At 46.4% G+C, this 57,671-nt stretch carries 51 protein-coding genes (1 of these 51 running past the window's edge); 36 read left to right on the forward strand and 15 right to left on the reverse strand.

Annotation, left to right across the window (positions count from 1 at the left end):
• Positions 1-2,006, reverse strand: a 2,006-nt coding sequence (locus DKW60_RS11590) for a GcvT family protein (protein WP_109837893.1), incomplete at its 3' end; no start/stop codon positions are given.
• A gap of 76 nt (positions 2,007-2,082) precedes the next feature.
• Positions 2,083-3,096, reverse strand: coding sequence for a trimethylamine methyltransferase family protein (locus tag DKW60_RS11595; RefSeq protein ID WP_109837821.1), 1,014 nt, complete (start codon positions 3,094-3,096; stop codon positions 2,083-2,085).
• Between the two features lie 13 nt (positions 3,097-3,109).
• Here DKW60_RS11595 and DKW60_RS11600 point away from each other — a divergent pair, with 13 nt between their 5' ends.
• A complete protein-coding gene (locus tag DKW60_RS11600) occupies positions 3,110-4,174 on the forward strand; it encodes an IS701 family transposase (RefSeq protein WP_109837822.1) in 1,065 nt (354 codons plus the stop codon).
• Between the two features lie 51 nt (positions 4,175-4,225).
• Entirely contained in the window at positions 4,226-4,975 is a 750-nt protein-coding gene (locus DKW60_RS11605) for a DMT family transporter (protein ID WP_109837823.1), read from the forward strand.
• A gap of 132 nt (positions 4,976-5,107) precedes the next feature.
• On the opposite strand, the gene efpL is transcribed toward DKW60_RS11605, so the two are convergent.
• Together efpL and DKW60_RS11615 are read right to left on the reverse strand one after the other, a co-directional pair.
• On the reverse strand, positions 5,108-5,683 hold the full coding sequence (gene efpL, locus DKW60_RS11610) for an elongation factor P-like protein EfpL (RefSeq protein ID WP_109837824.1): 576 nt from the start codon (positions 5,681-5,683) through the stop codon (positions 5,108-5,110).
• 95 nt (positions 5,684-5,778) lie between these two features.
• Positions 5,779-6,408, reverse strand: a complete 630-nt coding sequence (locus DKW60_RS11615; protein WP_109837825.1) for an HAD-IA family hydrolase — start codon at positions 6,406-6,408, stop codon at positions 5,779-5,781.
• A gap of 242 nt (positions 6,409-6,650) precedes the next feature.
• Between DKW60_RS11615 and DKW60_RS11620 the strand changes: the two genes are divergently transcribed.
• From DKW60_RS11620 to DKW60_RS11700, 18 genes are all read left to right on the forward strand, one after another.
• Positions 6,651-7,511 (forward strand): alpha/beta hydrolase, encoded by an 861-nt coding sequence (locus DKW60_RS11620; RefSeq protein ID WP_109837826.1) that lies wholly within the window; start codon positions 6,651-6,653, stop codon positions 7,509-7,511.
• Positions 7,512-7,605: 94 nt separating this feature from the next.
• Entirely contained in the window at positions 7,606-9,567 is a 1,962-nt protein-coding gene (locus DKW60_RS11625; protein WP_245929696.1) for a bifunctional 2',3'-cyclic-nucleotide 2'-phosphodiesterase/3'-nucleotidase, read from the forward strand.
• Between the two features lie 278 nt (positions 9,568-9,845).
• Positions 9,846-10,364, forward strand: coding sequence for a GNAT family N-acetyltransferase (locus DKW60_RS11630; protein ID WP_181389674.1), 519 nt, complete (start codon positions 9,846-9,848; stop codon positions 10,362-10,364).
• Between the two features lie 122 nt (positions 10,365-10,486).
• Positions 10,487-12,103: a glycerol-3-phosphate dehydrogenase/oxidase gene (locus DKW60_RS11635; protein WP_109837828.1), complete on the forward strand. Its 1,617-nt coding sequence runs from the start codon at positions 10,487-10,489 to the stop codon at positions 12,101-12,103.
• Between the two features lie 160 nt (positions 12,104-12,263).
• Positions 12,264-12,815: a VF530 family protein gene (locus DKW60_RS11640; RefSeq protein ID WP_109837829.1), complete on the forward strand. Its 552-nt coding sequence runs from the start codon at positions 12,264-12,266 to the stop codon at positions 12,813-12,815.
• Between the two features lie 86 nt (positions 12,816-12,901).
• On the forward strand, positions 12,902-13,363 hold the full coding sequence (locus DKW60_RS11645; RefSeq protein WP_109837830.1) for an excisionase family DNA-binding protein: 462 nt from the start codon (positions 12,902-12,904) through the stop codon (positions 13,361-13,363).
• A 3-nt stretch (positions 13,364-13,366) separates the two neighbouring features.
• Entirely contained in the window at positions 13,367-13,933 is a 567-nt protein-coding gene (locus DKW60_RS11650) for a PIN domain-containing protein (RefSeq protein ID WP_109837831.1), read from the forward strand.
• A gap of 316 nt (positions 13,934-14,249) precedes the next feature.
• A complete protein-coding gene (locus tag DKW60_RS11655) occupies positions 14,250-15,104 on the forward strand; it encodes a pirin family protein (protein WP_109837832.1) in 855 nt (284 codons plus the stop codon).
• Between the two features lie 9 nt (positions 15,105-15,113).
• Positions 15,114-15,914, forward strand: a complete 801-nt coding sequence (xdhC, locus tag DKW60_RS11660; protein ID WP_109837833.1) for a xanthine dehydrogenase accessory protein XdhC — start codon at positions 15,114-15,116, stop codon at positions 15,912-15,914.
• Between the two features lie 110 nt (positions 15,915-16,024).
• Positions 16,025-17,236 (forward strand): urate hydroxylase PuuD, encoded by a 1,212-nt coding sequence (locus DKW60_RS11665; RefSeq protein WP_109837834.1) that lies wholly within the window; start codon positions 16,025-16,027, stop codon positions 17,234-17,236.
• A gap of 3 nt (positions 17,237-17,239) precedes the next feature.
• Positions 17,240-18,568, forward strand: coding sequence for a guanine deaminase (gene guaD, locus DKW60_RS11670; RefSeq protein ID WP_109837835.1), 1,329 nt, complete (start codon positions 17,240-17,242; stop codon positions 18,566-18,568).
• Positions 18,569-18,584: 16 nt separating this feature from the next.
• Positions 18,585-19,454: an NAD(P)-dependent oxidoreductase gene (locus DKW60_RS11675; RefSeq protein ID WP_109837836.1), complete on the forward strand. Its 870-nt coding sequence runs from the start codon at positions 18,585-18,587 to the stop codon at positions 19,452-19,454.
• Positions 19,455-19,837: 383 nt separating this feature from the next.
• Complete coding sequence (locus tag DKW60_RS11680) at positions 19,838-21,208, forward strand: IS5 family transposase (protein WP_245929693.1); 1,371 nt, start codon at positions 19,838-19,840, stop codon at positions 21,206-21,208.
• 33 nt (positions 21,209-21,241) lie between these two features.
• Complete coding sequence (locus DKW60_RS11685) at positions 21,242-22,111, forward strand: AraC family transcriptional regulator (protein ID WP_109837837.1); 870 nt, start codon at positions 21,242-21,244, stop codon at positions 22,109-22,111.
• Positions 22,112-22,237: 126 nt separating this feature from the next.
• Complete coding sequence (locus DKW60_RS24020) at positions 22,238-22,729, forward strand: nuclear transport factor 2 family protein (protein ID WP_219988727.1); 492 nt, start codon at positions 22,238-22,240, stop codon at positions 22,727-22,729.
• A gap of 51 nt (positions 22,730-22,780) precedes the next feature.
• Positions 22,781-23,125: a nuclear transport factor 2 family protein gene (locus DKW60_RS24025; protein ID WP_219988728.1), complete on the forward strand. Its 345-nt coding sequence runs from the start codon at positions 22,781-22,783 to the stop codon at positions 23,123-23,125.
• A gap of 578 nt (positions 23,126-23,703) precedes the next feature.
• Positions 23,704-26,133 (forward strand): hypothetical protein, encoded by a 2,430-nt coding sequence (locus tag DKW60_RS11695; protein ID WP_109837838.1) that lies wholly within the window; start codon positions 23,704-23,706, stop codon positions 26,131-26,133.
• A 129-nt stretch (positions 26,134-26,262) separates the two neighbouring features.
• The gene (locus DKW60_RS11700) at positions 26,263-27,231 is read left to right on the forward strand and encodes a viperin family antiviral radical SAM protein (protein ID WP_109837839.1); all 969 of its coding nucleotides are present in this window, start codon (positions 26,263-26,265) and stop codon (positions 27,229-27,231) included.
• A 440-nt stretch (positions 27,232-27,671) separates the two neighbouring features.
• On the opposite strand, the gene DKW60_RS24030 is transcribed toward DKW60_RS11700, so the two are convergent.
• The 6 genes from DKW60_RS24030 to DKW60_RS11725 form a co-directional block, all read right to left on the reverse strand.
• Positions 27,672-28,121, reverse strand: a complete 450-nt coding sequence (locus DKW60_RS24030) for a hypothetical protein (protein WP_219988729.1) — start codon at positions 28,119-28,121, stop codon at positions 27,672-27,674.
• 20 nt (positions 28,122-28,141) lie between these two features.
• The gene (locus DKW60_RS11705; RefSeq protein ID WP_219988730.1) at positions 28,142-28,321 is read right to left on the reverse strand and encodes a hypothetical protein; all 180 of its coding nucleotides are present in this window, start codon (positions 28,319-28,321) and stop codon (positions 28,142-28,144) included.
• A gap of 14 nt (positions 28,322-28,335) precedes the next feature.
• Entirely contained in the window at positions 28,336-28,500 is a 165-nt protein-coding gene (locus DKW60_RS23685) for a hypothetical protein (protein WP_219988731.1), read from the reverse strand.
• Between the two features lie 184 nt (positions 28,501-28,684).
• Entirely contained in the window at positions 28,685-29,101 is a 417-nt protein-coding gene (locus tag DKW60_RS11710; RefSeq protein ID WP_109837840.1) for a type II toxin-antitoxin system VapC family toxin, read from the reverse strand.
• A complete protein-coding gene (locus tag DKW60_RS11715; protein WP_109837841.1) occupies positions 29,098-29,334 on the reverse strand; it encodes an AbrB/MazE/SpoVT family DNA-binding domain-containing protein in 237 nt (78 codons plus the stop codon). Before DKW60_RS11715 ends, DKW60_RS11710 begins: the two co-directional genes overlap by 4 nt.
• Before the next feature lie 324 nt (positions 29,335-29,658).
• Complete coding sequence (locus DKW60_RS11725; protein WP_219988732.1) at positions 29,659-30,861, reverse strand: IS4 family transposase; 1,203 nt, start codon at positions 30,859-30,861, stop codon at positions 29,659-29,661.
• 245 nt (positions 30,862-31,106) lie between these two features.
• Between DKW60_RS11725 and DKW60_RS11730 the strand changes: the two genes are divergently transcribed.
• The 3 genes from DKW60_RS11730 (at position 31,107) to DKW60_RS11740 (ending at position 34,986) form a co-directional block, all read left to right on the forward strand.
• Positions 31,107-33,962 carry a toll/interleukin-1 receptor domain-containing protein gene (locus DKW60_RS11730; protein ID WP_109837843.1) on the forward strand — a complete coding sequence of 952 codons (2,856 nt, stop codon included), beginning with the start codon at positions 31,107-31,109 and terminating at the stop codon, positions 33,960-33,962.
• A gap of 198 nt (positions 33,963-34,160) precedes the next feature.
• Positions 34,161-34,397 carry a DUF5062 family protein gene (locus tag DKW60_RS11735; RefSeq protein WP_109837844.1) on the forward strand — a complete coding sequence of 79 codons (237 nt, stop codon included), beginning with the start codon at positions 34,161-34,163 and terminating at the stop codon, positions 34,395-34,397.
• A gap of 49 nt (positions 34,398-34,446) precedes the next feature.
• Complete coding sequence (locus DKW60_RS11740) at positions 34,447-34,986, forward strand: GNAT family N-acetyltransferase (RefSeq protein ID WP_109837845.1); 540 nt, start codon at positions 34,447-34,449, stop codon at positions 34,984-34,986.
• 208 nt (positions 34,987-35,194) lie between these two features.
• On the opposite strand, the gene DKW60_RS11745 is transcribed toward DKW60_RS11740, so the two are convergent.
• The 3 genes from DKW60_RS11745 to DKW60_RS11755 all read right to left on the reverse strand — a co-directional run bounded on the left by DKW60_RS11745 (position 35,195) and on the right by DKW60_RS11755 (position 38,494).
• Positions 35,195-36,355 carry an ATP-binding protein gene (locus DKW60_RS11745; RefSeq protein ID WP_109837846.1) on the reverse strand — a complete coding sequence of 387 codons (1,161 nt, stop codon included), beginning with the start codon at positions 36,353-36,355 and terminating at the stop codon, positions 35,195-35,197.
• Positions 36,356-36,484: 129 nt separating this feature from the next.
• Positions 36,485-37,522, reverse strand: coding sequence for an L-idonate 5-dehydrogenase (locus DKW60_RS11750; protein WP_109837847.1), 1,038 nt, complete (start codon positions 37,520-37,522; stop codon positions 36,485-36,487).
• A gap of 24 nt (positions 37,523-37,546) precedes the next feature.
• Positions 37,547-38,494: a 2-hydroxyacid dehydrogenase gene (locus DKW60_RS11755; RefSeq protein WP_109837848.1), complete on the reverse strand. Its 948-nt coding sequence runs from the start codon at positions 38,492-38,494 to the stop codon at positions 37,547-37,549.
• Between the two features lie 134 nt (positions 38,495-38,628).
• Here DKW60_RS11755 and DKW60_RS11760 point away from each other — a divergent pair, with 134 nt between their 5' ends.
• From DKW60_RS11760 to DKW60_RS11780, 6 genes are all read left to right on the forward strand, one after another.
• Positions 38,629-39,402 carry an SDR family oxidoreductase gene (locus DKW60_RS11760; RefSeq protein ID WP_219988733.1) on the forward strand — a complete coding sequence of 258 codons (774 nt, stop codon included), beginning with the start codon at positions 38,629-38,631 and terminating at the stop codon, positions 39,400-39,402.
• 19 nt (positions 39,403-39,421) lie between these two features.
• Positions 39,422-39,958, forward strand: coding sequence for a gluconokinase (locus tag DKW60_RS11765; RefSeq protein ID WP_219988734.1), 537 nt, complete (start codon positions 39,422-39,424; stop codon positions 39,956-39,958).
• Positions 39,948-40,589, forward strand: a complete 642-nt coding sequence (locus tag DKW60_RS11770) for an NAD(P)-dependent oxidoreductase (RefSeq protein ID WP_219988735.1) — start codon at positions 39,948-39,950, stop codon at positions 40,587-40,589. The genes DKW60_RS11765 and DKW60_RS11770 overlap by 11 nt, the downstream gene beginning before the upstream one ends.
• On the forward strand, positions 40,543-40,824 hold the full coding sequence (locus tag DKW60_RS24035) for an NAD-binding protein (RefSeq protein WP_219988736.1): 282 nt from the start codon (positions 40,543-40,545) through the stop codon (positions 40,822-40,824). The genes DKW60_RS11770 and DKW60_RS24035 overlap by 47 nt, the downstream gene beginning before the upstream one ends.
• 119 nt (positions 40,825-40,943) lie before the next feature.
• Positions 40,944-41,342 carry a RidA family protein gene (locus DKW60_RS11775; RefSeq protein WP_109837850.1) on the forward strand — a complete coding sequence of 133 codons (399 nt, stop codon included), beginning with the start codon at positions 40,944-40,946 and terminating at the stop codon, positions 41,340-41,342.
• Positions 41,343-41,592: 250 nt separating this feature from the next.
• Positions 41,593-47,163 (forward strand): Ig-like domain-containing protein, encoded by a 5,571-nt coding sequence (locus tag DKW60_RS11780; protein ID WP_181389675.1) that lies wholly within the window; start codon positions 41,593-41,595, stop codon positions 47,161-47,163.
• A gap of 107 nt (positions 47,164-47,270) precedes the next feature.
• On the opposite strand, the gene DKW60_RS11785 is transcribed toward DKW60_RS11780, so the two are convergent.
• Positions 47,271-48,167 carry a DMT family transporter gene (locus tag DKW60_RS11785; protein ID WP_219988737.1) on the reverse strand — a complete coding sequence of 299 codons (897 nt, stop codon included), beginning with the start codon at positions 48,165-48,167 and terminating at the stop codon, positions 47,271-47,273.
• Between the two features lie 336 nt (positions 48,168-48,503).
• Between DKW60_RS11785 and DKW60_RS11790 the strand changes: the two genes are divergently transcribed.
• Positions 48,504-49,586 (forward strand): BMP family ABC transporter substrate-binding protein, encoded by a 1,083-nt coding sequence (locus DKW60_RS11790; protein WP_109837852.1) that lies wholly within the window; start codon positions 48,504-48,506, stop codon positions 49,584-49,586.
• Between the two features lie 414 nt (positions 49,587-50,000).
• A complete protein-coding gene (locus tag DKW60_RS11795; RefSeq protein WP_109837853.1) occupies positions 50,001-50,852 on the forward strand; it encodes a D-amino-acid transaminase in 852 nt (283 codons plus the stop codon).
• A 26-nt stretch (positions 50,853-50,878) separates the two neighbouring features.
• Here the strand turns inward: DKW60_RS11795 and DKW60_RS11800 are convergent, their stop codons facing one another.
• Entirely contained in the window at positions 50,879-51,487 is a 609-nt protein-coding gene (locus DKW60_RS11800; protein WP_109837854.1) for a tetratricopeptide repeat protein, read from the reverse strand.
• A 207-nt stretch (positions 51,488-51,694) separates the two neighbouring features.
• Between DKW60_RS11800 and speA the strand changes: the two genes are divergently transcribed.
• From speA to nspC, 5 genes are all read left to right on the forward strand, one after another.
• Positions 51,695-53,614 (forward strand): biosynthetic arginine decarboxylase, encoded by a 1,920-nt coding sequence (gene speA, locus DKW60_RS11805; protein WP_109837855.1) that lies wholly within the window; start codon positions 51,695-51,697, stop codon positions 53,612-53,614.
• 75 nt (positions 53,615-53,689) lie between these two features.
• Positions 53,690-54,625, forward strand: coding sequence for an AAA family ATPase (locus DKW60_RS11810; RefSeq protein WP_109837856.1), 936 nt, complete (start codon positions 53,690-53,692; stop codon positions 54,623-54,625).
• Positions 54,626-54,636: 11 nt separating this feature from the next.
• Entirely contained in the window at positions 54,637-55,275 is a 639-nt protein-coding gene (locus DKW60_RS11815) for a DUF3226 domain-containing protein (RefSeq protein ID WP_109837857.1), read from the forward strand.
• Between the two features lie 96 nt (positions 55,276-55,371).
• Complete coding sequence (locus DKW60_RS11820; RefSeq protein WP_109837858.1) at positions 55,372-56,607, forward strand: saccharopine dehydrogenase family protein; 1,236 nt, start codon at positions 55,372-55,374, stop codon at positions 56,605-56,607.
• Between the two features lie 2 nt (positions 56,608-56,609).
• Positions 56,610-57,671 carry the 5' portion of a carboxynorspermidine decarboxylase gene (gene nspC / locus DKW60_RS11825; protein WP_109837859.1) on the forward strand. It continues 102 nt past the right edge of the window, so only the first 1,062 of its 1,164 coding nucleotides appear in the window; the start codon lies at positions 56,610-56,612; its stop codon lies beyond the right edge, outside the window.

Here is a 57,671-nt window from a genome sequence, read left to right on the forward strand (position 1 = left end):
CTAAATTGTCGTGTACAGAGCGCGCGCATTCCAAACGGTTTCATCCCATAAGCTTCACCTGCCTGACTAAGGCTTTTGTATAAACTCACAACCTGACTACTGTTGACGTAAATTTCATAACCTAAGTCACCGGTGTAACTGACTCGCTGGATAATGGCATCACATAAACCGACTTCGCCTTGTTTTACATCCAGAAAACGAAAGGCGTCATTGGATACATCAAGGTTGGTCACTTGAGCCAGCACATCACGCGCTTTTGGTCCGGCGATTTGTAAGCCGATGCGTTGATCTGAGATGTTTTTAATGGTGACACCAGTCTCAGGTAAATGTTTTTCAAACCAACGTAAATGATAGGCCTGCGCCCCATAAGAGGAGGTAAGTTGATAATGGTTTTCGGCTAAGCGGGAAATGGTGAAGTCGCCAATAATACGGCCTTTGGAGCTTAACATGGGGGATAAGGTTAAACGCCCGATAGCTGGAATGCGTCCTGCCATAATGACATCTAACCACTCTGTTGCCTTGTTACCTGTGAGTTCAAATTTCCCAAAATTGTGAACTTCATTGATGCCGACTGCTTCTCGAACTGCCCGGCACTCTTCGCCAACCGCTTCGAAAGCATTGGATCGATTAAAGCTGGGTGTTTCAAATCGTGGTTCACCGGCTTTTGCAAAATAATTGACATGCTCCATGCCAAAGCCTTGGCCAAATACTGCACCTTGTGCATCCCAAATTTCATAAAGGGGAGTCGTGTGCAGTGGCCGACCTGCCGGTAATTCTTCATTGGGATAGGAGACGGAAAAGCGTTTTTGATAATTCTCGATGACCTTGGTACGAGTATACGCACGGGTACTAAAATTACCGAAACGTGCCACATCCATGGCAAACACATCTCTGGAAGGCTCGCCTTCAACCATCCACTCAGCAAGTGTGAGGCCAACACCACCACCCTGACTGAATCCCGCCATTACGGCACAGGCTGACCAGAAATTGCTTAAACCGGGTACAGGGCCAACCAGCGGATTACCATCAGGTGCGAAAGTGAAGGGGCCATTGATAATGGTTTTAAGGCCAGCTTCGGCTAGCACCGGAAAGCGATCATATGCAATCGCGAGTGAGTCACCAATACGGTCTAAATTATTTTCTAGCAGCTCATGACCAAAATCCCATGAAGTTTTTCCGGTGGCCCAGGGGGTGCAGTTTTGTTCATAAAAGCCAATTACCAGACCGCGACCTTCCTGCCGTAAATAGCTTTCGCCAGCTGGATCCATCACATGTGGTAGCTCACAGTGATGGTTATAAACTTCCGGAATGTCATCAGTGACCAAATACTGGTGCTCCATCGGGTGCAGCGGTAGTTCAATCCCGACCATATGCCCGACTTCACGCGCCCATAAGCCAGCTGCATTGACGACATGTTCTGCGACGACTGTTCCCTTGTTGGTAACGACATCCCAGCCACCGTCGCTACGCTGATTAAGTTCGTTAACATGGGTATGCAGATAAATTTCAGCACCTTGTATCTTTGCGGCATTGGCATAGGCATGAGTAGTACCGGAGGGATCTAAGTGGCCGTCCAATGGGTCATAGAGTGCACCAATGACACCGTCGGTATTGGTGATGGGTGAGATTTCACGAATTTCATCAGGGCCGACGATACTAGTATTCAGTCCCATATACTGATGCTTAGCTCGTTCAGCTTTCAGGTAGTCCATGCGCTCTTTGGTGGTCGCCAGAGTGAGCCCTCCGACGTGGTGCAGTCCGCAGGATTGACCGGAAACTTGCTCCAATTCTTTATACAGCTCGATCGTGTAACCTTGCAATGCCGACATATTGGTGTCGCCATTGAGCGTATGGAACCCACCGGCTGCGTGCCATGTGGAGCCGGAGGTTAGCTCTGAGCGTTCAATCAACACTACATCTTTCCAGCCCAGCTTGGTGAGATGATACAACACACTCGCACCGACCACGCCGCCGCCAATAACTGCTACCTGTACATGTGATTTCACGCGCTTCTCCATTCGGTTTGACCCAGAAGTCTAATGTTACTCCTGAAGGTATTGTGAAAACGGCAATTAGTGCCGGTCAAAAATCAGTGGCGACACCACCTTCTTCCTTTCGTTTCGCAACAAAGCTTGCGAGTTCCTCTGTTATTGCCTCATCAAGAGGTGGTTTCTCATACTCCGCCAACACTTGTTTGTACGTTTGATTGGCTTTTTGTAACGCGGTTGGGCTGCCGGCTTCTTGCCAGCTTTCAAAGTTGCGCCAATCTGAAATCAGTGGTGAATAGAATGCATTTTTGTAGCGAGACATGGTGTGTTCAGTACCAAAAAAATGACCGCCCGGCCCAACATCTTTGACCGCATCCAAGGCTAACGAGGCTTCAGTTATGTCGATACCTTCTAAATACGCCGCCATCATTTGCAGTAGGTCAGCATCTAATATGAATTTCTCAAAAGAGGCGCTAAGGCCGCCTTCCATCCAACCCGCACCGTGCATAATAAAATTACTCCCTCCACTGATGGCACCCCACAATGCCATGGTGGATTCATAACCTGACTGGGCATCCATCGAGTTGGCGGCATTCACATTAGACGAGCGAAAAGGTAGTCCATAACGACGTGCTAATTGCCCGCTAATTTGTGCAGCACGAATATATTCCGGAGTACCAAACGCTGGCGCACCGGATTTCATATCCACATTGGAGGTAAAGCCTCCGTACACTGCCGGTGCGCCTGAGCGAACCATCTGCGTAAATGCAATACCTGCTAAAGCCTCAGCATTTTGCTGCGCCAGTGCGCCCGCGATAGTGACGGGTGCCATCGCTCCGGCCAAGGTAAATGGTGTTAGTACCACCGCTTGATTGCGCCGTGACATCTCAATAATCCCTTGCAACATCGGTTCATCGAGGCGTAGTGGCGAGCTACTGTTAATGATGGTAAATAGACTGGGTTCCTGCTCTAGTTGTTCGTGACTGATACCCCTGGCAATGCGTGCCATTTCGATGGCATCTTCATTACGCTGTTTACCTAGTGAGTAAGCATGGAAGGGTTTGTCGGTATGAGTAACTGATGTTACGCAGTAAGTGGTATTTCGTATAAAATATCAACGCATGACTAAACCTGATATTTTTGATTTATACACAGACTACCTAATTACGTCATTCAGCTATACCACGGCCACCGGACTCTCAGAGCTGGTTGATGGTGCAGTGAACCATGACCAGATTACGCGCTTTCTATCTCAGCAAGACTTCACGTCAAAGGAACTCTGGAAAGTCATTAAACGAACCGCTCGTGAGATCGAAGCAGATGATGGCGTACTGATTTTCGATGACACCATACAGGCAAAACCTCACAGTAAAGAAAACGAACTGATCTGTTGGCATTTCGATCACACGGTCAATCGCTCAGTGAAAGGGATTAACCTTCTGAACTGCTTGTATTATGCCAACGAGACAAGCTTGCCTGTGGCCTTTGAGTTGGTTAAAAAGCCTATCCGGTTTTGTGATGTGAAGACTCAACGTGAGAAACGCATGAGCGAGGTGACTAAAAATGAGCAGCTACGAGGGATGCTTAAAGTCTGTTGTCAAAACCAGCTGAAATGGCGCTATGCCTTGGCAGACAGCTGGTTTTCATCCGCTGACAACATGAAGTACATCCATCAAACGCTACAGAAATACTTCATTTTTGCCTTGAAAAGTAATCGCTTGGTCGCCTTAACCTCTGAAGACAAGGCAAAGGGTCGTTTCACCCGGATTGACTCGATTGAATGGCCAGAAGGTCCCGTACAAGGTTGGGTGAAAGGATTAACGTTTCCTGTCTTATTTCACCGACAGATTTTTACAAACAAAGATGGCAGTACGGGCACACTTTATCTGATCAGCAATGAGTTAAGCGCCACTAAAACAACCCTTGAAACGATCTACCAAAAACGGTGGAAAGTGGAAGTCTTTCACAAGAGCATTAAGTCCAACACGGGTATGGCAAAGTCTCCTGCCAAGACAGTCAGAACCCAGAGTAATCACATTTTTATGTCGCTGTATGCGACGGCCAGATTAGAAGGACTCAGCATGAAACAAGGACTGAATAAGTTCGCCATGAAAACACGACTTTATACAAAAGCGCTGCAGCAAGCCTTTAAAGAATTAAAGGCCTTAAGAGTTTCTACTGCGTAACATCAGTTATTGATAAAGCTGGCATCATATCAACTAGCACTGGGGCAAATCATGATGGCGCTCGGTGTTGGGTGCTCTCTCGTTTATCTGTTGATGTTGAAACAAGCAGGTCAGAAAGTGGTGGTTCGCAGCTTCTTTCTGCGATCAGTCCTGATACGTAATGCCGGTGAGATTATTGCTGCATGCAGCATGTTTGTCGCATTAGCCTTGTCGTCGTTTTCTACCGTCACAGCCATAATTCAAACATTACCCTTATTGCTCACGCTGTCAGCCGTGTTGTTTCTGGGAGAGCAGGTAGGTATTCATCGCATCGTTGCATTGGTCATTGGTTTCATCGGTGTGCTTATCGTGATTCGACCCGGAATGAGTGGTTTTGACCAGTATTCATTAATGGCGCTGCTTGCTGTGGTTGGTATGGCCATGCGTGATATTGGTGCCAGACTCACCGATTCATCCGTCTCTAGTTTGTTATTGTCATTCTTTTCCGCAATCACTTTAGCAGTGACCGGAGCAATCATGTGGCTGGTGACAGGAGGTGGCCAGATTCCTGATTTTACGACTGCATTGTATTTAATCGGTTTGGTTATCGCAGCCGCGTCGGGGTTAATGATGGTGACGCAATCTGTGCGAATCGCTGAAATATCAGTCGTTGCACCGTTTCGCTATGTGCGAATTATCTACGGTATTGGGCTAGGAATAGTAGTGCTGGGTGAGGTGGTTGATCGCTATACGATAATCGGGTCGCTGATCACTGTTTCTGCGGGATTGTATATTTGGATGCGGGAGAATAAGCGCGCTTAGTTGTGGATAATGACATAGAGCAGGCCTCTGGTGTTACTGTCGCTGAGCTTCTTATTGTCTAACTCTAGGAACGATAAGAAAGCGCAGCCTGTGTGAGTAAAGTAAACCGGAGACCGTATTAAAACTGAGGGGTTACTTAGAATCAGCCTTACCCAAAAACTTCTTCTCTTCCACATGGATACGAATCGTATCGCCAGTAGACACATGCTCAGGAACAGACACCGTCAGCCCCGTCGTCAAAATAGCTGGCTTAGTGCGTGACGTTGCAGAACCACCCTTAATCGATGGATCCGTCTCAACAATTTCCAACTCAACATTGGTCGGTAAATCCAGCGCAACCGGCATGTCATCAACAATAATCACCTGAATACCTTCAGTACTTTCAGTGATAAACAGCAGATCATCTTCAATCGTTGATTTTGCCAGATTATAAGGCGTGTAATCTTCGGTGTTCATAAACACATACTCATCGCCGTCGATGTACGAAAACATCACCGGTACACGCGTCAGGTCAGCCAATTCCAACATATCAGAGTCTTTAAACGTCTCGTCGATTTTGCTGTTAGTCACCACGTCGTACATGCGCATGCGGTAGAGGCTTCCACCAGAGCGGCCCTGAGGTACGGAGCGTTCGATATCTCTGACGATGTAAGTTTGGCCGTTGTAGTTCAGCGCGGTATTTTTCTTGATTTCACTAGCCTTTGGCATGTCTTGATCCTGAAATGTATTGCTTATTAGTGTCGCTATTGTAGCCGATGCGAGATAGCTGGGATAGCTGGATTTATTTGCCTAAATAGCCCTGTTCAGGCCGTCAAAATATCGGATAACTCAGACATGTGCAGGATGGATTGATAGCCCGCCTTGGACTCCCGCTGCATTTTTTTAGGGGTGTAATGAAACACTTGAATACCGGCTGCCAACGCCGCTTCAACGCCAGTAGGACTGTCCTCAATGATGGCGCATTGCTCGGGTTTGAAGCCCATTTTATCCGCCGCATGCAGAAATAAATCCGGCTTTGGTTTCCATGCAGCAATGTCATAAGCACTAAAAACATTTCCATCAAAATGCTCAGTCAGCGAGACGACTTCTAAGGCATGCGCCAGCTTACGCTGAGGGGCGTTTGAGGCAACACACTTACGTTGTGCTAAGGATGGTAATAACTCTGGAATACCCGGAATCGGCTTAAGCCCACGCTCGAATAAGCCACGAATGTGCTCCCGAAATGTGTCTTCAAAATCCTCTGGTAAGCTGAGTTTGTAACGTGCTTCGATGTCGCTCACCACTGCTGCGAGCTGCATACCTTCATAACGTTTAATCAGTGACGCTTGAGACTCCGTTATTTCAGGAAGCAGTTCGGCATAAGCCTGAAAGTTTAATATTTCGCTGTCTACCAGCGTTCCGTCAAGATCGAAAATGACGCATTCCCATCGCATAGTGTGTTCCTGAGTGTGTTATCCGGCTTTTTAAAACATAGCCACATGGTATTTACAAATTATTGTAACTCTAAGCGTCTAGCATACTATGATCATATTAAGGATGTGTGTTGATTACAGGTCATTGCACTTACGGTTTAATAAGACAGCCTTATCCGCTTGTCTCTGAACGCGTCAGTGTTACACTGATTCATAGAAAAAAAGCCTGTTTCTCGACTCGTTGTAAAATAAATGGAAGAATTATGAGCAGAAAAAATATTCGTTTGCTTCTCGCCTTTACCCTCACTCTACTCGGTGGCAGTGTGCTTACCGGTTGTTCAATTAACCCTGCTGAACAAATCAATAACTCGCTGACAGAAAATCATTACACTGTGCGTAGCCTGAGTTATGGGAAATTACCGCGTCAACAAATGGATATTTATCGTCCACGGATTGATCAGGGTAAACCGCCAGTGGTGTTTGTTTACGGTGGTGCGTGGCGTTCGGGCACCAAAACAGATTTTAAATTCATAGGTCATGCACTGACGCAACTCGGTCATGCGGTGATTATTCCGGATTATCAGTTGTACCCACAGGTGAAATTCCCGGTGTTTATTGAAGATGTGGCCAAAGCGATCAAGGAGACCGAACTGCGCTCAGATACTTTGCTGGGACGCCCCTTGGATGAGTTTGTACTGATGGGGCATTCTGCCGGTGCGCATTCCGCTGCGATGCTATTTACCGACCGTAGTTATCTCAATAAGCAACGCGTCAAGGGACGCCCGGTGGGATTTATTGGTTTGGCAGGTCCCTACGACCTAACGTTGGAATACCCCGAAATCGTTGGTGTATTTGATGGCGCAGGCAAGCGTTCACAACCCATAGATTATATTACCCCGGGCTTACCGCCTGTGTTACTGTTGCAGGGAGCTGATGATAAGCGTGTGTTACCTTATCATTCGCGGACATTCTCAGAGGCGTTAGCACTAAGTGGTGCGGATGTTCGTACTCGTTTTTACCCCAAAACGAATCACATCATGATCATAGGATCAATTGCTCAACCGCTGCGACATATCAACAAAGTGTATGACGATATCGCAGAGTTTTTGGCAAACCTACCTTAATCAATGGTCTTGGTGTATGTCATAGTGCTGTCATAGGGAGCGATTAAAATCGCGCGACAAAGAATAATCTACTAGGAAGGAACTTGCTGTGAAAATGATGAAACCGTTAAGTAAAGCAATTGCTTTATCACTTTTGCTGGCTTCAGGCGCTAGCTTTGCGGATAGTACAGCTGGCAATGCTCAGCTCAAATTGCGTTTGATGGAAACAACAGACATCCACATGAATCTGTTGAATTACAATTACTTCAAAGGTAAGACGGACGAGAAGATTGGTTTGTCAAAGGCAGCGACTCTGATTAAAGCAGCGCGCGCAGAAGTGGACAACAGTCTGTTGATTGATAATGGCGATCTGCTACAAGGTAGCCCGATGGGGGACTACATGGCACGCGCTGGCATCGAAGCTGGCAAAATTCATCCCGCTTATAAAATGATGAATACGCTGGACTATGTGGTTGGTAATATTGGTAATCACGAATTCAACTTTGGTTTGGACTTCCTGCATCAATCACTAAAGGGCGCTAACTTCCCTTATGTGAGCGCCAATGTGTTTATTGATGATGGCGATAATGATCCAACTAACGATAAACCTGCTTACCAGCCTTATATTATTGTTGATAAGAACCTGAAAGATGCGGATGGTAAAGAGCATGCCATTAAGGTGGGTTTTATCGGTTTTGTACCGCCTCAAATCATGAACTGGGACAAGGCTAATCTGACAGGCAAAGTGATCAGTAAAGACATCATTGAGATGGCTAAGTTTTATGTGCCTAAAATGAAGGCAGCGGGCGCTGATCTGGTGGTTGCTATTCCTCACTCCGGACTACAGGTTTCCAGCCCTACAGCGATGCAGGAAAACGCTACTTATCACCTGTCTAAAGTTGAGGGTATCGACGCGATTCTGTTTGGTCACGCACACAACAATTTCCCCGGTGGAAAGGCATACAATGGCTTTGAAGATCAGGGGGTTGATAATGTAAAAGGCAGTATCAACGGGATTCCCGCGGTGATGCCAGGCTTCTGGGCCAACCATATTGGTCTGATTGATTTAGACCTGGCACTCGAAGACGGCGAGTGGTCGGTTAAAGGTTTCAACACTGAGCTGCGTTCAGTAAAAGAGGTCGCAGCCGATGAAGCAGTGGCCGCAACCGTAAAAGAAGAACACGACGCCACCGATAAGTGGGTGAGTGAGCCATTTGCGAAAATCGCAGCACCGGTAAATAGCTTCTTCGCACTGGCGCAGGATGACCCTTCTATCCAGATCGTGAGCGATGCGCAGGTGTGGTATGGGGAGCGTTTGATTCAGGGTACCGAGTACGATGGTCTGGCTGTGTTGTCAGCGGCTGCACCGTTCCGTGCGGGTCGTCAGGGAGCCTCTGATTTTACCAATGTACCTGCTGGTGATATCGCCTATCGCAATGTGGCGGATATGTATATCTACCCGAACACGCTGCAAATCCTCAAGCTAACGGGCGCACAGGTTCGTGAGTGGTTGGAAATGTCTGCCGGACAGTTTAATCAGATTGATGCGGACAGCACCGAAACTCAGCAGCTGATTAATACAGACTTCCCGAGCTATAACTTTGATGTTATTGATGGTGTGACGTACAAGATCGATGTAACGGAGCCTGCGAAGTACAACAAAGGTGGCTCGGTCGCCAATGCAGACGCTAACCGCATTGTTGATTTGCAGTACAAGGGTGAAGCGATTGATGACGCCAAAGACTTCCTTGTGGTATCAAACAATTATCGCGCCTCAGGTGGCGGTAACTTCCCGGATGTGAATGGCGATAACGTGGCGATTAAAGCGCCAAATGAAAACCGTCAGGTGGTTGCGGATTATATTGCTGAACAGGCTAAAGCTAACAAGGATGGTTTCGATCCTTCGGCTGATGGCAACTGGAGCTTCAAGCCAATCAATGACAAAGTGATCGTAACATTACGTTCATCAGCCTCTGAAGATGCGGCCGAGTTTGCCAAGACATTGACGCAGCTGAGAAACACTGGTGAGAAAGACGCGGACGGATTCGCCATTTTCCAGATTGATTTATCGAAGTAATTTATATCGGTAAATCGTACTGACAGCCCAGAAAGCTTTCTGACTGATTAGTGAACAGAGCCGGCACGCTTTCATCGAATGTGATGGGGACTGTGTCGGCTCTTTTGTATTGTGAATAAGATAAGAACAAGTAACTGAAGCCTTATAATCTGCGGGTCAGTTTAATCAGTTTGTACTCTCGTGAATGACATAATGAATCTGGAAACGGGGATTAGTTTTTTATAACCGAGGCATCAAGATAGTGCGAAACTCATGGGAAAATCAAAAAGGAAAATAATGTGACCGCGGTAATTACCACAGAACGCTTGATATTACGCGCAGCTGAATCTGCGGACATAACTGTGCTGTATGAGAATGTGTTCTCTGACCCTGAGGTAATGGCGCAGGCATTTTATGGCAAAACCTTCGACCTTGATGAGGCATCAGATTTCTTTGAAAGCAACTTTGATTTTAGTGGGACGGGTAAAAAGTTGGGTGTACTGACTTTGAAGGAGTCGGGAGAGATTATCGGATTCTCCGGTTTGTTGCCGTGTAACGTCTTAGATGAGCAGGACTATGAAATTGGCTTTGTATTGGGACGTAGCCATTGGCGAAAAGGCTACGCCACTGAAATAGGGCAAGCACAGATAAAATTCGGTTTTGAAGTATTGGGTCGCCGTCGATTATTAGGCGTAGTGTTGCCTGATAATACAGGCTCCAAGGCGGCCCTGATCAAATCAGGAATGCAATATCACGCTACGGTGGACACTGAAACGCGTGGTACGCGTGAGGTTTATAGTCTGAACAATACAAACTAATCCGCTGCGAAAAAATTGCGTTAAGTTCATTCTACGAATAAAACGAAAATAATATTGAATAAGCGAAATAAAACGAAGATAATTGACTGCATTATGAAACACATTATTTTCCGGAAAGCCTTATGCACTTAAGAAACAGTAATATCGAACGCCTTAGAAACGATGATCGTGTGTTTGATGTATTGGTTTTAGGGGGTGGTATAAATGGTGCGGTATCAGCGGCATCGCTATCAGCCAAAGGGGCACAGGTTGCTTTGATTGATCGTGGTGACTTTGCCGGACTGACCAGCTCCAACTCTTCAAACCTTGCTTGGGGTGGGATCAAATACCTGGAGTCGCACGAATATTTGTTGGTGAATAAGCTGTGCAAAAGCCGAAATCACCTGATGCGCAGTTATCCTTCCACTGTTAAAGAGATTCGCTTTTTAACGACTATTGCCGATGGTTTTCGTTTTCCGTCGTGGTTTGTGTATTTGGGAACAATTTTTTACTGGATGATTGGTCGGTTTTTTACCAAGCGTCCTGACTACATGAGTGTGGATGAGATTCAAAAACGCGAGCCTGCGATTAATACCGATAATGCGGTAGGTGGTTTTGAGTACTCAGATGCTTACCTCTACGATAATGATGCCCGCTTTGTGTTTAACTTCATACGCTCCGCCATGAACTACGGCTGCGTGGCGACCAATTATGTGGAGTCCACCGGCTCGGAGCGGGTTAATGGCGTGTGGGTGACCACCGCTCGCGACACCATTAGCGGTGAGACCTTCACCATAAAATCCAAAGCCTTGATCAATGCCTGCGGCCCTTATGTGGATAAGCAAAACGAGCTAGTTGAACAAAAAACCGAGCACCGTCACCTGTTCTCTAAAGGTATCCACTTAATCATCGATCAGGTCACTGAAGAGAAGCGAATCCTTACCTTTTTCGCCAGTGATGGCCGTCTGTTTTTTGTGATTCCGATGGGTAATAAAACCTGTGTTGGTACCACCGATACACAGGTGGAAAGTCCTGAGGTTACCGTCACAGAGGAGGATCGGGAATTCGTACTAGAGAACATAAACTCCCTGCTCAAACTGGATAAAAAGATTACCAAGGCCGATATCATTTCAGAGCGTTGTGGTGTACGCCCACTTGCACAAAAGGGCGGTGACGGTATTGCTAACTGGGTGCAGCTGTCGCGTAAACATGCGGTGGATGTGAACCGAGAAGATCAGCACATCAGTATCTTCGGCGGTAAAACAACTGACTGTATAAACGTCGGTGACGAGATTGCGGACTTGGTACGTGACATGGGCATTGATCTGCCATTCAATAATTTCAAATGGTACGGTGAAGATGACGATACTGTGCGTGATGAATTCTATCATCAGGCGAAATTGATGAATCTGGATGACTATACCGTGGAGGGTTCTTCTGAGCCGCTGACGCAGCGTTTATGGCGCCGTTATGGTGGTCGCTCTTTGGAGCTACTGGAAGATATTCGACGCGATCCGCGCCAAGCCGAGCGCTTGATGAAAAATGCAGAATACCTGCGCTGCGAGATTGAGTATACCGCGCAGTATGAAATGATTACTAAGCTCGAGGATTTCTTACGACGCCGTTCTAAGATTTCTCAGGTGGTCAGGCATGAAGATATTATCGATGCGCCGGGCTTGAAAGAGGCGTGTAAGATCTTCTTTGGGGATGAGGCTGAGGCTAAGTTGCAGGAGTATATTGAGGGGGTAGGCGGTCAGTGATACAACCAAAACGCTTCACCTGAAAATCCACAAACACCCCCCGCCGGGCTTGTTAGTAGCTATCGTTGTCAGAATAATGATAAATACATCTCGGCGCTACTTTGTATGCACTCGCAAAGGTATACTGGCCACATTATTTCCCCCGCCTCCGGATGCCGATATGACTGACAAGATCGATTACAACAACCCGCTGCAAGGTGTCGGTTTAAAACAAATGCTGACCGAAATCGTCGATCATTATGGCTTTCCAATTTTATTTGCTTATCTAAACATCAACTGTTTTAAAAATAATCCAAGCATTGCTGCCAGTGTGAAGTTTTTGAAAAAGACCGAATGGGCGCGTCATAAGGTTGAAGTGTTTTATCTGTACCAATATAAAAATTTGCCAAAAGTATCTTCTGAGCAATTTGCTTTGCCGCCCAGAGAGCGCATTGTGCCAGCGCACCAAAAGCCTCGGGAGCCTGCGGTATTGAGTCTGGAAGATGCTGAAATCCAAAATGAAAAGCGGGCTAAAAAAGTCGCACTGAGAGATCAGAACACGGGGGCGCGTCGAGGTTCGAGTAAGGCGTACAACGAGAGGCGAAATGCGGGATTTGGGAAGTCGCGCAGTAGTGATCCATGGAAGAGTGATAAGAAATCTTCTTCCAGTACTTCAAATGGCCCCGGTAGTGCTGCAGATCCTTGGGGGAATTGGAAAGGTGGCGGCGACTGAGTCAGCGATTATCCTGTAGTTCAATCTACTTCTTTCGTTTATTTCGTTTAGTGGTATATTAAACGATAAGACTGAGGAGTTAGAACATGCCCAATTCACAAAAATTATTCCCTCTGCCACCATCAGAGGAAGACATTGCTCAAGCTAAAGAGTCCAGTCGGATACTTGCTAAGTATGCCGATATGGATCGTGTACGCATGACTCTCAAAGGAAATGAAGGTCAGGGTGATGACCTGATTTTGCCCGGCCCTGTAGTTCAGTTATTGTTAAATGTGTTATCCGAAGTTTCACAGGGTAATGCAGTTAATATCATGCCAATACATGCGGAGCTAAGCACACAAGAAGCCGCGAATATCTTAAATGTAAGTCGCCCGCATCTAGTTAAATTACTTGAGCAAGGTGAAATTGATTTTCACAAAGTTGGGACACATCGAAAAGTGTTGGCCAAAAATATTATTGAATATAAGGAAAGAATCACCAAACAACGGCATGAGGTATTAGATGAGTTGGTTTCCGTTTCTCAGGAAATGGGGATGGGGTACGACTAACAGATGGCAAAATTCTCCGTAGTCCTGGACGCCTGTGTTTTGTATCCCGCACCGTTGCGTGATTTACTGATGCATCTTGCGGTAACTGACTTGTTTAAAGCCCATTGGACGGATCAGATACATGAAGAATGGATAAACGCTTTACTACGTAGAGACGGCTTCGAGCGTGTAAAGCTGGAAAGAGTAAAGGCGTTAATGAATAAGCATGCCACGGATGCACTTGTTACCGGATATGAACCGTTGATTGATTCACTGGAATTACCCGACAAGGACGACAGGCATGTGCTAGCCGCAGCAATACGCTGTAATGCAGATGCTATTGTGACTAAAAATTTGAAAGACTTTCCATCAGACATTTTGAAGCCTTTTTCGATAGAGGCGATTCATCCTGATGACTTTCTTTATTATCAGCTCGAGCTCTCTGCACCGTTATTTTGTTCAGCATTGAAAAGGATGCGTCAAAGTTTGAAAAATCCTGAGAAGACTGCCGAGGAGCTTCTGTTAATTCTTAGAAAGCAGGAACTGCCTCAGACTTGCTTAGCGTTGGAAAAATACTCGGAATTTATTTAACTTGGTATCAAATAATCACAGTGAGTTTGGTTTTTACTGGGTTATTTCGTAACCCGACTTATAAAATTCCAGAGTTAAAGGGTATTTACATCCTCGGTAAGTTTGTCAAAAACAGGTTTTTATTGAATCTGTCCGATGATGATCAGTTAATACACCGTGAAAGTCATAATGCCCTAGTTGTGCAGGTGACTTGGTAAATGTTGAAAGTTGTAATATTTGTTCTCCATAAAAGAACAATAATTTCTCAATACCAAACTTTATCCCGCTACCAGCAACAGACATACTTAACCCATCACTCATTTGAAAGGAAATGGTTATGAGTTCCCAAACACAACAACTAGTCAAAGCAGTATCCACATCCGATGGTGCGGGCGTCAGCCTGAAACGTTCTATCGGTACAGCCGCTATTCGTCATCACGACCCGTTTTTAATGCTGGATCATTTCAGTAGCGATGACCCTGATGACTATATCGCAGGCTTTCCACCGCACCCACACCGCGGATTTATCACTTTCACCTATATGATTGAGGGCGATATGGCGCACGAAGACAGCATGGGCAATAAGGGCAACCTTGGCCCCGGTGGTGCGCAATGGATGAAGGCGGCCAGTGGTGTTATTCATTCTGAAATGCCAAAGCAGGAAGATGGCGTGATGCATGGCTTTCAGCTTTGGATTAACCTGCCTGCGGCCAATAAAATGGATGTACCGGAGTATCAGGAATATACCGCTGATGCGTTCCCGATTGTTAACACTGAGGCTGCTGATGTGAAAGTGGTCATTGGTGAGTTCAATGGCGTAGTTTCACCCATTCAGGATGAGACGACCGAAGTCAATTATCTGGATGTAACGTTGAGGGCAGATCAGTCGTTTCAATACGATTTACCAGAATCGAATAACAGTTTTCTGTATGTGTTTGATGGTGAGGTGTTAGTGAATGGCCAGTCTGTGACAGAGGATGAGTTGCTGACCTTGCCTAAAGATGTTGATGTTTCAGCGAGTACACAAGGTGCGCGTTTCATCGTTGTCAGCGGTCAGCCAATCAATGAACCCATTGTTCAGGGTGGGCCTTTTGTGATGAATACCCGTGAAGAGATTGAGCAGGCGGTGCGTGATTATCATGCCAATACGCTGGTACGAGATCGGGCTTCGGTGAATCTTGAGAGAGCGTAACGGTAGTTAATGGCCCACTGGATTCAAACATTCCGAGCCGGTTCTGACTGTGAGGCAGCGGTGCTGGTCACGATTGAGCAAATACGTGGCTCAACGCCGCGTGAGATCGGCACAGCCATGCTCGTCACATCGGATCATTTCTATGGAACGATTGGCGGTGGTAACCTTGAGTATCAAGCGCTGAAACTGGCACGGCAGCAACTCGCTGAGAATACGCCGGATAAAACGCATCGGTTCCCGCTGGCTGCCAGTTTAGGTCAATGTTGCGGTGGTTGGGTGAGTTTGTCCTTCAACACTGTCGCACCAGATCAGGCATGGTGTGAAGCGTATTTGCAACAACAAGAAGCGCAGACCAACAGATTACCCGTGCTTTTATTTGGCGCGGGTCATGTGGGGTCTGCCTTGGTAGCAGTGTTGCAAAACTTGCCGTTTGATGTCACGTGGGTGGATGAGCGTGAGTCATTATTCCCTGACAGTACTTTGCCTGATGTGAAAGTTATTTGTCATGATGATCCGGTTGCCGAGGTCATGGATGCACCCGCAAACAGTCGATGCCTGATCATGACGCACAGCCATACGTTGGACTTTGAGCTGGTTGATGCGGCTCTAAAACGTGGCTTTCCTTACATCGGCCTTATCGGCTCACAAACCAAACGCAAGTCTTTTCGCAAGCGACTTAAACAACGCGGCATGTCAGAGAGCATGCTGGGTAATCTGATTTGTCCTATCGGCATTGAGGGAATTCAGGATAAAGCGCCGGCGGTCATTGCTGTTTCTGTGGCGGCACAACTTCTCACCCTGGCACCATAGGCCACTTTTTTACTCTGGTTTGCTGTCGCTGACGATAAGCGCCAACTGGAGCAAGACAAACGCCCCTAAATCTAATACATTGTGAGCATTCACCCAAGCTAGGAATCACTATGGAAGCGTATTTACTCGATTGGGCCAATCTATTGATGCGTTGGCTGCATGTAATTGTGGGCATTGCATGGATTGGTGCTTCATTTTATTTTGTCATGCTCGATAACTCTATTCGCCCATCAAAAAAGGATGAAGATAAAAAGCGCGGTGTACATGGTGAGTTGTGGGCAGTGCATGGTGGTGGTTTTTATCACAGTCAAAAGTTCCTGACAGGCCCTAAGGATGAACCCCTCAGCAAAAATCTTCACTGGTCGTATTGGGAGGCCTATAGCACGTGGCTGTCTGGTATGGGGATGATGCTCATCATCTACTGGATCGGTGCAAAATCATACCTGATTGATAATAGCGTGATGGAGTTAACCAGCACGCAGGCTATCTCTATCAGTATTGGTTTTATCGCACTGTCATGGATTGTCTATGATCAGCTTTGCCGCTATCTAGAGGGTAGGGATAAGTTATTAGCCGGACTGGTATTTGTGCTGATTATTGCGATCGATTACGCCTTGTTCCAAATCTTTAGCGCCCGTGCCGCCTACCTGCATGTTGGTGCCATTATGGGAACGATGATGGTCGCGAATGTCGCGATGCGGATTATACCCGGACAACGCCGCATGGTGGCTCAGATTCGCGCCGGTGAGCCGGTGGATGGTCGCCCCGGTATCATTGGTAAACAACGTTCGGTGCATAACACGTATTTCACGCTGCCAGTGCTTTTCATTATGATCAGTACGCATTACCCCATGACGTTTAGTCACGAGAAAGGCTGGCTGGTGTTAGCGGTGATTATGTTAGCCGGTGTATTTATTCGTCAATTCTTTGTGTTAAAGCATCAAGGCAAAAAGGTGTGGTTGTACCCTGTGTTTGGTGTAGCGTTATTGGTGGCCTTAATTATAGCGATGGCGCCGAATACCTATAAGTCGCCAATGCCGGAAAAGGTTGATCCAAATGCACCGGTCATTTCTGCCGTGAGTGATGCTGACGTGTTGGCAATCGTTCAAACCCGATGTGCGATGTGTCATGCTGCAAATCCAAATTACCCGGGCTTTTATGCACCACCCAAAGGCATCATTCTGGAAACGCCGGAGCAGTTAGAACAACACGCTGCATTGGTTGCCAGCACAATTGCCAGTAAGTACATGCCACTGGCTAACTTGAGTAAAATGACCGATGAAGAACGCGCTAAGATCGCCTTTTGGGCAGCGGAGCAATAAGCGATGTCTGCGTCAGTGTTAAGGGCTTATCGCGCGTCGATCTTACATTTCACAGCTAACCCTGCTCAGCAAGGTGATGATGCTCAGTATTATGAGTATTTCGGGGACGGCCTACTGGTAATCAAAAGTGGTCACATCCGTGATTGCGGTGACGCTAAGGAGTTATTGGCTAGCTACCAGGCGGCAGGTTTGTCACTTGATGTCACTGATTATTCCGGCAAATTAATCATGCCCGGCTTTATCGATACACATACGCATTATCCGCAAACGGATGTCATCGGCAGCTACGGCACGCAATTGCTGGACTGGTTAAACACCTACACCTTTCCAATGGAAGCACGCTTTGCTGATCTTGATTTGGCGAATGACGTAGCAAACTTCTTCTGTGATGAACTACTGCGCAATGGCACGACCACTGCGATGGTGTTTGCCACGGTGCATGAAAACTCCATCGATGCGATCTTTAATGCCGCCAATAGCAGAGACATGCGCTTAATTGCCGGTAAAGTGATGATGGATCGTAATGCGCCGGAGAATCTCTGCGATACTGCGCAAATTAGCTATCAGCAAAGCCGCGATTTAATCCAAAAATGGCATGGTAAAGATCGTCTAAGTTACGCGATAACACCTCGATTTGCGCCCACATCCACCGAAAAGCAACTGGAATTAGCTGGCCAACTTTTTGCGGAGTTTGATGATGTCTACCTGCAATCTCATGTTGCAGAAAACACGGATGAGGTGGCTTGGGTTAAAGAATTGTTCCCATGGAGTCGCAGTTATCTTGATGTCTATGATCATTACGGTTTGCTGGGAAAGCGGGCGATGTACGCGCACTGTATTTACCTTGACGAACAGGATCGCCAGCGCATGGCAGATACCCAAACTGCTATGGCATTTTGCCCGACGTCGAACTTGTTTTTGGGCAGCGGACTGTTTGATATGAACACCGCTCAAGTCATGGGTATTCCGGTGGGTATGGCGACGGATGTTGGTGGTGGGACGAGCTTTAGCATGTTGCAAACTCTAAACGAAGCCTACAAAGTGCTGCAAATGAATGAGCAGAGTTTATCGCCGTTTCAGGCGTTTTATCAGGCAACTTTAGGAAGTGCACAATCACTTCAACTGGAGCATAAGATTGGTAATTTTGAAGTCGGTAAGGAAGCTGACTTCATCGTGCTTGATTTGACAGCGACACCGCTAATGGAGCGACGCATGGCTCATACTCATAATCTCAAAGAGCAGTTATTCGCCTTGATGATCTTAGGGTCAGACCGCAATATCCAGGCGACTTATACCATGGGTGAGAGTCGCTACCAAAAGCACGCAGCATAAACACAGGAGCTAAAGCATGATTATCGCACTACTCGGAACTGGTTTGATGGGCGCGCCAATGACGCGATGTTTGCAGGCGGCTGGCCATGACATGCATGTGTGGAATCGCAGCATCGAGAAGGCTGAAGCACTTGCTGATGTGGCCACTGTTCATGTTACGGCTGAGGATGCAGTGAAACACGCTGAAGTTGTTATTAGCATGCTGGCCGATGGTGAAATTACCCGACTGGTGCTGGATAAAAATAATGTCATTAATGCTGCACCGGACAGTGCAATCATCATCAATATGGGGTCTGTCGAACCGGCTTGTGATATTGAGTTAGCGAGTCTGGCGGCCAGTTTGAATAAACGCTATCTGGATGCGCCTGTGTCCGGAGGTGTGAAAGGTGCAGCCGATGCTACCTTGACGATTTTTGTAGGTGGTGAGGCCGAGGTAATGGAAGCGGCTCGCCCTGCATTGGAAGCAATGGGACGGCCTAACTTGATTGGCCCGACTGGCTCCGGGCAGACTGCAAAACTAGCGAACCAGTTGATTGTGGCAATCACCATCGGTGCGGTATCAGAAGCGTTTAAACTGGCCGAAGGAGCGGGTTGTGATCTTGCCGTGTTGCAACAAGCCCTGCAGGGTGGGTTTGCAGATAGCACGATTTTAAAGCAGCATGGATTGCGCATGGTGAATCGGGATTTTGAACCGGGTGGCCGCAGTCAGTCGCAGTTAAAAGATATTCGCAATGCCATGGATTTAGCGGAGCAATCACAGCTGGATTTACCATTATCCCAAACTGTCGAGGCAGGCTTTAAAAGTTTGGTGGATGATTACGACGGTGCTGAGCTGGATCATTCTGCGTATTACTTGTGGCTGGAAAAACAAGCATCTGCCAAGTAGTTTATAATTAAGCGTCTGTTTTATCAGTGTTTATAATATTTTTTAATTTATCTGAAAATATTTGAGCTGTTTTTGACCTCGTTTGCGCCTATGTGTTTAAGCGGGGATACCATTTCATGGCGTGCTAATCACTTAGTGCCTTGTTTTGGTATAAAGCCAAAAGCAGATCGATCCACTTATAACGGACGGCTGACACAGAAAACACTAATGCCTTCTCGCGTTTGCGGAGGGCATTTTATTTTTTAGGCTTGCTGAGACTTAAGTAGTCGACCCTGAATAATATTTAACCTATTGATATTATTTGATAAAATAGCCATTCAACGCAGCCAATCTCTCACTATTTGCTGCGCTCAGCCTAATAAGTTGCAGAATGAGTGTGTTTTATGAAGCCTAAACCCACTGTCAATGATCCTCAGGACGATCTCTTTAAGACCCGGCTCAGTGATTTGATCAACCCAAATCATGCGCTGTGTCGTCTGGCTCATCAAATAGATTGGGCACTGTTGGAGAGGCATATTGCTCCCCACTTTAGTAACTCCGGTGCCGCCGCTTTACCGGTGCGATTGGTGGCCGGTCTGTTGTATCTGGAGCATGCGTTTAAGGTCTCCGATGAGCGTGTGGTTGAACAATGGTTAGAGTCACCTTACTGGCAGTATTTCTGCGGCGAAACGTTTTTCCAGCATGAGTTCCCTTGTAACCCCAGTTCCCTAACCCGTTGGCGACAACGCTTGGGCGAAGAAGGCTGTGAGTGGTTATTAACGGCCACCATTGATGCGGGCCTCAAGAGCAAACTGGTTAAACCCTCTAGCCTAAAACGGGTAGTGATCGACACCACCGTTCAGGAGAAAAACATCCGCTTCCCAACCGATAGTCAGCTACAAAATCAGTCACGCAAGCAGTTAGTGACATTGGCCCATGAACTCGGCATATCCTTACGTCAAACCTATCAGAAACAGGCCCGCTTTTTGTTGCCAAAGATTGGGCGTTACGCGCATGTCAGGCAGTTTAAACGGATGCGAAAGGTACTGAAAAAGATCAAAAATGCGCTGGGTTGTGTCTACCGTGATTTACTACGGAAAATAACGCCTGATATACACCTCAGTAAGGCGCAGGTGAAAGTGCTGTTCTATGCAGAACGGTTGTTGAACCAACAAAAACATAGCAAGCACAAGCTTCACAGCCTGCACGCACCGGAAACGGAATGTTTGAGCAAAGGTAAGACCCATAAGCGTTATGAATTTGGTGTAAAAGCCAGCTTCGCGACCACACTTAGGGAATGTTTTGTGGTCGGTGCCCGTAGTTTTGCCGGTAACCCATACGATGGGCACACCTTAAGCGAGCAACTGGAGCAGGTTAAGACACTGTGCAATGACAAGCCCATTGATGAGGCCTATGTCGATAGGGGGTATCGAGGCAGTGGCTATGAGGGAGATGCCACGATTATTATCGCCGGACAAAAACGCGGAATCAGTCAATTGCAACAACGGCGACTGAATCGGCGAAACAGCATTGAGCCCATCATTGGCCATATGAAACAAGATGGGAAGCTGGGTCGTTGCTATCTGAAAGGCCAAACAGGTGATGCGATCAATGTCATTCTATGTGGTGCCGGGCAGAACATCCGCAAGCTACTCAAGTGGCTTTGTTTTGCTTGGTATTTGCTAAGCACTCGACAACGACAATGGCTTTTCTCGTCAGGAGTAAAGCTACAATCAGATACTGATGCCCGTCACTCAGAGAGTTTGGCTGCTTAAAGTCTATTAATCAGGGACGACTAAGTAGAACCCATGATGATCCCTGACATCGCTTTCACTCCCGGAAACGGTCGCAGCATTGAAATTATCGACCTGCAGTCATTGCAACAGCGAAAATCCGGACTCAACCACAACCCTGAAGCATCACACCGAGTCGAATTCTATCTCCTGATACAGATAGAACTAGGGCAGGGCGAACATTTCATCGATTTCAAAAAATACCGCTTCGGACCAGATAGCTTGATTTTCGTCAACAAACATCAGGTACATGCCCTCGATTTTAGTCAGCCACTACAAGGTAGACTGATGATGTTTACTGATGATTTCATTGAGCAAGTACAGACCAATACACGCACCCCACTATTCTCTCCGTTTTACCTCACCTCACAGTGGCAGCCTGTATTCACACCTGCATCAGACTTGCAAGAACGCTGTAAAACACTGCTTAATGAAGCGGCCTTGGAGTTAGCTGATCCGCAGTGTCAGGAGGTAGTGATCATGTTGTTATTCTCTGCCTTACTGATGATTGTTATGCGCGAAAAAACGGGTGTGGCGGATGTGAAAAACCAGAAACAATTAGCGACTTTCAATCGTTTTGCCGAGTTATTGGAGGCACGTTTTACTCAGACCCGCGATGCGAATAATTACGCGGATTGGTTAAATATCACCTACAAAACCCTGAACCAATTATGCAAACAAGTCAGCCAGCAAACCGCTAAACAGGTCATCGACAATTACACCATTTTAGAAGCTAAGCGCCGCCTGACGCTCCACGACCAACCCGGTCAGCAACTAGCCTACGAACTAGGCTTTGATGAACCCACCAATTTTGTAAAATATTTCAAAAAACATACCCAGCTCACTCCATCGCAGTTTAAACAGCAAAATAAAGTCCTCTCCTGAAGTAACAACCACCGTATTCAGCAAAAGGTTCGATATTTACCATTTTCCGGTTTACATCTACCTGCCTCGTCCGCCTCGCTTCTCTTAAAGTTCAGTTACCGAATCAAACAGAGAGCAAACCTCATTATGAAACGTTTATTAAGCACATTGATTAGCAGCACCCTGTTAGGCGGGGCGATTCTGACCACGCCACTTACCAGCTATGCCGACAGCACGACAACGACTCAGGAGCAAACCAAAATGGCAGTGACGAATAAAGACAAAGCAGTCGCTTTACTACACAGCATCGAGACAGGCGATCAAACTCCGGTTAGTTATGTCAATGCGGAAAAATACACGCAACACAACCTCTTAATCGCCGATGGCTTAGCCGGTTTTGGTACTGCCTTGCAGGCACTGGATGGCAAAGGTAAAGCCAAGGTCGTGCGCGCTTTTAGCGACGGCGATTATGTTTTTACCCATACTGATTATGACTTCTTCGGCCCGAAAGTCGGTTTTGACATCTTCCGCTTTGAGGACGGCAAGATTGTTGAACATTGGGATAATTTACAAGAAACCGCCAGCACTACCGCTTCCGGCAGAACTCAGATTGATGGCCCGACTGACGTGGTTGATTAGGATAAAACAGCTGCGAATAAAGCACTGATCAAAGGCTTTGTGGATGATGTATTGCTGGGCAAAAATCCCGGTAAAATTACCGATTACGTCTCTACAGAAACCTATCATCAACATAACCCGGTGGTAGCTGATGGATTGGATGCATTAGGTGGCGCGATGAAAGCAATGGCAGATGCCGGTACACCGATGACATACACTAAAAATCATGTCATTTTGGGTGAAGGCAACTTTGTACTGACTGTCTCTGAGGGGCAGTTCCTCGGTAAGCACACGTCGTTTTATGATTTGTTTCGAATTGCAGACGGCAAGATTGTTGAGCATTGGGATACGCTTGAAACGATTCCACCTGAAAGTGAGTGGAAGCATGATAATGGTAAATTTGGTTGTTTGAAGTAAGCTGTGCGAAATGCAAGACCGCATCCGGTCGGAGATCGGCAGGATGCTCACGGTTTATTTAGGAAAGCATATCTACCTATAGAGGCGCATCAATTACTGTGCATTATGCTGACGACACGCACACTTGCTGTAGAACCTCTCCAAGTATCAACTCCATATCTGCATGACCGTCCATGGGGACATACAACCTAAGTATCTTCAAGTCTAAGGTCCCTTAAAGTAAAAAAGTGCTACACTTTGTGTACCTATTTAAAAGGTTTTTCCTATGCAAGCCGTTGATGTATTCACAGTCAGAGATTTGCGCAACTGTGTCGCTCATTAGGCAATGGTTTACTGGCAGTCAAACAGTCCCAGTATATTGAAATTGTCAGACTCATCTCAAATGAGAGAAAATTTCTACTTGCTTCAGCTCATTGAAGCTTGTACCGTAATATGCGACTAAGTTGCAGTCGGCTACAGGATCTTCGTGTCCTACCTTATACCGCTCCCCTCTAATGCACGGGAGGTTTCAACTGCAAACCGTATTAATACGGTTCATTATTTTGTGAAACCTAAACCCTATTTATTTTGGAGTATCCATGTGCAACAAAGATCCGTTACTTGACGTAGCGAACCACGATGAAAAATCCGATCCTAAAGAACAATTCTTGCAAGCGCTTGAAGAGTATGGGGTTAAAATTAATGATGAAATTCAACTAGCTGCTGAACATCTATTTAGTGGATGGTTGCAGCAAAAAAGAGATCAGGATTTTTTGGATTCTGGTTTTGATTTTAGCTATAACAGTATATTTAATCTGTTTGATTATCGTAAAAGCTCTCCAAGTATAGGCTTTTCGCCATTTGAAATTTCGGCCAATATAGCAAAAAAATACTTTCCGACATCGCCCTATGATCTCTTCGAAACGGGATTGGGAAAAGCCTTGGGGCTTGAGCAGCACTTCAATTTTTTCGTTCTTGCTGTATATGGAGAAAATTTTTTCTTCTCACAAGCACTTTTCGATGAAAAAGCATTAACGTCATTGGAGCCATCCGAAAGGCGAAGAATTCTTTGGAGGTTTTTTGGTCTACTGCTCAATAAAGACTGTGCTTTCCATATGCCTTTCGTTATTGGCTTTGATTCTGGTATTGAGCTCAAAAGCCTTACTTCAGCAGCTTTATTAAACCTACTTCCCGGGCCTCCAACTGAAAACACACATGGCCTTTTACAAGGTATTGAGTTTCTTAAAGCATGGATTAGATATGATGCTGAGGCAAACCGATTAACATCTCATCGTTTGGAGTTGTTGGGTGAAATTCAATTTTTATGGAAGAAGCTAGGAGAGGAGCTGACGAATGCTGAACAAGATTTATCGCCGGAAGTGCTCAAGACGGCTCAAAGGTGGCTTGATGAAACCAAACGAGAATTATTTTTCTTGCTCTATCTATATACCAACTTGGCAGAGCTTTCAGGCGAAAAGACTAAATTTTGGGCTAATGAGTTAGACCAATTTTATTGGGAGTATTGTGAGAAAAATGACGACAATACTGATAGCTTATCTGAAAATGAGAAAACAGCTCGCAGAAACGATGTTCTCGAGCAGTTTTGCGTACAACTAACACTACAACAAGTAGAAACTTGGGCTAAGTATGCTGCTTATGAGTCTGCTGTTAGCTTTCTAAAGCATGATGCATATTTTGATCCGAGTACCCTTTTATTTTATTTTGGTGAAAGGTGGTGGGATACAAATCACTTCAGCATCTGGAAGAAAGGTTTCGAGGAAGGGCTTTCTAGCCTAAATAGCGAAGAAAGATTTTACACCCTATCTAATTACTTGAAGCTTCTGAAACAAGTATCTTATTCAAAACAGAGCAACTCATGTCTTAATGGTATAGATGAAGCACTTGTTTGTCTGGGCCAAAGATTTACTGAAAGAGATAAAGATTGGCAGGAAAGTTATTGGAATTGGTGTTATAGCCTTCTAATTGATTTGCATAAAGATAGTAATTTTCCGGAGAAACTAATGCCGGAATGGACGCTATTGGCCAACGGGCGATTAAGTGGTGAATTACGCCTTCCAGCCATAGAAAAAAGTATTGAAGTTATCTTTAGGGAGTTCACTGGGGATTTAGAATTTTCGCGGGCCTCTCAGCTTAAAGAACTATTAGAGCTGATAGAGTATTCAGAACCCACAAAAAACCTCCGGTATACAGATAAAGGCATTGGACTTCTGCGGGGCAAGCTTTCCAAACTACCGGTAAGTGAAGAGTCGGTAGAAAGAGATGGTCATGAGTTACTGTCAGACTTATTGCAAAAGCTAGATGCTGTGGAGCCTGTTAAAGCCCTTCGTCACCGCCTAATATTGTTACGCTCATCCCAAGCACCATTTTCTGATAAATCAGTTTACCGAGGCGATGAATCAGGTATTAGTACACTGCACGTAAACTGGAATTCACCTTTCGCAGCACTTGCCCATCACTTTGCCGAAGACTGGCTCAGGCACAGCCAATTTGATGACCCTGAAAAACGTGAAAAATGGCTTAGCCGGTATCAATATAAACGCTCTGAAGATCAACTTCTTAGCTATGGCGAAGTGGAAGAATGGAAACGTTTAATGGCTTTCTCCCAGGAGTTGACCGAATTCTGCTTAAACCGTCTTCGTCTTCGAAAAGGAGAGAGGACAAGTGAGGGTAAATATACTGAAGAACAAGTAATCGAAAGATCATCAATCTGGCGTAAGGGTTATTTAAGGGCTTTAACAGAACTAGGGTTCGACCTAGGTGGAAAAGTGCATAAAACGGTAAATTTTACCAAACAGTATGACCCGGATGAATCCGTTCGAACGACTGCCAAGGAATGTTACCGTGCAGTCCGCCGTGACAAAAAAACAAAGCGTTCAATTCAAGGTTTGAAGCGCGGTATTATCGCTGCCGAGTGGTGGTTACTCGTCTGCCAACGCAGAGAACTCGGCTTAGAAATATCAACTGAAGGAGCTCGTAGAACCCGACGCAATTTATTGCGCAACCCATAAAACCGATTCAACTATTCAACTTAACTTATTTGGTGTACTGGAGCCTGATGCTCCTACTCTGACGTTAAACGTCCACCATGTAAAAACTTCACTTCCTGCGAAGAGCAGGTATTGTCAAGGAATATACGCATGCACACGAAAAACTCTATTGTCGGAAACAACTCAAATCCGATCACTTCATCCACTATCCATCAGGTAGAGGATCTTACTATTAACTGGCATATCACTGAGGCGTGTAACTACCGTTGTCAGTATTGCTACGCTCACTGGAAAGATCAGCCAGATCGGCGTGAATTGTTTCATCACCCTGATCGTACTATCGACTTGTTGGAACACGTATTCCGGTTCTTTCACCCTGAAAACACCCAAAACCCATTAAGAAAAACGCTTTCATGGAAATCGGTTCGCCTGAATATTGCGGGGGGTGAGCCTTCAATTCTTAATGGTCGCTTAGTTGAGATCGCTCGGGCAGCCCGTGAGATTGGGTTTCGGCTGTCCATTATCAGCAACGGCTCTAAACTTTCGCATGAGGCACTCCAATTATTAGCGCCAGACCTGACTTGTCTGGGGATTAGTTTGGATTCAAACGACCCGGCGATCAACCGGGCAATTGGCCGAAACGATAGGCACGGAAAGTTACTCAACGTAAATGAACTGATAGAAAATTTACGCTCAGCACGATTTCTAAACCCCTTAATGACCATAAAGCTCAATACAGTGGTAAACCGCCTGAATGCAGGAGAAGACCTGAGTCATTTGGTTGAACAGGTTCAGCCGGATCGTTGGAAGGTTCTGCGTATGTTGCCGGTTCTTGATACATCTCTGGCTATTAGTGACAAGCAATTTGCAGCCTATGTTCGCAGGCATGAGGCTTTCGCTTCGATCCAATGCATTGAAGATCACGAGGATATGTGCGAATCATATCTTATGATCGACCCCTTTGGCCGCTTTTTCCAGAATCGTCCCACACTGTCAAGCGATGGATACGTCTATAGTAAACCTATTCTGTCAGTCGGAGCTGGAGCTGCATTCTCCGAAATGGCGTTCAACCCAATTGGTTTTCAATCGCGTTACACCGATGGGCAAGGTCAGTCATGAGAAAATATAGTTCAGATAAAGACTGGAATGTAGAAATCAGGAAGCTTGTTAAGCTTGGCTGGGTATACAAGCGTGGAGGTAAACATGCTCGTCTTATAAGTCCCGATGACTCTCAAGGGCTGGTTATTCCAACCTCTCCGAGTGATCGCCGGAGTTTGCATAACTTCAGGCGTTTACTGAGATGAACTTGCTTCAGTAATTACAACGGCCGGTGAATATCTCACTCGGCCATTTTTTGTCAGATTGCTGTCTGTCATGAGACACATAGTTTTCCTACGTGATGACTGGCAGCCAGCAGCCTGATAAAGACTCAGTCATTCAGAGAGCCATATACAAGCATTCACCCCATACCCCGCAACAACACCGCAGGCTGCACACTTATCCGCCGATGCAAATACTGCCCCCAATTACCAGCATCGACACATTCACCACCAACGCCGTCAACAACCCCACCCAAACCAGATCAGCAGCAGGAATTCCAGATACAAACTTTTGCGGATCACCGATAGGCGCGCACCCAGCACATTTAACACCGAAGCCTCATACACCTGACTCGCCTGCCCAAGTAATTCACGGGCGCCGGCAGCAATACGCTTTTGTGCCAGCACATCCTGACCATCATTCAACCACGCCGGCCCCACATAACGCTCAATTGAAGTTCCCAGCGCACCATCAGCGACAATCCCTTCAAACCAGAAACGGGTTTGCACACCCTTCTGGCGATGAATCGCGGCGATATTGAATTCCAGCGTTTTACCGGCGACCGCATAGCTAATCCGGTCACCGATATTAATCCCGATACGACGCGCCTCCCGGTCTTCCATCGACATATCAGGTATCGACTGATCCGCCTGATCCTGCCCCTCCGGCCAGATTTGATGGGTATGCAACGCTACTAAATCACCCTCCGCTATCGCTCTGACAAACTCAATTTGCTTGCCCGGATAATCCCTTGCCTTGCCATTTCGGTGAAGTAATCAATAAATGCCTGCTTGCCATCAGCGACTACCGGATTATGCTGTATGTACTCAGCCCCGACATACTGCTCCACCGCTTTAGCTGGCTCACCAAGATAGGCCGCTTCAGCCATGCTAGCTAACTGAGTCAGGATATGCCCATGCTCTTCACGTTGTGCAGCATCGGGATCAACATAAACACCACATGCAGTGATAAACCTTTTAAGTGAGCCGGTGTCAGATCGATTTCCAGCATAGAAGTCGTCGAGCCAATCTGACCATTTAACGCCGCCGCTTCAAACGACTTCGTCATATTCTCGCCACCGACCTTCTGCGCGAGCTATCAAAGCGATAGCAGGGTAATGATCATCTGCTAATTTTGGACGTTCGAAAATTCAGAAAATCCTCCAGATCAGCACACGCTATTCAGAACTACAGGCTACTCAATTGAAGCTTTAATGATGGCTGTTTGGTCTAGTTAGAATTGCTGCTAAATATTACTTAGGAACAGTTATGCGTGGCGCAAGCCCTAAACGTTTCACGCGCCTTGCAAACTTGCGGTCGTCAAATGATGCCATTGCTTCACAGTCTTGATAATGCGCATGATGAAGGGCATCTGCAAAATCAAGGCCATCGGCTAGCCCTGATATTGCTTGTTCGATTTCCTGTTGAGACTCAACAGAAATGTGTGGCTGACTCAGTAAATTTTGAAAAACTGCAATAATGTCTTCGGGGTTAAACTGATAGAAACCACGTAAGATCCACTCAAACTCCAGAATCACCGTCTTACTGACTTTTAGTGATTGCCCAGATTCGAAAAGGCGCTTTGCGGCCAATTGTTGCTTGTTCGCTTCCTTGTCATCTTCATCATGAATGTAATAGCGAGCGAGGACGTTGGTATCTAAACCAATCATGGTTTAGCCAACAAGCTGGCAACGTCAAAATCTACGGGTACTGCTTTCCTTTTGCTTTTAAGCATACCAAAACCACTATTTAAAACAGGTTTCGGGTTTTCTTTGACAACCAATTGGATAAGTCCATCTACTAGAGAAAAGGTAACTTTACTGCCTTTGCGAATGCCTAGTTCTTGCCGGATTTTAAGTGGTATTGTCACCTGACCTTTGCTTGTAACTGAGGTTGTTTCCATAGGTTTGACTCCTTAAAAGTATTACTAAGTAAGAATATCATAATGGTTTTTAGTTCCACAAGGCCATTGTTTTGCTTTTTTCTGAATCAGTAGTTATGTTGGTATATGCCAAGACATATGCTGGAGGATGTTATGCAAGCTCAGGGAGTAAATACTGAACAACGCGAAGTGCGTCTGTTTCGCAATGACAGTAATCAGGAGATTCTTATCCCACGCGAGTTTGAACTACCGGGCGAATCAGTCGTGCTGAGGCGTGAAGGTAATCGATTGATTATAGAAGCGATCCCGGTTGAGCCGTTGCTGTCCTTTTTCACTAGTGTCCGGTTAAGTATACTGCATCTCAAGTTGTTGATTAGTAATTACTTTATCAGGCTTTGGTTTGCTCAAGGCTATACCTACGAGTTCGCTAATCGATTTTCGATGAAATATATTGGTCGATATCAGTTGACCAATAGCCCGCAAGGATAGGGCGCCCACTGGATAATTGCTCTTAATCAATCGCAACAAAAAATAGGCAATCATCGCCACCAAAACCTGGATCAATACTGCATTTTCCGACGTGCCAAGATAGCGTTTAATCCGTAGATTTTGCTTGATCCATTTGAAGAAAAGTTCAATCTGCCAGCGTTGTTTGTAAAGCCCCATAATAACCGTCGCCTCGCTTTTTAAATCATTGGAAATCAATACAATTTCTTTTTTATCTTCGGCGCGGATAAAGCGGATTCTCCGAAGTTCAATCGGGCAGTTCTTCCCTTTTTCAGAGGTTAAGCGGATGGCCTGATCCTCCAATACATTGCCTTCACAAGCAAACGTTTGAGTGACCCCAAACACGGCATTGCTTTTCATTCGTCCAACAAATCGGTTGCCGTTCAAGTGTAGCTGTTCGTAGTACCAGCGGTAATCGTTGTAGGCCCGATCAAAAACGTAGGTTGCGTGCTTAATCAATGGCAGATGGTTGGCGGCTTTCCTGTCATTCACTTTGGCCGACGTCAGGTTAAAGAAAGTCGGCACTTCCAGCGTTGGGTCGTAAACAACGTGTAGTTTAATTCCCCCTTTTCCTGTTCGAAAATGAGCCCATGAGAATTGTTTTTTGTTGAGGTCAATAGTCGTGGAATCAATCAAGCGAATGGCTTGTGACGCCTCTGTGCCAACGGAGGTACGCACCTTCCCCAGAAGATCATAGAACAACTCTTTATAAAGCCCGACAGGTCGATTTTCATTGGCATCAGCCAGGGTTGAGCGACGAATTGGCTGTGTGCCAAGATGGTAATGATGATTAGCATGACTGTTAAAAGCGAGCTCAAGATCACGTAGCGACTGCCGATGTGTCAGTTGACCGTAAAGCAGGGCAATAAACTGCGTCCAGCAGTTGAGGGTTCGTACCCGGTAATCGCCTTGATGTCGCTTCACAGCCTTATCGAAAAGTGGTCTGGATATTTGCTTTAAAACATCATGAAAAACGGTGTTAGTATGCTTCATCGTCTGGGCCTTCTGTTGGGGGGTAAATATGCTGTCTCGACAACTCATATTTTACCCTAAACCTGATAGGCTCAGGCGTTTAGCCTTATGATGAAATTCTTAACCGGACACTAGTGGTCCTTTTTACAAAACTGTAAGCCGTTAGATGTTGTTTTTCCGGATATTGATGACTTACCACCACATTGATAATGTTGGGGAGATTGAGCGGGTAGCGGGTTTGAGAGTGGAGAATTGGCTTGTTGATTGAATAGAAATGCTACAATCGGCTGACCACCACCTCTGGAGTCAGATGTATGTCAAAGGTTTTCATTAGTTATAGCCACGATTCAGATACACACCGTGAGCAGGTATTAGCCTTATCCAATCATTTGCGGGGGGATGGTGTTGACTGCTGGATTGACCAGTATGAGCCAGCACCGCCTGAAGGCTGGCCACGCAAGATGGACAGGGGTATTCGGGAGGCTGATTTTGTACTCATGGTGTGTACCGAAATCTATCTGAAGCGGTTGCAGCTGGAAGAGGAGGAAGGTAAAGGCCTTGGTGTAGCGTGGGAAGGCTCGTTAATTTACAACACGCTGTATCGTGATCGGACGCTCAACCATAAATTTATCCCCGTGCTGTTCTCCTCAGATGACAAAGCCTTTATTCCCACCATTTTATTCGGTAACAGTCATTACGACCTGAGTTTGCCTCGTGGATACGATCACCTGTACCGCCATTTGCGTGGCGAATTAGGCGAAACAATGCCTCCGCTGGGTAAAAAGCGCTTTGTTCGTACCATTCATTCTGATGCTTTGCCAACGGTTGAAGGTGAGTTGTTTGGTCGTAAGGATGAGTTGGCGCTGCTGGATGAGGCTTTGCTGGATGCGGATACCCATGTTGTACAGTTTGTGGCCTCTGGTGGTACGGGGAAAACCAAATTATTGCGGCATTGGTTGGATGATAACCACGACAAGATTGAAGCACTGATTGCGTGGTCGTTTTATTCGCAAGGCTCCAGTGAGGATAAACAGATTTCCGCGACACCCTTTTTCATCCAGGCATTGAAATCGCTGCGGGCCGATAAAGACATTTCTGATTTTAATACGGAGGAAGAGAAGGGCGAGTATATCGCTGATTTACTGCGTGAGCGGCGGTGCTTGCTGGTGCTGGATGGTTTAGAGCCCTTGCAGCAGGTGGGGCGCGGTATGCGGGGTGAATTGAAGGATCGGGCGATTCGGAAAATGCTGCGTTGTCTGATGGGGGATCATAGCAGCTTGTGCATTATTACGACGCGCTTGCCGGTGCGTGAGCTGAAAGGACGACGGCGGGTGGTGCAGCATGATTTGCAGAATCTTGCGCCGGAAGATGGAGTGGCTTTATTGCGTTCGTTTACTGAACCTTATCCGGTGCATGGGCGTGATGTAGATATGCTGGCGGCGGTGGAAGAATATGGGCGGCATGCTTTGGCACTGCATTTGCTGGGGAATGCGCTGGCGACTTATCTGGATGGGGATGTGCGGAAGCGGGATACGCTGGGTGAGTTGATTGGTGATTATGATGATGTGGAGCGGCATGCGTTTAAGGTGATGCAGGCTTATGAGCAGTGGCTGGAGGGGACGGTTGAGCTGAAGTTGTTGTATCTGCTGGGGTTGTTTGACCATCCGGTGGAGCAGGACGTTTTGGAGGTGCTTTGGGAGGCTGGGATTCCGGGGTTGACTGAAGGTGTGGATAAGAAGGCTTGGTTGGTGGCGCGGCGGGATTTGTTGGGTAAGTTTCAGATGATGTCGGAGCATGAGGGGCGGGATGATTTGTTTGATTGTCATCCGTTGATTCGGGAGTATTTTGGACGGCAGTTGCAGGAGAATGAGGGGGAAGCTTGGCGGCAGGCGCATACGGTTTTGTATGAATATTATAAGGGGTTGCCGGAGAAGCTTTGGGGGAAGTATTTGCCGGATACTCTGGAAGAGATGCAGCCGTTGTTTCGGGCGGTGGTGCATGGGTGTTTAGCGGGTGATATGAGTGAAAGCTTCCATGAAATTTATTTCATGAGGATTGAGCGCGGGACGAAAATATACCTAAAAAATCAGCCTACTGAACGGTTGCAATTACTTAGTCTTTTTTTTGAAGTAGCTTGGAGCCAATTCTCATCAAAACTTGATCCAGCAACTAGCTCCGTAATAGCAGAATGGAGTGGCATGGAGCTTTGGAGGTTAGGTAGGCCACGCGAATCGATACCTCTTTTAACATCACGTTTAGATTTTGGTTACAAGCACCAAAATCATGACATCATTGTGGGCATCACGACCAATTTGGTTGAAATATATAATTGTCTTGGATTCTTAAAGAAAGCCATATCATTAGCGAATGCATTTGACTCTTACTTAGGAGGCATCAAATACGAAATCGACTTTAAAAACATTACTGCTTTGTGCTCTAAAGCAGAAACACTTCATAAACTGGGGAAGCATAAAGAGTCTCAGGCGCTCTTTGAAGCAGCCTCAGGAATTCAAGCAAATAGAGAAGGAAAAGATAGACCAAAAGAGCTACTATCGTTTCAAGGCTTTCAATACTGCCAATTATTGATCGACCTTAGACAATATGAAGAAGCATACAGTTTATCCAAATCAATAATTTCAATAGCTTCTAACCATAGAGACCATAACGATGCCTGCTTAGGTGCTATTTGTGCTGGTGCAATACTCACCAGAGCACCTTATGGAAACCGTAGAGCAGCAATAGAGCAATTAAATTTTTCTATTGATACATTTAAATTGCTAGACCAGTCCCACGACTGGTGGCCTTATGCGTTGATCTACCGCTCAGAATACTTTAGATGTGACTTCAATTATGAAGCAGCAAAAAATGATCTTTTAGAAACCTACGAAATCGCCGAACCCTCCGGCATGCGCCTCCACCTAACCGACTATCACCTGGAAATGGCCCGCCTAATCCTAGCCATAGAAGCCGACCCCGATCAATACAAAGAAGCCACCCCAGACCGAGAACAAAGAACCCTCCCCACAGAACTAGCCGACCCGGACGAACCCGGCATCCTAACCCTCGAAGGACATATCCAAGCAGCCGACAAACTAATCCAAGACACCGGCTATCACCGCCGCGATGCAGAGCTAGCCGAACTCAAACAACAGGCAGGCATGTCATGCTAAAATTAACTCCGATCCGGAAATGGCAGTTATTTCACCTGAAAAATAACGTATTACCCTCAACTATGAACAGATTAAAACCATGAGTAAACTACTCAACGAACTCAGCCAGAAGAAAAAACAGATCGAAGCCTCGTGCCGGAAATACGGTACAAGACGTATTCAAGTAAACTAATCGATTCATCATAAAGGATGCCTATTATGAAAAAAATGAAGAACGAAAAAGAGATGGTTAAAAAAGCAATCACGGAGGGTATGAAATACGGTGTAGAACGTGGGGTTGTAGAGTTTGAACCGACGGATTCACAGGCCGATAAAATCGAATATATTTACCGCCTGTTAGTACACGATAAGATCATTCAACCACTACCGAATGACCAGATTTCACAGCTCTCAATGAAGCATCGTATTGCGATTTGGGCGTCTAAATTGAAGTAGTTCGACAGGTTGTTATCGCGAGGTGAGAGAGGCGATTAAGGAGGAATAAATGAGTCTACATATTCGTCAGGCAGTCCTTGGCGATGCCGATATTTTGTATTACTGGGATGAGAAGCCTCATGTCAAAAAGGCCGTCAGTAACGATGGCACAACATCTTTTGAGGCTGACTGGGAAGATGAGTTAGCGAGTCAGGATGACAGCATGGAGTTTCTGATCGCGGAGCTGGATGGCAACCCCATTGGCGCGATGCAAATTATCAACCCAGCCACAGAGCCTAGCCATTATTGGGGGCATGATGTGCCACCTAATTTACGGGCGATGGATATCTGGATTGGCGAAGAAGCTTATCTTGGCCATGGTTATGGCGCACAGATGATGACGTTTGCGATCAATCGTTGTTTTGATGAGGCCGAGGTGGAAGCTATCTTGATCGATCCCCTAGCCAACAACCAAGACGCTCACCGCTTCTATAAACGTCTTGGTTTCGTGTTTGTTGAACAAAGACAGTTTGATGAAGACAGTGACTGCTTTGTGTTCCGTTTAAATCGTGAAGCTTGGGAGCTGCGTAGTAACAAGTTACTAGCTTAAACTCATAGAGTTGGCGGGCATAAATACTTCTCTAGACATCTAAGACTGCTTATTTCGATTGATGACATCCGTAACACTCACTTCAACAATAGCAGAACGATCCGCTTTCATACCCGGCATAAGTTCTTCCCGTAGTGTCATCCATGTATTAGCTTCCTTGTACCGCATATCCTGTAGAACAAGATCCCGCAGATACTCGCTGGCCGTTTCAAGCAAACACCTCAGCAACCTGATCATAAGGAATAGCGCTAACACCATCACTGAATTCAATACGCTCGCCACTATACGCCACTAACGACTGATAAAGCGGTGAGTTTTTCTCTGAAAAATGCACCAAGCCTTTCTTAAAGCGATGATGCCATGTGGAAGCTGCTTTAATTTCGATACCGACAATGTCACGACCCGACTTAAACAACAGGTCAATTTCATTGCCAGCCGAATCGCGAAAGTAATAAAGGTTAGGACTAAGCCCTTGGTTATAACGGGTCTTGAGTGCTTCGAGTGCCACAAGGTTTTCAAACATATTACCCATTAACGGATCACGTCGTACTTGCTTAACGGTTTCAATATCAAGCAAGTAACACAACAACCCTGTATCAGTGAAATAATACTTCGGTGACTTAATCACTCGCTTACCAAAATTTTCAAAGTACGGCGGTAGCTTAAAAATAACAAACGACGCTTCCAAAATAGACAACCAATGCTTGATCGTTTTGCTATCCACGCCTACATCATTAGCAAGCGACTGGTAGTTTGCCAACTGCCCAACTCGCCCCGCCAACAACTTAATGAATTTCTCAAACAAGGTGACATCTTTTAAATTAATTAACTGCCTGACATCACGCTCAAGATACGTTTGGTAGTAGTTGGCGTAGGCGGTATGAGGCCGTTGGTTTTGGTCATACACACGGGGCATAAACCCGTTGAACAAGTAATCTTCGAAGTCTTCGAACTGAATGTTGGCTGCACTTAACTCAGAGATGGTTAGCGGCAGCAAATGCAATATTCCTGTCCGTCCTGCCAACGACTGAGAAATGGAAGCTCTTAACTCTAGCTGATGTGAACCCGTTAAAACGAACTGCCCGTTTTCCGAACGCTCATCCACCATGCCTTGCAGGTAGCTCAACAAGTGTGGGGCGCGCTGGACTTCGTCAAAGATCACTTTGTTGTCATAGCGCTTTAGGAAAGCCTTTGGGTCTTCGGTAGCAATCTGTCGATTTTCAGGATGCTCAAGACTCACGTACTCGTAGTCAGTCAGCACCGCTTTTGTCAGAGTTGTTTTTCCTGACTGGCGCGGCCCGAGAACAGTGACTATCGGGTATTCTTTGAGTTGGTTGAGCAGCTCTGGTGTTATATTTCTTGGAATCATGCACTAACGATATTTCATGTAAATCAGGAGTTCAAGTCCTGATTTACATGGTTTGCCATCTGAAATAGGAATTGGCTTTGCATCTCAAAGCCTCAAGTCGTTCTCTTTTACACATCTAATCTGACAAACTTAAGCTGCCGCAAATACGATCTGTGTTTTCATTGCCTGTTGTCGGTCGTTGGCAATGATAAATGCTTCCAGCGCCTGATCCATTGGTAAGGAGTGTGAAATCAACGGCTTCACATCGACCCGACCCGATTTCATTAGACTCACGGCAATTTCAAATTCCTCATGGAAACGGAAAGAACCGCGAATTTCTAGTTCTTTCGCGGTAATTGCCATCATTGGCACAGGCATATCACCGCTCAAACCAAGCTGCATAATCACGCCACGAGGTCGCATCGCAGGAATCGCACCCGCTAGTGCATGGTGTGAGCCAGTGCATTCAAACAACACGTCGAAGGTGCCTTTACCAGCGCAATACTCCTCCAGGCCGTCCGGGGTATCGCTCATATTAATGACCTTGTCAGCACCGGCAGCTTTTGCATATTCCAAAGCGTTATCTACCAGATCAGTCACCACAATCTCTGTTGCCCCCGCACTTTTGGCTGCGACGACGGCTAAGGCTCCAATCGGACCACAACCGGTAACTAGCACACGTTTACCTAATAATTCACCAGCACGTCTGGCAGCATGCAAGCACACTGAAAATGGTTCAGCCATGGCCGCTTCGCCAGCGCTTAAACCGGTCGCATCAACACATTGGCTTGCATCGACAATCAGCTCTTCCTGAAAGCCACCTTGTATATGCGGGAAGGGCATGGCTGAGCCATAGAAGCGCATATTCATGCAGTGATTACGTGCGCCTTCGTCACAATATTCGCAATCGCCACAGGGGCGAGAGGGGCAAATCGCAATTAACTGGTCTTGTTCGAAACCAGTCACACCTTCGCCTAGCTCTTCTACGAAACCTGAAAACTCATGTCCCGGTACCATCGGTTGCTTGAGGCGCACTGTGCCAAAGCCTGCGTTATTGTAGTAGTGCAAATCAGAGCCACAGATGCCACCACTGGCAACGCGAATACGGATTTGTCCGGCCTGAGGTGAAGGGCACTCACGCTCTTCGACTCGTAAATCTTTTGCATCATGGATGACTAGTGCGCGCATGGTGATTTCCTTGTGTTCTCGAATTTAGTTTACAGGGGTCAATAAATCACGCCCTTCAAAATGAGCGAGTAAGTTGTTGCGTACCAGATCGCCCATCGCTTCACGTGTCTCGACCGTGCCTGAGCCTTGGTGAGGTTGCAACAGTACATTGTCCAGTGCGAAGAAACGCTCATTAATCACTGGCTCGCCCTCAAATACATCAAGTGCAGCTGATCCTAATGCGCCACTTTCCAGAGCATCCAATAAGGCTTCTTCATCAATATTGGCGGCGCGGCTGATATTGATAATCATGCCGGTGCTACCCATTGCTTCGATCACTTCTTTACTGACGATGTGACGGGTTTCAGCATTAGCGGCAAGTGCAACAAATAAGAAGTCAGAGGCTTCAGCCAGTGCCACGGGGTCAGCAATAAAGTTCCAATCAGCAGCTTCCGGTTTTGCACTGCGACTGGAGTAATTGATCTCCATATCGAATGCGGCAAGCCGTTTGGCAATCTCAAACCCAATCCGACCTAAACCTAACACTCCGACACGCTTACCGTGTACCCGACTGGTTAGTCCATAGCCGCCAGTATTACCCCAGTTGCCGGAACGAACCCAGTCAGAGGCCCCCACAATGGCACGTGACTGAGCTAACATCATCGCGACGGCATAGTCTGCAACATCACCGGTTAATACATCGGGTGTATTGGACATGCGCAAGTCTCTGGCAATGACCCGGTCCATATCAACACCATCATAACCAACGCCGTAAACTGCAATCATTTCCAGCGCGGGTAAGGCATCAATCAGCTCACCTTCAACCCGTAAATCGCCGCGTGTGCCAATGGCTTTAATGTTGGCAGCGTGCTGTTTTAAAAAGGCCTCTTTGTCATCGACTTCAAAAAAACGATGCATCACGAAGTGTTCATTAAGAAGCGCTTCGTCCCGCTCGGAGTAAGCACCCAATTGCAGTATTTCTGGTTTATTCACGCTGATTCCTCTGGCTCGGTTGACATTCCAAGTGTTATCGATAACATTGCTAAATGCAAGTCATTATCTCAGAGCCTACACCCCATCGCAGACCATTACAGTCTGTGGTTCTGCAACTATCGAGGAGTCATTTTTTGGATACCAAAACAACTATTTTTGACCTGACAGGCAAGCGCGCATTAATCACCGGTTCGAGTCAGGGAATTGGTTATATGTTGGCCAAAGGTTTGTCAGAGGCTGGTGCTGATGTGGTGATTAATGGCCGTGATGTTGGCAAGTTGCAGAAAGCAGCGGATGAACTCAAGGCGATGGGAATTGAAGCGTACCAACTGCCATTTGATGTGACGGATCACGCCGCTGTTGCAGAGGCGGTAAATGACTTTGAAGCCAATGTCGGGCCGATTGATATTTTGGTGAATAACGCAGGTATGCAGCACCGTACGCCGCTGGAGGATTTTGATCCCGCTGACTTTGAGCGGCTCATGAACACCAATGTAACGTCAGTGTTTAATGTGGGTCAGGCAGTGGCAAAGCACATGATCAAACGTGGTGCCGGTAAAATCGTGAATGTTGCTTCGGTACAGACATCATTAGCGCGCCCCGGAATAGCGCCATACACCGCGTCTAAAGGTGCAGTGTCTAACCTGACCAAGGGCATGACGACTGACTGGGCTAAGTATGGTTTGCAGGTGAATGCTTTGGCTCCGGGCTACTTTGATACACCATTAAATGCAGCATTAGTCAGCGATCCTGAGTTCAGTGAATGGTTGTGTAAGCGCACACCGACAGGCCGCTGGGGACAGTTGGAAGAGTTGGTTGGGGCCTGCGTCTTCTTATCATCCGGTGCGTCTAGCTTTGTCAACGGGCAGACATTGTATGTGGATGGTGGTATTACTGCCTGCATCTAGAGTAAACGGAACTGATCGCGTGAGTGACCCTGAAATAATGGCGAACACACCCAGACTGATTATTGTGATGGGGGTGTGCGGCAGTGGAAAATCAACTATTGCCAAGATGTTGGCTAATGCGTTAAACGCAGATTTTCTGGATGCTGATGATTATCATCCCGCAGCTAATGTCGCGAAGATGAGCAGGGGTGATGCCTTAAATGATGAGGATCGCTGGCCGTGGTTGAAGGACTTTGCACAGGCGATGGCCAGTCAGTCCGACGTTTGTGTTGGAGCATGTTCTGCACTCAAAAAATCCTATCGGGATAGCTTGTACTCCGAGGCTAATGAGTCCGTATTATTCGTACACCTAGACGGTAACAAGCCGTTACTGATGGAGCGCATGTCAGCGCGTACAGAACATTTTATGCCTACCGCATTATTGGATAGCCAGCTGGCTACTTTAGAGATGCCGGGGAGTGATGAATGCGCTATTTCCGTCGATATTAGCGGTACACCACAACAGATTATTCAGCTGATACAGCAACAAATAAAAGAGAACGGTTATGACAAGTAAAGTAGCGTTGATTGGCGCAGGTGTAATGGGTGGGGCGATTGGCACTCGATTGCTGGAAACCGGAAATCAACTGGCGGTGTCTGATCCGAATCCGCCAAAAGTTGCGGTACTGACCGACTTGGGCGCGACGGCTGCAAGCTCTGCCGCTGATGCCGCCTCGCAAGCTGACTTTGTCTTTTTAAGTCTTAATTCCGCTAATATTGTTGAGAAGGCAGTGTTTGGTGAGAATGGCGTGGCGGCAGGTGCTAAACAGGGCACCTTGATTATTGATATGTCATCGATTGATCCTGCATCTACTCAGGCATTGGCGAGTCGTGCGCAGGAGCAAGGATTGCGTTGGTTGGATTGCCCATTATCCGGTGGTGCACCTAAAGCATTATTAGGCACATTAGCGGTAATGGCTGGTGGTGATGCGGATGATTTTGAAGACTCAAAAGTGGTGATGGATCAGCTTTGCAGCAACTACACATTGATGGGCCCATCCGGTGCGGGGCAGACGACCAAACTGATTAATCAGGTGTTGTGTGCGCTGAACTTTGTCGCCGTTGCCGAAGCTACAAAACTGGCTCAGGATGCCGGTGTTGATGCTACAAAAATTCCTCAGGCATTGGCAGGGGGGGCGTGCGGATAGTGCGATTCTGCAGGAGTTTATGGGCAAGATGGCTGAGCGTGATTACAGCCCAACCGGACGCATTGATAATATGGTGAAGGACTTAAATGGTGTTCAGGATCTGGCGCGTTCAACCAATACTGCCATGCCATTAACGGCGGCGTGTGCAGAGATTCATCGCTTATTTGCGAGTGCGGGCATTGGTGATGCAGACAATGCTGCACTGATGAAGTTTTATGATGGTGATATGAGTTAGGCAAACGCTAAAAATCCCCGCCGTTTTTTTAGAGGCAGCCAATTAGTTTACAGCATAATTTCTAGCGCATAGACTCAGGGTTTTCATATAGACGACTTTGATCGTAACTCAGGATTATTATGGACCGCAAACTGATCTCTTCTGGCTCTGAATTTGAGCAAAAAATCGGATATTCCCGTGCTGTTGTTGATGGTGACTACGTGTTTGTTTCCGGCACCACTGGCTACAACTACGATGAAATGTCGATCTCTGATAATGTGGTTGAGCAGGCAGAGCAGTGCTTTATCAATATCGCTAAAGCATTGGAAGAGGCTGGTAGTAGTCTGGATCAAGCGGTACGTGTTCATTACATCTTCCCTGATAAAGCTGACTTCGAACCTTGCTGGCCGACTTTTAGCAAATACTTAGGAACTGCCAAGCCTGCAGCGACCGTATTTGTGGCGGGCCTGCTGGATGATGCGATGAAGCTTGAAATTGAAATTACAGCGCGTATTAGCAAGAAAGAATACTCCTTCTAAAGACCAAATAACGCGATAAAACCTTTGATAGCGTCATAAACCAAGACCTATCCTGAGGTTAAGAACTTAGCAGCCTGCCAGTTTGCGCAGGCTGTTTGCATTATGTCTAGTCACTAAACACTCCGTCCCACTTGTCTTCAGAGACTGACCGCCAGTACAGTCGGCGATGCCGCTTTGTTTCCGATATCTCTATAAAAGCCAGATACATACTTAAAATCAGGCGATGCCAAAAATAATCGGAGCCCCACGCATGAATACCTCGGTTAATCTAACCTTGCGAGTCTTATGGCTATGCGTTCTACCGCTGTTACTACTTTGGAGTAATCCAGGCTTTTCAGCACAACCCACAGCCTTTGATAGCTGGGCAAAAACAGCAAAAGTCGGTGGAGCTGCTCTTTATGTCGGCATCAGCACGGCTGAGTTAGAGCAGGTTCTGGATGATATGGTGGCGCAGAATGTCACCGTAGTAGAAGCGGATTCAGACCTTTCTAATTACCAGTCCGATGCCCAGTTTGAGTTAGAGCTTGCCTTGATGCGTCAGGTTGCTGACGCTTCGCACAAGCGCGGTCTGCGCGTGGTCTGGTACATTCCCGCCTTGGAAATGATCACCATCAACGGTGCAAATATTCCAAATACCATGGCAAAGGATCATCCTGACTGGGTACAGTTGGGGCTCGATGGGCAGCAAAATGTCTTTTATGGCGGTGGCGGTCAGGTGTTCTGGGTAGAGACGGATGCGGAAAGTGCGTGGATGTCACCAAGTTCTGAGGGCTATCGTAATTACTTCTTCAGCCGTATCGCTAAAATGGCAGAAACCGGCATTGATGGCGTGTGGGCTGATGTGCCAATTTATGCAGACTTTGGACCCACCAAGTGGGCGGATTTCAACCCTGCAGCGATTGCCCGCTTTGAAAGTGATACCGGTATGTCGATTCCGACTGCCGAGGACTGGAATGATCCGGCTTGGCGACGTTGGATTCACTGGCGGCACGAAGAGTTGGCGCGTTTCCTGACCGATATGACGGCGACAGCACGTGCAGTTGATCCTGAGTTTGTCATCATTGCTGAGACACTGCCAACAGACTATAACGGTGGCACCATTTACGGTTTGGATGCAGGCTTTACCAAGTCGGTAGAGGGCCTGACCGCAGTTTATGAAGTCGATACCATGAGTAACAACGTGGGCATGCGTAATGCACGTGAAGACGATTGGATTTCGTTTATCTCTGCTCTGAAATATTCACGTGCGGCAACCGGTGAAAAGCCATCATGGACCTTTACTTACGGTGTGAATCAGGATGATGCGCAGCAGGTGATGGCGCAGGCCTTGATTGCCGGTAATAATCCCTATGAACTGAAAGTACCGGAAATGGCAACCACGGTTGATCCGGCCTTCAGAGCGCGTATGTTTAACTGGAGTAAGGTGAATGCGCCTTACTTGTTTGAGAGTGAGTCAACGGCCAATACTGGTATTTTATTCTCCTCACCTAGTCGTGATTATGTTGATCAGTTCACTGGTTTAGGTATGTTTGCAACCACGGATGATGGTGGTGATGACCTGTGGTGGGCTGCTGGCGAAATCGATAGTGTTTATCAGCGTAATTACTTAGCGGAACACCGCGGTGTGCTCAAAGTGCTGGTGAATGAGCATATCCCGTTCAATATTTTGGTAGTACCGGATCAGGATGAATTAAACCGCTATCAGACGGTGATGATGCCAAATATTGAAGCGATTTCTGATGAAGAAGCCAATCGTCTCAGAGTGTTTGTGCAGCAGGGTGGACGCTTGGTGATTACCGGACCGAATCCAACCTTACTCGATGAATATGGTATCGCTCGCAGTAATTATGCTTTGGCAGACCTGCTAGGCTTTAACTACGGTGACTCGGTTCCTGCGTCAAATGTGCAGTCTTATGGTTCCGGGGAGACTTATTACTTTGCAGATCGCTTAGGTAAGGACTATCTGGTTAACGAAACAGCGGCTGCGCGTAATAGCCTTGCTAACGCGGTGCGTGGTGCTTCAACCATTACCGTGAACGCTAGTGCTGACGACAATGTGTATATGGAAACATCACGTCTTGGTCAGCAGGAGATTATTCAGTTCACAAACTTTATTGGTTTGAATGGTTCGTTCTCAGTTGTTCCAACATCGGTATCAGTGAACTACACCATACCAAACGGTGAAACGGTGACGGGTCTTACAGTCACTAATCCTGACACGACTAATACCACACCAACGACGCTGAACTACACGCAAAGTGGCAATCAGATTAGCTTTAATGTGCCGCTAACACAGTATGCTTTAGTGGTTGTGTCATTGTCTGGTGCGCAGGCTCCGGTGGTTAATCAAACACCGGCTGCGGGTAAGGATAATTACCAGACTGATATCAGTACCTCGCTGGATATCAATACATCCGCGCTATTAGCGAATGATGGTGACTTGGATGCCGGTGACACGCTGAGCATTGGTGGCGTGTATGCTTCATCGGCAACGCGTGGTTCTGTAACTAGTTTGGGTGGTGGTAATTATCGTTACACACCTCCGACAGGTTTTAGTGGTTCAGACACGCTGACTTATACCTTATTCGACAGTAATGGTGGGCAGGCTAATGGCACGATTGCTATCAAAGTAGCGCCACCTACCGGCTACTATCATCCCGAGAGTGTCAGTCTGACCGTTGGTGGTGTTGATAGTACAGATTTGAGTTATTTCCAAAGTGTTGATGGGGATACTTATGATATTGCCTCGGTGAGTTCAGGCGGTAGCCGTGTCACAGATTGGTATGTCACGACGACTATTACGGAAGACACGTCTGCGATCAGTGAAATCAAGGTACTACAACTCGGTCATTATTCACTGGCTGGTGTCAGTCAGACGGTCTATATCTATAATTACCAGAGTGCTAACTGGGAACTTGTTGATACCGCGACAGTTGGTAATGAAAGTAACTACCCGGCAGTTCATACGATTTCGAATAATATCGGTAACTATGTCTCTGGCAGCAAAGAAATGCGTCTGCGTGTTCGTGCAGAGCTTGGCAGTGGTGCCTTTGATAGCTGGACGGAGCAGATTGTTTGGGAAGTGGTTCCGGTAATTGTTCAAAGTAATAATCCACCAGTTGCGAGTTCGCAGAATGTGACCGCAACGGAAAATATCAGTACTTCAATCACCCTGAGTGCATCCGATGCAGATGGTCAATCACTGCAATACCGGGTGGTTTCTGGCCCTGCTAATGGTCAGCTCTCAGGGACTGCGCCAAACTTACAGTATCAACCTAATACGGATTACACCGGAAGTGATAGCTTCACGTTTGTGGCTAATGACGGCACCACTGATAGTGCTGTGGCGACGATCAACATTACGGTTGTAGATGATGGCTCAAACAACGGTGGTTATACCGGTGGCGCTATCAGCAATGCAGTCAGTGATGGCAGTATTAGTCTTGATGGGAACTTAAGTGATTGGAGTAGTGTGCCGTCGTTAGGGCGTGAAGCACCATCAATCGCTCAGGCTAATGCACAAGTTGATTTCATCGAAGGCTGGCTTGCACATGACGCTAGTAATTTGTTCATCGCTTATTTAAATAATGGCGATATTAATACAGAGACATGGTGGCCTTGGCAGGTTTATCTGGATACCGATGGCAATACTGCATCGGGGTATCAGGTCAATGGATCACTGGGCGCAGAGTATATGCTGCAAGGCTCTGGTTTGTTCCAATACGCCGGAAGCGGTAGTGACTGGACATGGAATTACTTAGGCAGCATGGCACACTCTGTCAGCGGTGCTCAGGCTGAGTTCCAGATTCCTAGAAGCGTGATTGGTAATCCTGAGACTGCACGAGCATTGTTTATGGGACGAAATGGTGTGTTTACGGGTGATTATTCGGATGCGAGTCGCGATTATTACCCGGCAGCCTATTCTTTAATACCGATGCATTATGGCTTGCTGCATGGCCAGTATTCTATCTATGAAGAAACGGGTGGCACGCTGTCTATGAAGGTCACTGCATCAGCGGCAACCGGAGCAACCACACTATTCTTAGATGGTAATTATCCCTTGCAGGACGGTCAGTTGATTACTTACTTGTCGTATGACGGTGAGTATTACACGCTGCCAATCACCAGCGTGTCGGGTTCTACTTTGACCTTAGCGAAGCCGCTACCAGCCGTGATTGGTGCAGGTCAGGATGTATGGAATTTCTATGACAACGGCAGTCATCCCAACTGGTTTGGTTATCGCGCAATTGCTGACTTTGGTTTGCGTACATTGAGTGATCAAAACCTGAATCAAGGTCGTCATGTATTGCTAGGTGATAGTTGGTTCTCAAGCAGTGGCTTTGAGGGACGTTTGAATGAGCGTTTACCTAACGCGAGTGCGATAATTAATCAGGGAATTAGTGGCAATACTTCAGCACAAATGCTGGCACGGTTTGATGCTGATATCGCCAGCCAGAATCCGGATTATGTCTGGGTCATTGGTGGGGTGAATGACTATTTCACGGGAGTTACCCCGGAGCAATACAGCACGAATGTACGAGCTATTATCGCCAAGATCAGATCGATTGGTGCTGAGCCAATTATCTTCGATGCGCCAGTTGCTCAACTTGTTTCCGGAAGTGATGAAATTACTCAGATTTCGCATCAGTATGCCGCTTTGATGGCATCGTCAGATTACGTTGAGTATAACTTGGGTGAAAGTGCTGGTTCAGGTGTTGTGCTAACGCCTGTGTCCAATGTTGATGTGCTGACAATAGATGGTGATTTGTCGGATTGGTCAGGTCTCCAGTCGTTTGGTATTGATGGTAATGATATCACTCTGGCCAACTCGGAAGCTGACATGCTCGAAGGTTGGATGGCGCACAATGGCGTGTATTTGTATGTCGCTTATCGTAATGATGGGGATATCAATACTTCTTTAACTTGGCCTTGGCAGGTATTTTTAGATACGGATAAAAGCACTTCAACAGGCTATCAGGCTGGCAATGATGTTGGTGCTGAGTTCATGTTGCAAGGGGATGGGCTTTACCAATATATCGGTGCAGGCAGTGATTGGTCTTGGCAGTATGTACCCGGCGCTAGTGGCGTGATCAGTGGTGACATTGGTGAGTATCAAATTGAATTATCCGCGCTTGGTAATCCCGAATCACTACACGCGACGTATATTGCCCGAAATGGAATTTTCACCGGTGATTATAGCGAAGCAGGTATCGACCGTTATCCAAACGCGGGTCTTGGCTATTTGACCTATGACTTGGGTGGCAGCAACTCGAATCCGGTTGATACAGGTGTGATGAGCATGGATGCAAACTACACGGACTGGATCAGCATTCAGTCATTGGGTCGGGATGGTGATGATATAGCTGTAGCCGGTGCTCAGGCTGACTGGATTGAAGCCCGTATCGCGCATGATATCGATAACCTCTACTTCTTCTATGAAAACGATGGTGCAATTAACACTGCTACATGGTGGCCCTGGCAGATTTATATCGACACCGATAATAACCCTGATACCGGCTTCAAAGTGACTGGTGGCGTGGGTGCTGAGTTTGTGATTGAGGGTTCGGTATTGCAGCAATATACCGGTACTGGCACGAACTGGTCATGGTCATCGGTAGATACAGCTGAAGCGGCAACCAGTACAGTGTTTGCTGAGATGAGATTGCCGCGTGCATCGATTGGTGATCCTGCGGAAATGCGTATTGTGTATAAGGCAGTCAATGCAGCCTTTACCGGTAGCTATGCTGAGGAAGGTTATGACTACTTCCCAAGCAATGCAGCGACCAGCAATAGTGGCTATTTCACTTATTCCACGCAGTAAGCTGTGATGTTTACCTCTACTCCGATGGGTTGATTTAGCCTATCGGGTAGAGGTGATAATTTGAGGTCACTACATCAATGATTCCAGGCTTTAAATGGTTCCAGACCTTATTTGGCTGAGGCAGGTTTCTTCAGTACCAAATAAACCCCAAGCACCGTTAATACACTCGCGGCAATCGCCAATGGCGGCAGATCCTCGTCAAACAACAACCAAGCCTCAACGCAAGCCACCAGCGGCACCAGATAAAAATAGGCAGCGACTTTAGAAGCTTCGCCTTCTCGAATCATATACATCAGCAATAACACTGCACTGACTGATAAGCCAAACACCAACCATCCCAGCGCCAGAATTAATTGAATATCCCAAGTTACTTCACGTGTTTCAAAGCTCCAGGCTAACACCGCCATTAGCACAGCAGTGCTCACATACTGCCAGACAGAACCTGTTAGTAAATCTACCCCGCCACTAAAGCGCTTCTGGTAGAGCGTACCAATAGAAATTCCTAATAATGCAGCGATTGAAGCAATCAGTGCTGGCCAGGTCAGGCTAACCTCATCTTGTAACTGAGTGCTAAATACCACCACCACGACCCCAACCAAACCAAGGCCCAAGCCCAGCCATTGCATTGGGCGCAACGCGTCACTGAATAATTGCCAGCTGATTAATGCAGTTAGTATCGGTTGAATGCCAACAATGATCGCTGCGACACCAGCGGGCATTCCTAATTTTATCGCAGCAAAAACACCACCAAGATAGACCCCATGAATCAATGCACCGGAGACCATTTGGTGACCGGCCAAACGCATGGGTGGCCACTTTGCTTTAAACAGCAGACACAGTGCCAGAAACACAAAAATGGTGAGCACCATGCGCAGAAATAATAAATAAAATGGTTCAACAAAGGGCAGTGCGTATTTAGCACCGATGAAGCCCGTACTCCACAGGAAGACAAAAAGCAGCGGGATCATCCGAATCAGAGTGGGATGAGTATTTTGCATCGGCATGGTCTTAATAATCCGTGGTTAAGGGAGAGTACTTTACAGCGTTTATTGCGCTGACGGAGTTGCTGCCTGTGGCGGCATAAGAAGATTGATTCTGTTTGGGCTGTCGGAGTTAGTCAATAAAAGTATTGTATCCATAACAATGTGAGGCCCCGTCCCGACTTGTTTTCAGAGCGGTGGATAAATACAAATTGGTGCAAAACAGCGTAATAAAATCAATAAGCTGCACCAGCATAAAGCGATTCAATACTCAAACCGCAAAGCATTGGGTATTTCTAATATTCATGTAATAATCGGCTCGTCAATATTTTGATACAACCGTTAAAGGAGATGCGAAGGATGATATCAACCACCAAGCTAAAGCGTACGCTGAGTACGGCATTGCTATCGACAGGGCTGGCTTTTGCCGCTGTGTCTGCCAATGCAGATGACCTGAAAGTAGGTTTTGTTTATGTTGGCCCAACGGGGGATCACGGCTGGACATACCGCCATGATGAAGGCCGTAAGGCGATTGAGGAACTGGAAGGTGTCAGCACGACGTTTGTTGAAAGTGTGGCAGAAGGCGCGGATGCTGAGCGTGTTATTCGTAAATTAGCCAGTAGTGGCCATGATCTGATTTTCACGACGTCATTCGGTTATATGAACCCGACACTGAAGGTTGCCAAGCAGTTCCCAAAGGTTAAATTTGAGCATGCAACGGGCTATAAGCGTGCTGATAATGTAAGTACTTACTCAGGCCGTTTTTATGAAGGTCGCGCTATCCTTGGAACGATTGCAGGTCACATGACTAAGAGTAATGTGGTGGGCTACATTGCGTCTATGCCGATTCCTGAGGTTGTGCGTGGCATTAACGCATTCACGATCGCCATGCGCAAAGTAAACCCGAAAGCTGAAGTAAAAGTGATCTGGGTGAACTCTTGGTATGATCCGGGCAAAGAAGGGGATGCAGCAAAAGCATTGATCGATCAGGGTGCAGATATCATCACACAACACACTGACTCACCAGCACCGCTGCAGGTTGCTGAGAAGCGCGGCGTACTTGGTTTTGGTCAGGCATCTGATATGTCGGCATTTGCACCAAAAGCACAGTTAACTGCGATTGTTGATGACTGGGGTCCTTACTACATTGCGCGTACTAAAGCGGCTATGGATGGTACATGGGAGTCTATGGATACATGGGATGGTATTAAAGCGGGCATGGTTCACATGTCAGACTACAGTGAATTAGTCCCAGAAGACGTACAGAAAGCAGCTGATGAAGTGAAAGCGGGTATTGTCGACGGAACACTTCATCCATTCGCTGGCCCAATCAAAAACCAGGAAGGTGAGGTTGTGGTCAAAGAAGGTGAGACATTGGAAGATGGCGCACTGCTAGGCATGGACTGGTATGTTGAAGGTGTACAGGGCAAATTACCTAAGTAAATCAGGCGTTGACCATAAAGCTGAGTCATTGCTAACAAGCAATGCAAGATAGACGATATTATCGAATATGACTTAGCAGCCAAACCCGTCGGGAATGATTGTTTCCGGCGGGTTTTTTATTGTCCCGGACACCACCGTTTTAGCTGGCTCCAGAATTAGATTTCAACTGGTCTTATAGCAATGCTTCGAGGTGAACTTACTTTGAATAAATCGCTATTTGTTGTTATTTGATATGGTATTGTTAGTTACTGCTTTTATTGGCGGTTAGTTTTTACATTAATCGAATCAGGCCCTGATGTTTTTCTATTCACTAACAGATGGATCATCATTTGCTATCAACGGTCTGTAGTTTTTCCTAGTTGCTACCACAAGCATCTGCCGTTACATTTGTCTAATTCGACTGAGGGTATTTTTATGAGCAGAATAGTGTATGTGAACGGTGAGTTTGTTCCTGAAGAGGACGCAAAGGTATCCGTGTTTGATCGTGGTTTTATGTTTGCCGATGGTGTCTACGAGGTTTCCTCAGTGATTCGTGGCAAGTTAATTGATAACGAAGGGCACATGGTGCGTTTGCAGCGTTCTATGAATGAGCTGGATATGCCGGCACCTGCGACGAATGAAGAAATTGAAGCGATTCAAAAGCAGCTGATTGAGAATAATGATCTTGATGAAGGGTTGATATATCTGCAAGTGACGCGTGGCCCTGCGGATCGTGATTTTGCATACCCTAAAGAGCCAAAGCCGAGCCTGGTTTTGTTTACTCAGAAAAAGAACGTTATCGATAATCCAATTGCTGAAACTGGTATCTCAGTCATTACAGTTGAAGATATTCGCTGGGCACGACGTGATATTAAAACAGTGGGTTTGCTGGCGCCGTGTATGGCAAAGATGCAGGCGAAAGCTGCGGGTGCTGATGACGCTTGGTTAGTAGAAGATGGTTCGGTCACTGAGGGTAGTTCAAACAATGCCTATATCGTCACTAAAGACGGAACGATTGTGACGCGCTATGTAGGGAATCAGATTCTGAATGGCATAACCCGTCGTGCTGTATTGGCCTTGGCTAAAGAGCATGATTACAACATCGAAGAGCGCCTATTCTCTGTCGAAGAGTGTTATGAGGCTGCTGAGGCGTTTGTCACATCAGCAACCATGTTTGTGCAAGGTGTGGTGAAGATTGACGGCAAGCAGATTGGTGATGGTAAGCCTGGACCGGTTGCAAAAAAACTACGTGAATACTACGTAGAAATGGCACTGGCTGAGGCGTAATAAACCCACCTGCTGGTCATCCAGCTTTAGATAAATGGGCCGTCGTTTGCTTCTATCAGTGGAATATCCTGTAATAAACGACGGCTGCTGATATACGGGTGATATCGCATCGCCCGTAATATCGCTTGTTTCGCAAGCTTGGTTTCACCTTGTTCCAAATGAATTACACCTCTTCCTGACAACGCACCGAAGTGGCGTGGTTCCAGCTTCAGTGTGGTAGCGATGTCTTTCAGTGAGGCTTCAAAGTTACGTAACTGAAAGTGTGCCAATGCGCGTTGATTCCACACTTCGGCATATTTTGGGTAGCGCTCGATAATGTCATCAAACATTTCAACCGAGACCTCATATTCTGCATTACGTACTTTATCAATTGCAGCGTCCATCAGTTTGCGTAGTGTCTTATCTTCAGGGGCAATCCAGATACGCCAGATTTCACGCTCGTGACTGAGTGCTTCAACCTCGCTTTTGGCGTGGCGTAAGGAGTCAAACAGGGTATCGAGTTGGCGGTGTTGCACAGCATTCAAGCCGCGATTTGGTTTAACGGCAAAGGCTTCATTATCTTCAGCATAAGCAGCGCTGTGGATAAACGATACGCTCAGAACAAGAGCCATCATTATCGTTGTTAGTTGTTTCATAAGCTCCCACCTGACAGTTATCGTTAATTTAGTATAGAAGACAAATCATGCTATCCGCTAATTAACAATAAGAAAAATAAGTTACTGACCTTATTTCTTGTATACGGAATCCCAAATATTTGGTGATACAATCCACAGTGCATTCAGATGCGAAGGGGCGAGCTGAGGTCGCCGTTTTATCAGTCTATTTTATGGAAATATTGCTTAATGACTGAATTGCCAGAGACAACGGATTGGTCCGTTGAGCAAAGTGCAGAGCTGTATGGTGTAAGGCACTGGGGAGCAGGGTATTTTGACTTATCAGCAGAGGGCGATGCGACGGTCACTGTTGATATAGAGGGGAGGTCAATAGCGGTTCCTATCATCGATATCGTGCAGGGAATGCAGGAACGAGGCCTGGAGATGCCTTGTGTGCTGCGTGTTGAAAACTTGCTGGATTATCGTATCCAACAGCTAAATGAAGCATTCTCCCGTGCCATCAGGCAGTCAGAGTATCAGAATCATTATCGTGGTGTATTTCCGATTAAAGTGAATCAGCAATGTCACGTTATTGAGGAAATTGCGGACTTCGGGCAGAACTATCATCATGGGCTGGAAGCGGGTAGTAAGGCCGAGCTAATTATTGCTTTGTCGCAACTACGGGATACCGAAAGCCTGATTATCTGTAATGGTTACAAAGACGCTGAATTTATAGAGTTGGGTTTGTATGCCAGACAGATGGGCGTGCGCTGTTTCTTTGTACTGGAAACGCCTACAGAGTTACCCATCATTATCGAACGCAGTCAGGCGCTGGGCATTGAACCGTTGATTGGTGTGCGCTTGCGCTTATCCACCACGGTTGACGGGCATTGGCAGGAAGACAGTGGTGATCGCTCTATCTTTGGCTTATCGACGTCTGCTTTGCTAGATGTCGTGGAGAAGCTGAAAGCCCATAATATGTTGCATTGTCTGCAAATGCTGCACAGTCATCTAGGCTCGCAAATTCCTAATATCCGAAACGTGCGTACCGGTGTGGCAGAGGCTTGTCGCTTCTATAGCGGCCTTGTGTCAGAAGGTGCGCCAATGGGCTACCTCGATTTAGGTGGCGGACTGGCCGTGGACTATGAGGGCAGTAGCAGTAACAGCACGCATAGTATGAATTATCAGCTGGATGAGTATTGCGTAAATATCGTGGAAACGGTGCGTGATACCTTGGATGAGATGGATATAGCGCATCCTGTTTTGGTGTCAGAATCAGGCCGTGCCACGGTGGCTTACTCGTCGATGTTGTTGTTTAATATTTTGGATGTACGCGATCACAAGCCCAGAAAATTGCCTGAGCAACTGCCGGATGATTGCCCCGATGTACTGAAGAATCTGTTTTCAGTATTGGGCACGGTGACCAGTCAGAACTTTCAGGAGTGTTACAACGACGCGCTGTACTACCGCGATGAAGTTCGGGAGATGTTCCATCGCGGGCATGCGACCCTGCGTGACCGAGCCTTAGCGGAGAATATCAATCTTGCTATCTTAGGGCAGATTGCGGCTTTATTACCGAGCATTAGTCGAGTGCCATCAGAGCTTGAGAATCTGCCAGAACTGCTCTCCGATATTTATTACGGCAACTTCAGTTTGTTCCAATCACTGCCGGATGTGTGGGCGATTGATCAGTTATTACCGATTATGCCGGTGCATCGTTTGGATGAAAAACCAACGCGTGATGCCATTATTGCCGACATCACTTGCGATTGTGACGGTAAAATAGACAACTTCGCACTACCAGATGGTCATAGCAAAACCATCCCATTGCACCCGATGAAAGATGATGAAGAATATTACCTCGGCGTGTTCTTGGTCGGGGCTTATCAGGAAACATTGGGTGATTTACACAACTTATTTGGTGATACCAATGTGGTGAGTGTGAAAATTAATGCAGACGCCAGTTTTGACTTTCAGCGTGAGTTTGAAGGTGACAGTATTTCGGATGTATTGAGCTATGTGGAATACAGTCCGAATACGGTGCAGGAGCAATTACGTAAGAAAGCGGAAGCAGCAGTAAGGCAGGGCAAAATTTCAGTTGCCATGCGTAAGCAGATGTTAAAAGCATTTAGAGACAGTTTACAGGGTTATACCTATTTTGAGCGCTAGGTAGCGACCATCTTTAGAGTTGTTTTGTAATGTGAGTTATACTGCAACCCATAGCCAAATTTCAGTGTGGATATCATGCCTTTAGTCCAATCAGTTCACTTTTCAAATTACCGTAATTTCACTGACTTTACGATGGATGGTCTTCAGCGGATTAATCTGATTGTGGGTGACAGTAATGTAGGTAAAACTGGGTTGTTGGAAGGTTTAGTAACACTCTGGGGGAACGAAGAACAATTTAAGGCTTTGCCAAATACTTTCAGAATGAGCTACGGTGATTATACTACATCACTAGACAGTTTTTGGAGTTGGCTTCACCCCCAGAGAAATCATAGTCTAACTATGATATTGAGGTCCACTGACATTGATAATCTAATGAGGGCCGTTAGATATGAAGATCATGTAAGGTATGACCGTGATTCAGTAGAACGTAGTTTGCAAAAAACACCCTACAAAATCAATATTCTACCTATAGGAATTGGGAATTATGAGTTTCAGGTTGATCTATTTAACCAATTAGCTAATACAAAAAATGGTAAGGAAAGCCTTGTAAGTTCGCTCCAGGTTATTGAACCTCGTTTGAAAGGTTTAGATTATCTGAAGCTACCATCCTCAAACCATGCAATGGTTTATGCTGATGTTGATTTAGATTATAAAATTCCTACTACTCAATTTGGCCATGGTTTCACTCGATCAATGGAAATGCTTTCAAACCTGATTCTTTCTGGTTCCGACATTATGATTGCTGATGAAATCGAAAATGGTATTCACTACTCAGCCCTTGGTTCTGTTTGGAAAGCTATCATCGATTATGCAGTAAAAAATGATGTTCAGGTTTTCGCGACAACACACAGTCGGGAGTGTATTGCTGCCGCTCATGAGGCAATGTCAGAGCAGGAAAACTACGAACTCAATGTCATCCGGTTGCAGAACCGGAAAGGTGAGGTGGTAGCGATCAATCATAATAAAGAAGATATTGAAACTGCTTTCGATCTTGGTTTGCCATTACGATAATGAGTTCTGAAATGCCTAAACTACTGGAAATAAGCAAGCCTTTTATCGTGTTGGTAGAAGGCAAAGACGATGCAGAGATGCTTTACTCTTTGACTCATTCGATGGGTATGCCAAAAGACGAATTTCAGGTACTCCAATACGGAGGGAAGCAGAAATTCCCGTCTTTTTTAAAACAGATAACTAATTTTCCTGAGTTTGAAATGGTAACGAAGTTAGCTATATTCAGAGATGCTGATGAAAATAGCCAGTCTGCATTTCAGAGCATCGAGCATCATCTCAAGAGTAGTGATTTAATACCTCAGGACTCTGTTCCTACTCACTCTGGTGAAGTGAAAAAGTCAGATTCAGGCTTTGCCGTTGGTATCTATATAACACCTGACTGTTCGAATAAAGGGGCATTAGAGACTCTTTTGTTGGACTCACTAACAAGTGAAATGAAGTCTGAAATTGAAACCTATGTTACACAAGCAGAAAAGTCTTTAAGTACGGACAGAGCGCGCGATAAGTACAAGAATTCAACTAAAAGTAGGACATATGCTTACTCAGCATTGTTTGAAAATGCTAGTTTTCACGATACGTTTAATAAACGTCTTTGGGATTGGAGTCATCCGACGTTTAATCAATTAAAGACATTCCTCCAAGCATTCTAAATCAAGTGAACTAATCAACGAGGTTTGCCAGCTTCACTACATTTCAAAAACAGTTAAGAGGCGTCAATACCCAAGACGTCATGTGGGAGTATAGCTATGTCTAAAGTTATGATTATTGGTGCCGGCGGTGTCGGTGGTGTGGTAACGCATAAATGCGCGCAGTTACCGGAAATTTTTAGTGAAATCGTTTTGGCCAGTCGCACGGAGTCAAAGTGTCAGGCGATTGCTGATCAAATTGATCGGCCGATTAGCACGGCACAAGTTGATGCGGATAATGTGCCAGAGTTGACTGCCTTGTTAGAAAAAGAGCGTCCATCTCTGGTGATTAATGTCGCGCTTCCTTATCAAGACCTGACCATTATGGATGCGTGCTTAGCAGCGGGTATCGATTATATGGATACGGCAAATTATGAGCCTTTGGACACTGCTAAGTTTGAATACAGCTGGCAGTGGGCGTATCACGATCGCTTTAAAGAAGCAGGTTTGACGGCATTATTAGGTAGTGGTTTTGATCCCGGTGCGACTAATGTTTTTACGGCCTACATCGCTAAGCATTACTTCGATGAGATTCATGAGTTGGATATTATTGATGTCAATGGTGGTGATCATGGCTACCCGTTTGCCACCAACTTCAACCCTGAAATCAATATTCGCGAAGTTACCGCGGAATGTCGTCATTGGGAAAACGGTGAGTTTGTAGAAACACCGGCGATGTCGAAAAAGGCTAGTTTTGCCTGCCCCGAAGGTGTCGGCACTTACAATATTTACCGCATGTACCACGAGGAGCTGGAGTCGCTGACTAAGCATTTCCCTACTATTAAGCGTGCGCAGTTCTGGATGAGTTTTGGTGATAGCTACCTCAAGCATCTGGAAGTATTGGGTAATGTCGGCATGTTGGGCATCGAGCCGATTACTTACAATGGGCAAGAGATTGTGCCGATTCAGTTGCTGGCGCAGATGCTGCCAGATCCTTCCAGTTTAGGCCCAAGAACTAAAGGCCGTACCTGTATCGGTTGTGTGGTGCGTGGTCTGAAGGATGGTAAGGAGCGCATTATTTATTTATACAACACCTGTGATCATCAGGCCTGTTATGAAGAGGTGCAGTCGCAGGCGATTTCGTACACCACCGGTGTGCCCGCTATGATCGGTGCGAAAATGATCTTGGAAGGTAAGTGGAAAGCAGCAGGCGTTAACAATATCGAGCAGTTCGACCCTGATCCGTTTATGGAAGACATGAACAAATACGGTTTGCCATGGAAAGTGATTGAGCTGGATGCGTTTGACTTGGATGACCCAAGCAAAACGCAAGTGGCTGAAGGCAAGGCAGTTTAATAGTGCAGTTTACTGACTTTGGCAAGTTGGATTTATCCCGCTTGCCTTCGCCGTGCTTTGTGGTGGATGAGGTTGCCGTGGAGCGTAATCTCACCATCCTAAAAAGTGTTGCCGATGCCTCTGGCGCTAAAATACTGGCTGCCCTAAAAGCCTTTTCCATGTGGCATTTAGCACCACTGACTGCTCGTTATTTGAGTGGTACTTGTGCCAGTGGTTTGCATGAAGCGCGTTTGGGTCATGAGGAATATGGCGGGGAAGTGCATGTGTTCTCTGCGGCTTTTTCGGAAGCGGATCTAAGCGAATTACTGACGTTTGCTGATCACATTGTGTTTAATTCACAATCCCAATGGCAGCGATTTCAGCCGCACATTCAAAAGGCATTGGAGTCACGACCTATTGATTTTGGTTTACGAATCAATCCCGAGCACTCCGAAGGCACAACACCCATTTATGATCCTTGCGCACCGGGTTCTCGCTTAGGGATTCCACTGTCGCAGTTGGATGAGTCGATGCTTGATGGAATTAGTGGCTTGCATTTTCATACGCTTTGCGAACAGAACTTCGCCCCATTATCACGTACCTTAGACGCAGTTGAGGAAAAATTCGGACATTTACTGCCACAAATGAAATGGGTGAATTTTGGTGGTGGGCATCACATCACTGCACCGGATTATGATCGCGATGGCTTGATTGCTCGTATCAAAGCGTTCTCAGCAAAATACGATGTGCAGGTCTATCTGGAGCCGGGTGAAGCGGTGGCGATTGGTACGGGTGTATTGGTTAGCGAAGTGTTGGATATTAGCTGGAATCAGGTGAATCAGGCGATATTGGATACTTCAGCAACTTGCCATATGCCGGATACTTTAGAGATGCCGTATCGGCCTGATATTACAGGGGCGGGTGAGGCTGATGAATACCCGCACACCTACCGTTTGGGTGGCTTGACCTGCTTATCTGGCGATATTATTTCTGATTATAGTTTTAGCGAGCCTTTGCAGGTTGGGCAGCGTTTGATGTTTGAAGACATGAGCCATTACACCATGGTGAAAACATCTACCTTTAAT

Origin of the sequence: Leucothrix pacifica (assembly GCF_003172875.1) — a bacterium.
GTDB classification, from domain to species: domain Bacteria; phylum Pseudomonadota; class Gammaproteobacteria; order Thiotrichales; family Thiotrichaceae; genus Leucothrix; species Leucothrix pacifica.

What these genes read in the sequence shown, in the direction of transcription:
- DKW60_RS11600 (WP_109837822.1), top strand. Translation starts at nt 3,110, where the DNA reads ATGACTAAACCTGATATTTTTGATTTATACACAGACTACCTAATTACG.
- DKW60_RS11605 (WP_109837823.1), top strand. Translation starts at nt 4,226, where the DNA reads ATGATGGCGCTCGGTGTTGGGTGCTCTCTCGTTTATCTGTTGATGTTG.
- efpL (WP_109837824.1), bottom strand. Translation starts at nt 5,683, where the DNA reads ATGCCAAAGGCTAGTGAAATCAAGAAAAATACCGCGCTGAACTACAAC.
- DKW60_RS11615 (WP_109837825.1), bottom strand. Translation starts at nt 6,408, where the DNA reads ATGCGATGGGAATGCGTCATTTTCGATCTTGACGGAACGCTGGTAGAC.
- DKW60_RS11620 (WP_109837826.1), top strand. Translation starts at nt 6,651, where the DNA reads ATGAGCAGAAAAAATATTCGTTTGCTTCTCGCCTTTACCCTCACTCTA.
- DKW60_RS11625 (WP_245929696.1), top strand. Translation starts at nt 7,606, where the DNA reads ATGATGAAACCGTTAAGTAAAGCAATTGCTTTATCACTTTTGCTGGCT.
- DKW60_RS11635 (WP_109837828.1), top strand. Translation starts at nt 10,487, where the DNA reads ATGCACTTAAGAAACAGTAATATCGAACGCCTTAGAAACGATGATCGT.
- DKW60_RS11640 (WP_109837829.1), top strand. Translation starts at nt 12,264, where the DNA reads ATGACTGACAAGATCGATTACAACAACCCGCTGCAAGGTGTCGGTTTA.
- DKW60_RS11645 (WP_109837830.1), top strand. Translation starts at nt 12,902, where the DNA reads ATGCCCAATTCACAAAAATTATTCCCTCTGCCACCATCAGAGGAAGAC.
- DKW60_RS11650 (WP_109837831.1), top strand. Translation starts at nt 13,367, where the DNA reads ATGGCAAAATTCTCCGTAGTCCTGGACGCCTGTGTTTTGTATCCCGCA.
- DKW60_RS11655 (WP_109837832.1), top strand. Translation starts at nt 14,250, where the DNA reads ATGAGTTCCCAAACACAACAACTAGTCAAAGCAGTATCCACATCCGAT.
- xdhC (WP_109837833.1), top strand. Translation starts at nt 15,114, where the DNA reads ATGGCCCACTGGATTCAAACATTCCGAGCCGGTTCTGACTGTGAGGCA.
- DKW60_RS11665 (WP_109837834.1), top strand. Translation starts at nt 16,025, where the DNA reads ATGGAAGCGTATTTACTCGATTGGGCCAATCTATTGATGCGTTGGCTG.
- guaD (WP_109837835.1), top strand. Translation starts at nt 17,240, where the DNA reads ATGTCTGCGTCAGTGTTAAGGGCTTATCGCGCGTCGATCTTACATTTC.
- DKW60_RS11675 (WP_109837836.1), top strand. Translation starts at nt 18,585, where the DNA reads ATGATTATCGCACTACTCGGAACTGGTTTGATGGGCGCGCCAATGACG.
- DKW60_RS11680 (WP_245929693.1), top strand. Translation starts at nt 19,838, where the DNA reads ATGAAGCCTAAACCCACTGTCAATGATCCTCAGGACGATCTCTTTAAG.
- DKW60_RS11685 (WP_109837837.1), top strand. Translation starts at nt 21,242, where the DNA reads ATGATGATCCCTGACATCGCTTTCACTCCCGGAAACGGTCGCAGCATT.
- DKW60_RS24020 (WP_219988727.1), top strand. Translation starts at nt 22,238, where the DNA reads ATGAAACGTTTATTAAGCACATTGATTAGCAGCACCCTGTTAGGCGGG.
- DKW60_RS11695 (WP_109837838.1), top strand. Translation starts at nt 23,704, where the DNA reads ATGTGCAACAAAGATCCGTTACTTGACGTAGCGAACCACGATGAAAAA.
- DKW60_RS11700 (WP_109837839.1), top strand. Translation starts at nt 26,263, where the DNA reads ATGCACACGAAAAACTCTATTGTCGGAAACAACTCAAATCCGATCACT.
- DKW60_RS11705 (WP_219988730.1), bottom strand. Translation starts at nt 28,321, where the DNA reads ATGGCTGAAGCGGCCTATCTTGGTGAGCCAGCTAAAGCGGTGGAGCAG.
- DKW60_RS23685 (WP_219988731.1), bottom strand. Translation starts at nt 28,500, where the DNA reads ATGACGAAGTCGTTTGAAGCGGCGGCGTTAAATGGTCAGATTGGCTCG.
- DKW60_RS11710 (WP_109837840.1), bottom strand. Translation starts at nt 29,101, where the DNA reads ATGATTGGTTTAGATACCAACGTCCTCGCTCGCTATTACATTCATGAT.
- DKW60_RS11715 (WP_109837841.1), bottom strand. Translation starts at nt 29,334, where the DNA reads ATGGAAACAACCTCAGTTACAAGCAAAGGTCAGGTGACAATACCACTT.
- DKW60_RS11725 (WP_219988732.1), bottom strand. Translation starts at nt 30,861, where the DNA reads ATGAGTTGTCGAGACAGCATATTTACCCCCCAACAGAAGGCCCAGACG.
- DKW60_RS11730 (WP_109837843.1), top strand. Translation starts at nt 31,107, where the DNA reads ATGTCAAAGGTTTTCATTAGTTATAGCCACGATTCAGATACACACCGT.
- DKW60_RS11735 (WP_109837844.1), top strand. Translation starts at nt 34,161, where the DNA reads ATGAAAAAAATGAAGAACGAAAAAGAGATGGTTAAAAAAGCAATCACG.
- DKW60_RS11740 (WP_109837845.1), top strand. Translation starts at nt 34,447, where the DNA reads ATGAGTCTACATATTCGTCAGGCAGTCCTTGGCGATGCCGATATTTTG.
- DKW60_RS11745 (WP_109837846.1), bottom strand. Translation starts at nt 36,355, where the DNA reads ATGATTCCAAGAAATATAACACCAGAGCTGCTCAACCAACTCAAAGAA.
- DKW60_RS11750 (WP_109837847.1), bottom strand. Translation starts at nt 37,522, where the DNA reads ATGCGCGCACTAGTCATCCATGATGCAAAAGATTTACGAGTCGAAGAG.
- DKW60_RS11770 (WP_219988735.1), top strand. Translation starts at nt 39,948, where the DNA reads ATGACAAGTAAAGTAGCGTTGATTGGCGCAGGTGTAATGGGTGGGGCG.
- DKW60_RS24035 (WP_219988736.1), top strand. Translation starts at nt 40,543, where the DNA reads ATGCTACAAAAATTCCTCAGGCATTGGCAGGGGGGGCGTGCGGATAGT.
- DKW60_RS11775 (WP_109837850.1), top strand. Translation starts at nt 40,944, where the DNA reads ATGGACCGCAAACTGATCTCTTCTGGCTCTGAATTTGAGCAAAAAATC.
- DKW60_RS11780 (WP_181389675.1), top strand. Translation starts at nt 41,593, where the DNA reads ATGAATACCTCGGTTAATCTAACCTTGCGAGTCTTATGGCTATGCGTT.
- DKW60_RS11785 (WP_219988737.1), bottom strand. Translation starts at nt 48,167, where the DNA reads ATGCCGATGCAAAATACTCATCCCACTCTGATTCGGATGATCCCGCTG.
- DKW60_RS11790 (WP_109837852.1), top strand. Translation starts at nt 48,504, where the DNA reads ATGATATCAACCACCAAGCTAAAGCGTACGCTGAGTACGGCATTGCTA.
- DKW60_RS11795 (WP_109837853.1), top strand. Translation starts at nt 50,001, where the DNA reads ATGAGCAGAATAGTGTATGTGAACGGTGAGTTTGTTCCTGAAGAGGAC.
- DKW60_RS11800 (WP_109837854.1), bottom strand. Translation starts at nt 51,487, where the DNA reads ATGAAACAACTAACAACGATAATGATGGCTCTTGTTCTGAGCGTATCG.
- speA (WP_109837855.1), top strand. Translation starts at nt 51,695, where the DNA reads ATGACTGAATTGCCAGAGACAACGGATTGGTCCGTTGAGCAAAGTGCA.
- DKW60_RS11810 (WP_109837856.1), top strand. Translation starts at nt 53,690, where the DNA reads ATGCCTTTAGTCCAATCAGTTCACTTTTCAAATTACCGTAATTTCACT.
- DKW60_RS11815 (WP_109837857.1), top strand. Translation starts at nt 54,637, where the DNA reads ATGCCTAAACTACTGGAAATAAGCAAGCCTTTTATCGTGTTGGTAGAA.
- DKW60_RS11820 (WP_109837858.1), top strand. Translation starts at nt 55,372, where the DNA reads ATGTCTAAAGTTATGATTATTGGTGCCGGCGGTGTCGGTGGTGTGGTA.